The 55,201-nt window shown below is 63.7% G+C and carries 53 protein-coding genes and 1 tRNA gene (2 of these 54 running past the window's edge); 36 read left to right on the forward strand and 18 right to left on the reverse strand.

Annotated features, from left to right (window positions below; translation table 11 throughout):
* Nucleotides 1-200, reverse strand: partial view of a GTP 3',8-cyclase MoaA gene (moaA, locus tag ACSMEV_RS09985; protein WP_459208243.1) — the 5' portion only. 799 nt of this gene lie to the left of the window's left edge; only the first 200 of its 999 coding nucleotides appear in the window; the start codon lies at nucleotides 198-200; the stop codon falls past the left edge of the window.
* Nucleotides 201-340: 140 nt separating this feature from the next.
* Nucleotides 341-799, reverse strand: a complete 459-nt coding sequence (locus tag ACSMEV_RS09990) for an Lrp/AsnC family transcriptional regulator (protein ID WP_459208244.1) — start codon at nucleotides 797-799, stop codon at nucleotides 341-343.
* Between the two features lie 136 nt (nucleotides 800-935).
* Between ACSMEV_RS09990 and ACSMEV_RS09995 the strand changes: the two genes are divergently transcribed.
* Nucleotides 936-2,117 (forward strand): trans-sulfuration enzyme family protein, encoded by a 1,182-nt coding sequence (locus ACSMEV_RS09995; RefSeq protein ID WP_459208245.1) that lies wholly within the window; start codon nucleotides 936-938, stop codon nucleotides 2,115-2,117.
* 354 nt (nucleotides 2,118-2,471) lie between these two features.
* On the opposite strand, the gene ACSMEV_RS10000 is transcribed toward ACSMEV_RS09995, so the two are convergent.
* The gene (locus tag ACSMEV_RS10000; protein ID WP_296265306.1) at nucleotides 2,472-2,708 is read right to left on the reverse strand and encodes a YdcH family protein; all 237 of its coding nucleotides are present in this window, start codon (nucleotides 2,706-2,708) and stop codon (nucleotides 2,472-2,474) included.
* 208 nt (nucleotides 2,709-2,916) lie between these two features.
* On the opposite strand from ACSMEV_RS10000, the gene rnd reads away from it, so the two are divergent.
* From rnd to ACSMEV_RS10015, 3 genes are read left to right on the forward strand one after another with little or no spacing between them, the layout of a single operon-like run.
* Entirely contained in the window at nucleotides 2,917-4,050 is a 1,134-nt protein-coding gene (rnd, locus tag ACSMEV_RS10005; protein ID WP_313740561.1) for a ribonuclease D, read from the forward strand.
* Nucleotides 4,047-4,340 carry a YcgL domain-containing protein gene (locus tag ACSMEV_RS10010; protein WP_459208246.1) on the forward strand — a complete coding sequence of 98 codons (294 nt, stop codon included), beginning with the start codon at nucleotides 4,047-4,049 and terminating at the stop codon, nucleotides 4,338-4,340. Before rnd ends, ACSMEV_RS10010 begins: the two co-directional genes overlap by 4 nt.
* 3 nt (nucleotides 4,341-4,343) lie before the next feature.
* The gene (locus ACSMEV_RS10015) at nucleotides 4,344-5,276 is read left to right on the forward strand and encodes a D-2-hydroxyacid dehydrogenase (RefSeq protein WP_459208247.1); all 933 of its coding nucleotides are present in this window, start codon (nucleotides 4,344-4,346) and stop codon (nucleotides 5,274-5,276) included.
* A 23-nt stretch (nucleotides 5,277-5,299) separates the two neighbouring features.
* Here the strand turns inward: ACSMEV_RS10015 and ACSMEV_RS10020 are convergent, their stop codons facing one another.
* Nucleotides 5,300-5,893, reverse strand: a complete 594-nt coding sequence (locus ACSMEV_RS10020) for a nitroreductase family protein (protein WP_459208248.1) — start codon at nucleotides 5,891-5,893, stop codon at nucleotides 5,300-5,302.
* Between the two features lie 169 nt (nucleotides 5,894-6,062).
* On the opposite strand from ACSMEV_RS10020, the gene ACSMEV_RS10025 reads away from it, so the two are divergent.
* Both ACSMEV_RS10025 and ACSMEV_RS10030 read left to right on the forward strand, forming a co-directional pair.
* The gene (locus ACSMEV_RS10025; protein ID WP_459208249.1) at nucleotides 6,063-6,512 is read left to right on the forward strand and encodes a YcgN family cysteine cluster protein; all 450 of its coding nucleotides are present in this window, start codon (nucleotides 6,063-6,065) and stop codon (nucleotides 6,510-6,512) included.
* Between the two features lie 351 nt (nucleotides 6,513-6,863).
* The gene (locus ACSMEV_RS10030) at nucleotides 6,864-8,060 is read left to right on the forward strand and encodes a hypothetical protein (protein ID WP_459208250.1); all 1,197 of its coding nucleotides are present in this window, start codon (nucleotides 6,864-6,866) and stop codon (nucleotides 8,058-8,060) included.
* Between the two features lie 346 nt (nucleotides 8,061-8,406).
* Here the strand turns inward: ACSMEV_RS10030 and ACSMEV_RS10035 are convergent, their stop codons facing one another.
* Together ACSMEV_RS10035 and ACSMEV_RS10040 are read right to left on the reverse strand one after the other, a co-directional pair.
* Nucleotides 8,407-8,733, reverse strand: a complete 327-nt coding sequence (locus ACSMEV_RS10035) for a YgaP family membrane protein (protein WP_296264473.1) — start codon at nucleotides 8,731-8,733, stop codon at nucleotides 8,407-8,409.
* 161 nt (nucleotides 8,734-8,894) lie between these two features.
* The gene (locus ACSMEV_RS10040) at nucleotides 8,895-9,731 is read right to left on the reverse strand and encodes an IclR family transcriptional regulator (RefSeq protein ID WP_459208251.1); all 837 of its coding nucleotides are present in this window, start codon (nucleotides 9,729-9,731) and stop codon (nucleotides 8,895-8,897) included.
* An 82-nt stretch (nucleotides 9,732-9,813) separates the two neighbouring features.
* Between ACSMEV_RS10040 and ACSMEV_RS10045 the strand changes: the two genes are divergently transcribed.
* From ACSMEV_RS10045 to ACSMEV_RS10075, 7 genes are all read left to right on the forward strand, one after another.
* Entirely contained in the window at nucleotides 9,814-10,620 is an 807-nt protein-coding gene (locus tag ACSMEV_RS10045) for an enoyl-CoA hydratase/isomerase family protein (RefSeq protein ID WP_459208252.1), read from the forward strand.
* 3 nt (nucleotides 10,621-10,623) lie between these two features.
* Nucleotides 10,624-12,705 (forward strand): acetate--CoA ligase family protein, encoded by a 2,082-nt coding sequence (locus ACSMEV_RS10050; RefSeq protein WP_459208253.1) that lies wholly within the window; start codon nucleotides 10,624-10,626, stop codon nucleotides 12,703-12,705.
* Between the two features lie 215 nt (nucleotides 12,706-12,920).
* On the forward strand, nucleotides 12,921-13,748 hold the full coding sequence (locus ACSMEV_RS10055) for an ABC transporter ATP-binding protein (RefSeq protein ID WP_459208254.1): 828 nt from the start codon (nucleotides 12,921-12,923) through the stop codon (nucleotides 13,746-13,748).
* A gap of 24 nt (nucleotides 13,749-13,772) precedes the next feature.
* On the forward strand, nucleotides 13,773-14,540 hold the full coding sequence (locus tag ACSMEV_RS10060; protein WP_459208255.1) for an ABC transporter permease: 768 nt from the start codon (nucleotides 13,773-13,775) through the stop codon (nucleotides 14,538-14,540).
* Between the two features lie 38 nt (nucleotides 14,541-14,578).
* Entirely contained in the window at nucleotides 14,579-15,577 is a 999-nt protein-coding gene (locus ACSMEV_RS10065; protein ID WP_459208256.1) for an ABC transporter substrate-binding protein, read from the forward strand.
* A 74-nt stretch (nucleotides 15,578-15,651) separates the two neighbouring features.
* Complete coding sequence (locus ACSMEV_RS10070) at nucleotides 15,652-16,899, forward strand: OprD family porin (RefSeq protein WP_459208257.1); 1,248 nt, start codon at nucleotides 15,652-15,654, stop codon at nucleotides 16,897-16,899.
* 27 nt (nucleotides 16,900-16,926) lie between these two features.
* Nucleotides 16,927-19,011, forward strand: a complete 2,085-nt coding sequence (locus ACSMEV_RS10075) for a 3-hydroxyacyl-CoA dehydrogenase NAD-binding domain-containing protein (protein ID WP_459208258.1) — start codon at nucleotides 16,927-16,929, stop codon at nucleotides 19,009-19,011.
* A gap of 10 nt (nucleotides 19,012-19,021) precedes the next feature.
* Here the strand turns inward: ACSMEV_RS10075 and ACSMEV_RS10080 are convergent, their stop codons facing one another.
* Entirely contained in the window at nucleotides 19,022-20,125 is a 1,104-nt protein-coding gene (locus ACSMEV_RS10080) for an AbrB family transcriptional regulator (protein ID WP_459208259.1), read from the reverse strand.
* Nucleotides 20,126-20,223: 98 nt separating this feature from the next.
* Here ACSMEV_RS10080 and ACSMEV_RS10085 point away from each other — a divergent pair, with 98 nt between their 5' ends.
* A complete protein-coding gene (locus ACSMEV_RS10085) occupies nucleotides 20,224-21,126 on the forward strand; it encodes a LysR family transcriptional regulator (protein WP_459208322.1) in 903 nt (300 codons plus the stop codon).
* Between the two features lie 101 nt (nucleotides 21,127-21,227).
* The gene (gene pcaF, locus ACSMEV_RS10090; RefSeq protein ID WP_459208260.1) at nucleotides 21,228-22,445 is read left to right on the forward strand and encodes a 3-oxoadipyl-CoA thiolase; all 1,218 of its coding nucleotides are present in this window, start codon (nucleotides 21,228-21,230) and stop codon (nucleotides 22,443-22,445) included.
* Nucleotides 22,446-22,537: 92 nt separating this feature from the next.
* On the opposite strand, the gene ACSMEV_RS10095 is transcribed toward pcaF, so the two are convergent.
* Nucleotides 22,538-22,906, reverse strand: coding sequence for a YajD family HNH nuclease (locus ACSMEV_RS10095; protein WP_296264470.1), 369 nt, complete (start codon nucleotides 22,904-22,906; stop codon nucleotides 22,538-22,540).
* A gap of 133 nt (nucleotides 22,907-23,039) precedes the next feature.
* Between ACSMEV_RS10095 and ACSMEV_RS10100 the strand changes: the two genes are divergently transcribed.
* Nucleotides 23,040-23,327: a hypothetical protein gene (locus ACSMEV_RS10100; RefSeq protein ID WP_459208261.1), complete on the forward strand. Its 288-nt coding sequence runs from the start codon at nucleotides 23,040-23,042 to the stop codon at nucleotides 23,325-23,327.
* A gap of 40 nt (nucleotides 23,328-23,367) precedes the next feature.
* Here ACSMEV_RS10100 and ACSMEV_RS10105 read toward each other — a convergent pair whose 3' ends face one another.
* Nucleotides 23,368-25,404 (reverse strand): S9 family peptidase, encoded by a 2,037-nt coding sequence (locus ACSMEV_RS10105; protein WP_459208323.1) that lies wholly within the window; start codon nucleotides 25,402-25,404, stop codon nucleotides 23,368-23,370.
* Nucleotides 25,405-25,539: 135 nt separating this feature from the next.
* On the opposite strand from ACSMEV_RS10105, the gene ACSMEV_RS10110 reads away from it, so the two are divergent.
* From ACSMEV_RS10110 to ACSMEV_RS10120, 3 genes are read left to right on the forward strand one after another with little or no spacing between them, the layout of a single operon-like run.
* Nucleotides 25,540-26,037, forward strand: a complete 498-nt coding sequence (locus tag ACSMEV_RS10110; RefSeq protein ID WP_459208262.1) for an MFS transporter — start codon at nucleotides 25,540-25,542, stop codon at nucleotides 26,035-26,037.
* A 13-nt stretch (nucleotides 26,038-26,050) separates the two neighbouring features.
* Nucleotides 26,051-26,845, forward strand: a complete 795-nt coding sequence (locus ACSMEV_RS10115) for a class II glutamine amidotransferase (RefSeq protein ID WP_459208263.1) — start codon at nucleotides 26,051-26,053, stop codon at nucleotides 26,843-26,845.
* On the forward strand, nucleotides 26,836-27,357 hold the full coding sequence (locus ACSMEV_RS10120; RefSeq protein ID WP_459208264.1) for a DUF2937 family protein: 522 nt from the start codon (nucleotides 26,836-26,838) through the stop codon (nucleotides 27,355-27,357). Before ACSMEV_RS10115 ends, ACSMEV_RS10120 begins: the two co-directional genes overlap by 10 nt.
* Before the next feature lie 20 nt (nucleotides 27,358-27,377).
* Here the strand turns inward: ACSMEV_RS10120 and ACSMEV_RS10125 are convergent, their stop codons facing one another.
* A complete protein-coding gene (locus ACSMEV_RS10125) occupies nucleotides 27,378-28,316 on the reverse strand; it encodes a ZIP family metal transporter (RefSeq protein ID WP_459208265.1) in 939 nt (312 codons plus the stop codon).
* A gap of 248 nt (nucleotides 28,317-28,564) precedes the next feature.
* On the opposite strand from ACSMEV_RS10125, the gene ACSMEV_RS10130 reads away from it, so the two are divergent.
* The 4 genes from ACSMEV_RS10130 to ACSMEV_RS10145 all read left to right on the forward strand — a co-directional run bounded on the left by ACSMEV_RS10130 (nucleotide 28,565) and on the right by ACSMEV_RS10145 (nucleotide 31,978).
* Nucleotides 28,565-28,756, forward strand: a complete 192-nt coding sequence (locus ACSMEV_RS10130; protein ID WP_296264459.1) for a PLD nuclease N-terminal domain-containing protein — start codon at nucleotides 28,565-28,567, stop codon at nucleotides 28,754-28,756.
* Nucleotides 28,757-29,042: 286 nt separating this feature from the next.
* Nucleotides 29,043-31,121: an LTA synthase family protein gene (locus tag ACSMEV_RS10135; RefSeq protein WP_459208266.1), complete on the forward strand. Its 2,079-nt coding sequence runs from the start codon at nucleotides 29,043-29,045 to the stop codon at nucleotides 31,119-31,121.
* Nucleotides 31,122-31,234: 113 nt separating this feature from the next.
* On the forward strand, nucleotides 31,235-31,471 hold the full coding sequence (locus tag ACSMEV_RS10140; RefSeq protein ID WP_296264456.1) for a hypothetical protein: 237 nt from the start codon (nucleotides 31,235-31,237) through the stop codon (nucleotides 31,469-31,471).
* A gap of 177 nt (nucleotides 31,472-31,648) precedes the next feature.
* On the forward strand, nucleotides 31,649-31,978 hold the full coding sequence (locus ACSMEV_RS10145; RefSeq protein ID WP_459208267.1) for a ribonuclease E inhibitor RraB: 330 nt from the start codon (nucleotides 31,649-31,651) through the stop codon (nucleotides 31,976-31,978).
* A gap of 41 nt (nucleotides 31,979-32,019) precedes the next feature.
* Here ACSMEV_RS10145 and ACSMEV_RS10150 read toward each other — a convergent pair whose 3' ends face one another.
* A complete protein-coding gene (locus ACSMEV_RS10150; RefSeq protein WP_459208268.1) occupies nucleotides 32,020-32,820 on the reverse strand; it encodes a cytochrome c in 801 nt (266 codons plus the stop codon).
* A gap of 518 nt (nucleotides 32,821-33,338) precedes the next feature.
* On the opposite strand from ACSMEV_RS10150, the gene ACSMEV_RS10155 reads away from it, so the two are divergent.
* Complete coding sequence (locus tag ACSMEV_RS10155) at nucleotides 33,339-34,100, forward strand: amidotransferase (protein ID WP_459205074.1); 762 nt, start codon at nucleotides 33,339-33,341, stop codon at nucleotides 34,098-34,100.
* A gap of 19 nt (nucleotides 34,101-34,119) precedes the next feature.
* Here ACSMEV_RS10155 and ACSMEV_RS10160 read toward each other — a convergent pair whose 3' ends face one another.
* The gene (locus ACSMEV_RS10160) at nucleotides 34,120-35,091 is read right to left on the reverse strand and encodes a magnesium and cobalt transport protein CorA (RefSeq protein ID WP_459205075.1); all 972 of its coding nucleotides are present in this window, start codon (nucleotides 35,089-35,091) and stop codon (nucleotides 34,120-34,122) included.
* A gap of 56 nt (nucleotides 35,092-35,147) precedes the next feature.
* Nucleotides 35,148-35,837 carry a crotonase/enoyl-CoA hydratase family protein gene (locus ACSMEV_RS10165; protein ID WP_459205076.1) on the reverse strand — a complete coding sequence of 230 codons (690 nt, stop codon included), beginning with the start codon at nucleotides 35,835-35,837 and terminating at the stop codon, nucleotides 35,148-35,150.
* A 280-nt stretch (nucleotides 35,838-36,117) separates the two neighbouring features.
* Here ACSMEV_RS10165 and ACSMEV_RS10170 point away from each other — a divergent pair.
* Nucleotides 36,118-36,207: transfer RNA gene (locus ACSMEV_RS10170), tRNA-Ser, on the forward strand.
* A gap of 201 nt (nucleotides 36,208-36,408) precedes the next feature.
* On the opposite strand, the gene ACSMEV_RS10175 is transcribed toward ACSMEV_RS10170, so the two are convergent.
* The 4 genes from ACSMEV_RS10175 to phhA form a co-directional block, all read right to left on the reverse strand.
* Nucleotides 36,409-38,565: a TonB-dependent siderophore receptor gene (locus tag ACSMEV_RS10175; RefSeq protein ID WP_459205077.1), complete on the reverse strand. Its 2,157-nt coding sequence runs from the start codon at nucleotides 38,563-38,565 to the stop codon at nucleotides 36,409-36,411.
* Between the two features lie 357 nt (nucleotides 38,566-38,922).
* A complete protein-coding gene (locus ACSMEV_RS10180) occupies nucleotides 38,923-39,051 on the reverse strand; it encodes a hypothetical protein (RefSeq protein WP_459205078.1) in 129 nt (42 codons plus the stop codon).
* 223 nt (nucleotides 39,052-39,274) lie between these two features.
* Complete coding sequence (locus tag ACSMEV_RS10185; RefSeq protein WP_296264439.1) at nucleotides 39,275-39,631, reverse strand: 4a-hydroxytetrahydrobiopterin dehydratase; 357 nt, start codon at nucleotides 39,629-39,631, stop codon at nucleotides 39,275-39,277.
* 38 nt (nucleotides 39,632-39,669) lie between these two features.
* Entirely contained in the window at nucleotides 39,670-40,455 is a 786-nt protein-coding gene (gene phhA, locus ACSMEV_RS10190; RefSeq protein WP_459205079.1) for a phenylalanine 4-monooxygenase, read from the reverse strand.
* Between the two features lie 255 nt (nucleotides 40,456-40,710).
* On the opposite strand from phhA, the gene ACSMEV_RS10195 reads away from it, so the two are divergent.
* The gene (locus tag ACSMEV_RS10195; protein WP_459205080.1) at nucleotides 40,711-42,264 is read left to right on the forward strand and encodes a sigma-54-dependent transcriptional regulator; all 1,554 of its coding nucleotides are present in this window, start codon (nucleotides 40,711-40,713) and stop codon (nucleotides 42,262-42,264) included.
* Between the two features lie 48 nt (nucleotides 42,265-42,312).
* Here the strand turns inward: ACSMEV_RS10195 and ACSMEV_RS10200 are convergent, their stop codons facing one another.
* Nucleotides 42,313-42,567: a DUF2790 domain-containing protein gene (locus ACSMEV_RS10200; RefSeq protein WP_459205081.1), complete on the reverse strand. Its 255-nt coding sequence runs from the start codon at nucleotides 42,565-42,567 to the stop codon at nucleotides 42,313-42,315.
* A gap of 440 nt (nucleotides 42,568-43,007) precedes the next feature.
* Between ACSMEV_RS10200 and acs the strand changes: the two genes are divergently transcribed.
* The 10 genes from acs to astD form a co-directional block, all read left to right on the forward strand.
* Entirely contained in the window at nucleotides 43,008-44,969 is a 1,962-nt protein-coding gene (gene acs / locus ACSMEV_RS10205; RefSeq protein ID WP_459205082.1) for an acetate--CoA ligase, read from the forward strand.
* A gap of 861 nt (nucleotides 44,970-45,830) precedes the next feature.
* Nucleotides 45,831-46,616: an ABC transporter substrate-binding protein gene (locus tag ACSMEV_RS10210; RefSeq protein WP_459205083.1), complete on the forward strand. Its 786-nt coding sequence runs from the start codon at nucleotides 45,831-45,833 to the stop codon at nucleotides 46,614-46,616.
* A gap of 92 nt (nucleotides 46,617-46,708) precedes the next feature.
* Entirely contained in the window at nucleotides 46,709-47,398 is a 690-nt protein-coding gene (locus ACSMEV_RS10215; protein WP_296264428.1) for an ABC transporter permease, read from the forward strand.
* A complete protein-coding gene (locus ACSMEV_RS10220) occupies nucleotides 47,395-48,093 on the forward strand; it encodes an ABC transporter permease (protein WP_459205084.1) in 699 nt (232 codons plus the stop codon). The genes ACSMEV_RS10215 and ACSMEV_RS10220 overlap by 4 nt, the downstream gene beginning before the upstream one ends.
* 22 nt (nucleotides 48,094-48,115) lie before the next feature.
* Nucleotides 48,116-48,880, forward strand: coding sequence for an ABC transporter ATP-binding protein (locus ACSMEV_RS10225; RefSeq protein WP_313741699.1), 765 nt, complete (start codon nucleotides 48,116-48,118; stop codon nucleotides 48,878-48,880).
* 100 nt (nucleotides 48,881-48,980) lie between these two features.
* Complete coding sequence (locus ACSMEV_RS10230) at nucleotides 48,981-49,964, forward strand: GlxA family transcriptional regulator (RefSeq protein WP_459205085.1); 984 nt, start codon at nucleotides 48,981-48,983, stop codon at nucleotides 49,962-49,964.
* Nucleotides 49,965-50,524: 560 nt separating this feature from the next.
* Nucleotides 50,525-51,745, forward strand: coding sequence for an aspartate aminotransferase family protein (locus ACSMEV_RS10235; RefSeq protein ID WP_459205086.1), 1,221 nt, complete (start codon nucleotides 50,525-50,527; stop codon nucleotides 51,743-51,745).
* 138 nt (nucleotides 51,746-51,883) lie between these two features.
* A complete protein-coding gene (aruF, locus tag ACSMEV_RS10240) occupies nucleotides 51,884-52,903 on the forward strand; it encodes an arginine/ornithine succinyltransferase subunit alpha (protein ID WP_459205087.1) in 1,020 nt (339 codons plus the stop codon).
* A gap of 87 nt (nucleotides 52,904-52,990) precedes the next feature.
* Nucleotides 52,991-54,022: an arginine N-succinyltransferase gene (gene astA / locus ACSMEV_RS10245; RefSeq protein WP_459205088.1), complete on the forward strand. Its 1,032-nt coding sequence runs from the start codon at nucleotides 52,991-52,993 to the stop codon at nucleotides 54,020-54,022.
* On the forward strand, nucleotides 54,019-55,201 hold the 5' portion of the coding sequence (gene astD / locus ACSMEV_RS10250; RefSeq protein ID WP_459205089.1) for a succinylglutamate-semialdehyde dehydrogenase. Its footprint extends 281 nt past the window's final position; only the first 1,183 of its 1,464 coding nucleotides appear in the window; the start codon lies at nucleotides 54,019-54,021; its stop codon lies off the right edge, out of view. Before astA ends, astD begins: the two co-directional genes overlap by 4 nt.

Raw genomic sequence — 55,201 nt, forward strand, 5'->3', positions numbered from 1 at the left:
CGAATCTTGCGCGTACCCAGGGCGACGAAGCGCTCGGCGATCTGGTACAACTCTTCCAGGCTGAGGATCTGCTGGCGCGGCAGGAATTGCATCTCTTCGGCCATGCAATACACACAGCGAAAATCGCAACGATCTGTCACAGACATCCGCAGGTAGTCGATCTTGCGATTGAAGCTGTCGATCAGCGCTGGCTCGTTCACGTCTGTGCCTGGAGAAAGGGAAAGGGCGATATCTCGATACCGCGTCGAAGTCCACGCTATAGCCTGCGCCAGGCACCCGTCAAATCGCTTTTTCCGACCGTTCGATCAGCCCTGTCTATCAAGCGGTTCGGGCCTGCGCTTCAGCGATGGACGGGGAACGCCGTGGTGTATTTCATCTGCTCCATGGCGAAGCTCGACGTCACGTTAGAGAGCCCTTCGGTGCAATTGATCAGTTTTTTGTAGAAGCGGTCATACGCGCCGATGTCGGCCACCACCACGCGCAGCAGATAGTCCCAGTCGCCAGCCATGCGGTAGCACTCCATCACCTCTTCGAACGCGGTGACTTGGGCCGCGAAACGTTCGAGCCAGACGCTGTCGTGGTGCTGGGTCTTGAGTTGGACGAACACCGTCAGCCCCAGCCCCAGCCGCTCCGGGTCGAGCAACGCCACACGGCTACGGATGTAGCCTTCTTCCTCCAGCCGTTTGACGCGTTTCCAGCAGGGCGTGGTGGACAGGTTGACGGCCTCGGCCAGGTCCTTGAGGGATAGCGAGGCGTCGCGCTGGAGCAGGGTGAGGATGTGCTGGTCGAAGCTGTCCATGTGGGGGCGGTCCATGTCGGGGCGCGGCGGGGGAGGAAAGCTTCAAGACTACGGCATCGGCGGCGAATTGCACGCCTTACCGCGTGGCGCTGGCAGGCGCCTGGGGTTGTGCCATAGTGGAGCTCTTTCCCTGCCCATGGACCCGACCATGTCCGACAAGCCCCAGCGTTTCGCCACTCGCACCTTGCATGCCGGCGAGCAGCACCGCGTCGCCGACAACGCCATCTTCCCGCCCATCGTCACCGCCAGCACCTTCACCAAGCGCAGCCTCGACGACACCCCGCAATACGCCTACAGCCGCGTCGCCAATCCCACCCGCGACGCCTACGAAACGGCGGTCGCGGCACTGGAGGACGGGGTAGGGGCGGTGGCCTGCGCCTCGGGAGTGAACGCCACCGCCACGGTGCTGGAACTGCTGCCCAAAGACGCCCACGTCATCGTCATGAACGGGGTCTACGGCGGCACCTTCCGTATTCTCGAAGACTTTCGCAGCCACACTTCGGGGCTGACCACCAGCTACGTCGATCTCAACGATCTGGCCGCCGTCGAGGCGGCGATTCGACCCAACACGCAGCTGATCTGGATCGAGTCACCGACCAACCCATTGCTGCATCTAGTGGACATCGAAGCCCTGTGCGGTCTGGCCAGGGCGCGGGGCATCCTGACCTGCATCGACAATACCTTCTGCTCGCCCTGGAACCAGCGTCCCCTGAACCTGGGCGTGGACCTGGTGATGCATTCGGCGAGCAAGTACATCGGCGGCCACTCCGACCTCACCGGCGGCATCGTCGTAGCCGGCAGCGACGCGCTGCTCAAGCGCCTGCGCCGCATCAGCATGGCGATCGGCGCGATCCAGGGGCCGTTCGACTGTTACCTGGCCCTGCGCGGGCTCAAAACCCTGGACGTGCGCATGGAACGGCAATGCGCCAACGCCTTGCAGGTGGCGCGTTTCCTCGAAGGCCATCCGTCGATCGAGCAGGTGTACTACCCAGGCCTCGAAAGCCATCCACAGTACGCCCTGTGCCAGCGCCAGATGCGCAGCGGCGGGGCGGTGGTGGCGATGAAGGTCAGGGGCGACCGCGCGGCCCTCAACCGCTTGGTGGAGACCCTGCAACTGTTCGTCCTGGCCGATTCGCTCGGCGGGGTGGAAAGCATGCTCAACCATTCCTGGAGCATGTCGCACTGCTCGCTCAGCGCCGAGCAGAAGGACGCGATGGGTATCAGCGAAAACCTGCTGCGGTTGTCGGTGGGGGTCGAGGACCATCGCGACCTGATCGAGGACTTGCAGGCGGCGCTGGAGGCCTGTGCGCAGGTGTAGGTTTGCGGGAGCCAGCGTTCTTTCACCTCCACCGGCCCCCGGGTCTGATCAGGGCTATACGCAGAAGCTAGGTCTAAGGTGTTGTGGCTGTTGGGCCGGCGATGCCGACCATCGCGGCTGGTCGGAGCGCCGAACCGGCCGCTCCAACAGGTCACTGCTTTCTTGGGTTGCACGTGTCTTTCCGTTGGAGCGACTTCAGTCGCGATGGCCGGCGCAGCAGGCCCAGTGGCCACCATTGATTACCTCAGGTGCTTGGCGGTGCCTGAAGTAAAACGGCACCGCCGTTCATCGCGGTTCGTCGAAGCGTCGAATCGGCTGCTCCCATTGTGGAATCAACCCTATTCGGAATGCCCCTCAATGCGCGGGCGGATGCACGATACGTTCGATCTGGTCCTTGATCAGCAGACGCTCCTTGCGCAGACGGTTGATCGCCTCGTCGCTGGTGCCGTTGCGCTCGGCCACCAGCACTTGCTTGTCCGTGGCGTTGTAGTCCTTGTGCAGTTTGTGCAGGGCAGGGTCCTGATCGATCAGTGCCTGGAAGGCATCGGCGCTCAGGTGCAGGTCGGCGAGCAGATCGTGCGGAACGGGCATTTCTTCACCTCTGTCGTGGGGAATGCGGAGGGTGGAGCTTCTGAGGATAGCCCTTGTGCGCAGGGCGCGCGACCGTGGCCAGACGCCACTGGCCAGGTAAGCGGTGGTACATGCATAGCCCCTCGTCCCGGCACGGGTTTCACCCACGGCGCCCGCGCCGTATATACTGCGCGCCAATGTTTGTAGCAGAGCCTTTGTGGAGAGCCTCGTGGCCATAGAAATACACTGGATCCGTGACGACCAGACCCTGGCCGAGCACTGCCGGCACTGGCACGAATTGCCCTTCGTGGCCGTCGACACCGAGTTCATGCGGGTCGACACCTTCTACCCCAAGGCGGGCCTGATTCAGATCGGTGACGGTCAGCGGGCCTTTCTCATCGATCCCTTGCTGATCCGCGACTGGGCACCGCTGGGCGAACTGCTCGAAGACAGTGCCGTGGTCAAGGTGCTGCATGCGTGCAGCGAAGACCTCGAAGTGTTGTTGCGCCTGACCGGTAAACTGCCGCAGCCGCTGTTCGACACGCAGTTGGCCGCCGGCTATCTGAACATCGGCTTCTCCATGGGCTATTCGCGCCTGGTGCAGGACGTGCTTGGGCTAGACCTGCCCAAGGGCGAGACGCGTTCGGACTGGTTGCAGCGGCCATTGTCCGACACGCAAATCAGCTACGCCGCCGAAGACGCCGTGCACCTGGCCGAGCTGTTCGCCGCGCTGCGCCCGCGGCTGTCGGACGACAAGTACGCCTGGGTTCTGGAAGACGGTGCCGAGCTGGTGGCGCAGATGCGCCGCGAGGTGTCGCCGCAGACGCTGTACCGCGATGTCAAGCTGGCCTGGAAGCTGTCCTGCCAGCAACTGGCGGTGTTGCGCGAACTGTGCGCCTGGCGCGAGCGCGAGGCCCGTGCCCGCGACGTGCCGCGCAGCCGCATCCTGCGCGAGCAGTCGCTGTGGCCCATGGCCAAGAGCCAGCCGACGTCCCTGACGGCCCTGGCCAAGATCGATGACATTCACCCGCGCACCCTGCGCCAGGACGGCGAAACGCTGCTGGCGCTGCTCAAGCAGGCCGCCAGCCTGCCGCCCGAGCAATGGCCGCCTGCGCAACCCGAACCCTTGCCCATCGAAGCCTCGGGCGTGCTCAAGCGCCTGCGCGCCATCGGCCAGGCCGAAGGCGAGCGGCTGGGCATCGCGCCCGAGCTGATGCTGCGCAAGAAAACCCTGGAAGCGCTGCTCAAGAGCGGCTACCCCAACGGCCCCTATCAATTGCCCGAGTCGTTGCGCGGTTGGCGCCGCGAGCGTCTGGGCCAAGCCCTGCTCGACGACCTGGCGGGCAGCGGAGAACCGGCATGAAACGCATCTGCTCTATCTACAAGAGCCCACGCAAGAACGAAATGTACCTTTACGTGCTCAAGGCCGACGGCCTGGAGCGCGTGCCCGTAGGGCTGTTGCCGGCCTTCGGCACCCCGGTGCATGCCTTCGACCTGGTGTTGACGCCCGAGCGCACGCTGGCCCGCGAGGACATCGCCAAAGTGCTGGAAAATCTGGAACAGCAGGGCTACCACCTGCAAATGCCGCCCGCCGAAGACGAATACATCGAACACTTGCCCGAAGAACTGCTGCGCCGCAACGACCCGGTCTAGGCCATGCACGTACTGATCGCCGAGCAGGATCACGCGTGCTATGCCCGTCTGCTGGCCGAGCACGCTCCGCACTTGCGGCTGCTGGCCAGCGCCGATGTCGACGAGTTGCAAGGCTTAGCCGACAAGGCTTCGATCTGGCTGGGCGAGCCCGACCTGCTGGCCGAGCTGCTGCGCCACGGCCAAGTGCCGCGCTGGCTGCAATCGACCTGGGCGGGCATCACGCCTTTGCTCTCGACCGATCTACCACGTCACTACCGTCTTACGCGCGCGGTCGGCATCTTCGGTCAGGTCATGGCTGAGTACATGCTCACCTACCTGCTCAACCACGAACGGCAGGTGCAATCGCGCCTGTGCAGCCAGGCGCAGCGGCAGTGGGATGCGCGCCCAGGCGGCAGCCTGGCGGGGCGCGAGGTGCTCATCGTTGGCTGTGGCGACATCGGCCAGCGCGTCGCCGAGTACCTGGCCAGCTTCGCCATGCACGTGCGCGGCGTGGCCAGTACGGCGCGCCAACAAGCGCCGTTCTTGGAAGTCGCCGGTTTGGACGCGCTGCCGCGCCTGGTGGCGCAGGCCGACTACGTGATCAACCTGTTGCCCGACACCCCGGCCACCCACGACCTCTACGATGCCGCGCTGCTGCGCCGCTTCAAGCCCGGCGCGCTGCTGCTCAACGCCGGACGCGGCGTGGCGGTGGTCGATGACGATCTGGTACGGGCCCTGGAGCAGGGCCATCTGGCCGGTGCGGTAATCGACGTCTGCCGTCAGGAGCCGTTGCCCGCCACCCACCCGTTTTGGACCGCACCGCGGCTCACGCTGACCGGCCACAGCTCGGCACCGACCTCGCCGGCGGCAATGGTCGGGCTGTTTCTCGAGAATGTGCAGGCCTACCAGGCAAGGCAGCCGCTGCGTGGCGAAGTGGATTTCCAGCGCGGCTACTGATCGCCCGGCAGTTGCCGGACGCTTTACAGCGTGAAGTCGCCGTCTGCCGCCAGGGCGCTCAGCGGCAGGCGCGCGCTAGGGACTTCGCGGGCCTGCAGTTGCTCGGGCAGGCTCGCCTTGTCGCCCTGCTTGCCGATGGCGACGAAGGCATGGATGTCGTAACCCTCGGGGATTTTCAGCGCTTCACGGGTACGGTCCTGATCGAAGCCGGCCATGCCATGGGTGTGCCAGCCGTTGAGGCTCGCCTGCAAGGCCAGGTGCGCCCAGGCGGCGCCGGTGTCGAAGGTGTGCCACAGCGCCGGGCCTTCTTCGCTGGCGCCAGGGGCGGTGAAGGTGGTCTTGGACAGGACGACCACGAGGGCCGACGCCTGCTGCGCCCAGCTGCGGTTGAACGGCACCAGCAGATCCAGGAAGCGTTCCCAGTTCGGCGTGTCGCGGCGGGCGTAGAGGAAGCGCCAGGGCTGCGAGTTGTAGGCCGAGGGCGCCCAGCGCGCGGCTTCGAGAAAGCTCAGCAGCGTCTCTTCGGCGATCGGTTGCGGGTCGAAGGCGCGCGGCGACCAGCGCTGGATGAATTGCTCGTCGATGGGGTAGTCGGCGCTGCGGGGAGTGTCGGTCATGATGGGTCCTTTGGGCGGGTTCGAGCCTGGAAAGATCGGCCTGGGTGAACGTTTGCACGCTAGCGCCTGGCAGCGCCGCTGACAAGCGGTCTGGCAATGCGCCGGGCCGCGCTCTAGACTGGCGCCGCCGCGCTCGGCGGCCTGGAACCACTGCGGGAATTTCTGAGCCATGAACGCTGAAAGTGCGCCCTTCTGGCGGCGCAAGACTCTCGAACAATTGAGCCCCAGCGAATGGGAGTCGCTGTGCGACGGCTGCGGCCTGTGCTGTTTGCAGAAGCTCGAAGACGAAGACGATGGCGGCATCTACTACACGCGCATTGCCTGCAAACTGCTCGATCTGAACACCTGCCAGTGCAGCGACTACCCCGGCCGCTTCAAGGCCGTGCCCGATTGCATCCAGCTCACGCCGGGCAAGGCCGACCAGTTCAAATGGTTGCCGACCACCTGCGGTTATCGGCTGGTCAGCGAAGGCCAGGACCTGCCCGCCTGGCACCCGCTGGTGTGCGGCGACCGCAGCCAGGTGCACGAGCAGCGCATCTCACAGGCCGGGCGCATGCTCAGCGAGCAGGCGGTGGATGAAGACGATTGGGAAGACCATTTGATCTTTCGCGCCGGCTGAGCGCCCGGCGACCGGTAAAGCTTCATCAGGTTTCCAGGCCAGCGCCTGCTCAGCGGGTAGGCTATCGACGCAATCGGCTGGGAAGACCACTTGATCTTTCAGGGCCGGTTGAGAGGACAGCGGCCGACACAAGCCGCATTGGATTTTTCAGACCAGGCGCGTGTCCAGTGAGCAGACGGTGACCGGAGGCGACGGGAAAGTGCAGTCGATCTTTCGCATCGGCTGAGCAGTTTACGAACGACGCAGGCTTGACCGGGCATTGCACGGGGGATGGGTGTTTGCACCGATCACTTGCTCGCAGTGTCTTACCTTCACGCAGACCTTTTCGTACACCGCCCAAGGAATGTCCGCATGGCTGGTCGCTTGCTGCTGTCGTTGTTGCTCGTACTGAGCCCCTGCGCCTTCGCCAAGAAGGTCGACCTCGACTACCACGTGCGTTTGCTGCCGCACACCGGTCAGGCCGAAGTTCAGATACGCCTCGCCGAAGGCAGCGCCGTGCGCAGCCTGGACTTCGACCTCGGGCAGGGCGACACCTACAGCGACTTCAAGGCAGACGGCCAATGGTCGCGTCAGGAGGGGCGCGGTATCTGGCGTCCTGTGCCCGGCAAGAGCCAACTTGACTATCGCGTGCGCCTGACGCAGCCCGGGCAAAGCCACGTCACCTCGTACTGGGCGCTGTTTCGCGGCGATCAGTTGGTGCCGCCGGCGCGGCTGGACCAGCAGGACGGCACCGAGCTGGTGGCACGCCTGAACGTGGCTCTGCCGCAGGGCTGGAAGAGCATCGAGACCGCCTGGCCGCGTATCGGCAAGCGCAAGTTTCGGATCGACGATGTGTCTCGGCTGTTCGACCGCCCCACCGGATGGATGCTGGCAGGCAACCTCGGCAGCCGCCGCACGCGCCTGGGCGAGACCGAAGTCACCGTCGCCGCGCCACAGGGGCAGGGCATGCGCCGGATGGACACCCTGACCCTGCTGACCTTCGTTTGGCCGCACCTGCAAGCGATTTTCCCGCGTACGCCCGGCAAGTTGCTGGTGGTCGGCGCCCGCGATGGACTGGAGCGGGGCGCGCAAAGCACTCATCAATCGATCTTTCTGCACAGCGATCAAGCGCTGATCAACGACAGCGGCACCAGCCCCTTGTTGCGCGAGTTGGTGCAGGTGTTCGCGCAAGTGCGTGGCCGCGAGCGCAGCGATTGGCTGGGCCGGAGTTTGACCGAGTACTACGCCAGCGAACTGCTGCGCCGGGCCGGTGGCCTGAGCGACGACCGCGACCGTGCGCTGCACGCGCGCCGGCAAAAACAGGCCGAGGGGGTAAGCACGCTGCGCACTGTGCAAGCATCGCCCGCACAGGTCGCCCGTGGCGTGCTGCTGTTGCAGGCATTGGACATGGAAATCCGCATCCATACCCAGGATAAGCGCTCGCTCGATGATGTGACGCGCGCCTTGATGCGCTTGCCCGGTGTGGATACCGAAGCGTTCGTGCAGTTGAGCGAAAGTGTGTTGGGTAAGGAATCGGAGGTGTTGAGAACGAAATTGCTGCGCTTGTAAAGGCAGCTGGTCCGACAGGCGGATTCGCGGCGATGTGCGGCACGACTGCGCAAGTGCCTGCTTTAGTGTTTGGCATGAGGCGGCGTCTGGAATGAAGAGGCTTCGCCACCCATCGCGGCTGAAGCCGCTCCCATAGAGGGCGGTGTTAACGTCCATCGCGGTTGGAGCCGTTTATATGGAGAGTGGTGTGTGGGAGCGGCTTCAGCCGCGATGGGCCGCAAAGCGGCCCTAGTCCTGCAACCACAGAATCCATCCATGTGACGTTGTAGCCCGACCATCACAGGCTTTTTTCGCACACAAACAAATCGGGGCGCTCATCGCGCCCCTGATCGTTCATCGCAGACGCTTAGCCCGTGATTGGGTCTTTACCCGTCACGCTCACGCCACGCGTGGCGGCATCGGCACTGGCCTTGAGCTTCACCAGCTCGGCGCTGTCGTGTTCCAGGCCCGAACGCAGGCGATCGTACTCGGAACGGTGCTCTTCGAAGAAGCTCTTGGCCGCGCAATGGCCTTTCACGCCACGTGCCAAGGCCAGACCGCCTACGGCCACATGCACCAGGCCGACGAAGCCGCCTTTGCTCAGGCCGCGGCCGATCATCACCACACCGCCTGCCAGCGAAGCGAAGCGCTCGATGCCTTTGACGTTCTTCTCGTTCGAATGGTTGTCGCTCATGGGAAATCTCCTGAACCTGAAAGGGGGTAAAGAAGCTGACCGTGACGGAGGCGCGAGCGTTCAGCCGATGTGCTGGGTGGTGTGCGAACAGGGCCGTCGAAGCATACCTGTAGGTCCTGTGGCTCCTTGCCTATGAGCCCTGTCATGGACCCGACTCCGTTTCAACCGGCCCTTCGTGCCTCGAGCGAAGTGCGGATCGACTCCGCCAATTGCAACAACACTGGCGCATAGCACTCAGCGATTTCTTCGACGTTTTGCATCGTCGAGAGGCTAATGTTCAATACGGTCGTCCTATATACCCTGTCCCTGAGGGCCGTGGCGACCGCCATGACTTCGGGTTGCCACGAAGCGATGCAATAGCCATGGGTACGCATGGTCACCATGGCGGTCTCGATATCGAGCAGCAACTGATTGGCCCGAGACTCACAGCGCCGGGAGGTGAACAGTTCCAGCAGCGGTTGTCTCTGCGCGTCTTCCAGAATCGACAGATACGCTCTGCCCAAGGACGTCACGTCCATTGGCAAACGTTGGCCGGTGAGCACATTGCGGGGTGACTTGCGTTGACCGAACCGGATCGATTCCAGGTAGATCATTTCATCGCCATCGGCTGCAGCCAGCCCGACATTCACCTGATGCTCACGCGCCACTTGGGCCATCAAAGGCGTTGCGACCTGTAGCAGCAGACTGCCGTGGTACATGGCATGCGCCATTCCCAGCACCGAAGGCGCCAGGCGGTAGCCGCCGCACATGGAGTCGTACTCGACGAAGCCTGCACGGACCAGAGTCTGGGTGAGTCGACTGACGGTGGACTTGGACAGGCCGGCAATTTCGCTCAGGTCGCCATTGGTGAGATGCTCGGTGCCGGGCCTGAACGCTCTCAGCAGATCCAGCCCGCGCTCAAGGGAACGATTGAGCGGGGCTTTACCCTGGCCGGGCACGTTCGGAAAGGAACAACCGGAGTCATCCTGTTCCAGCAGGTGGAATGGCCGCGTTGTCATGGAATCCTCTCTCCCTCAGATTGAAATCAAGCTTGGCCCATCGCCCAGCGATCAATCAATCGAATAATAAGAGAGGCACCGCATGACAACTTCCTCGGCATCGTCGGCTCCAATCGGCCTGACCGTTCAGCAAGGCATTGCAACGTTGACACTGAACCGTCCAGAAGCGCGCAACGCCATCAGCGATGAAATGCGCTCGCTCTTGATCGATTATCTCGAGCAAGTCACCGCCGACAACGATATCAAGGCGCTGATCGTCACCGGAACTGGCAAAGGTTTCTGTGCAGGCGGCGATATCAAAGGCATGCAGGCGCGTATGAATGCACCCGCCGGCTCGGTGGCATTCAACGGCTGGAAGCGTCAGCAGCGCGTCCACCATGCGGTGTCCTTGCTACATAACCTGCCCAAACCGACCATCGCTGCGGTCAATGGTGCAGCGACAGGTCTTGGCTGCGACATGGCCTTGAGCTGTGACTTCATCATCGCTTCGCAAAACGCTTCTTTCGCCATGAGCTACATCGCCCGTGGACTGATCCCGGATGGCGGCGGCCTGTACTTCCTGCCGCGGCGCGTAGGTCTGAGCAAAGCCAAGGAACTGATCTTCAGCGGCCGTACCGTGGCGCCGGAAGAGGCTCAGCGCATCGGTATGATCGACCGGATCGCCGCGCCTGGCGATCTGCTACCGGCAGCTCAGGACTGGGCCGAGCAACTGTCCGCAGGTTCGGCGACCGCGCTGGCGCTGAGCAAGTCGATCCTCAACAGCACCTTCGAGCTGACCCAGAACCAGATTTCCGCCATGGGCAGCCAGGCCCAGGGCATTTGCTACACCTCTAGCGAACATCAGGCATCGGTAGCGGCTTTCCTTGCCCGCAAAGCCGAGCGGAGCTGAACCATGGACTCGATCGCACGTCTCCTCGGCCCGGCCAGTGTCGCCGTTATCGGCGCCTCGGGCGATGCCCGTAAAACCGCTGGGCGTCCTATCGCCTTCCTGCGCAAGCACGGTTTCGCAGGTCGGCTCTACCCCGTGAATCCACGCTATGAAGAAATCGATGGTCTGCAGTGCTACCCGTCGATCGCCGCCCTACCGGAAGTGCCCGATGTGGCCATCATCCTGTTGGGCCCCGAGCGCGCCAATCAGGCGGTCGCCGAGCTGGCGGCGCAGGGTTGCCCTGCCGCCATCGTATTGGCTGGCGGCTACGGCGAAACGGGCGCCAGTGGCGCCTTGCGCCAAGAGGAACTCAAGGCTGCTCGCGGCTCGATGCGCATTTTGGGGCCCAATACCATTGGCTTGGTCAACCTCACCGACCGCGTCACGCTTTCTGCCAGCGGCGCGTTGGACATGGACCAGTTGCTCGCCGGGCGCGTGGCCGTAGTGTCCCAGAGCGGCGGTATCCTGGGCGCCTTGCTGTCGCGTGGCGTGGCCGCCGGAATCGGTTTTTCTAAACTGATTTCCACCAGCAACGAGGTGGATCTGGACGTGGCGGACTTCGTCGATCACTTGGCCGGCGATCCGGCGACTTCGGTCATCGCCCTCTATCTCGAAGGCCTGCGCGACAGCGAAAAATTCAGCCGCGCCGCACGCAAGGCACGTGCCGCCGGAAAACCGATAGTGGTGTACAAGGTCGGGCGCTCCGAAGCCGGTGCCCATGCAGCGAACTCGCACACCGGTGCGATGGCAGGTTCCGACGACTTGTATTCGGCTTACTTCCGGCAACTGGGTGTAATCCGTGCAGACACCTTTGCCGACCTGCTGGATATTCCTTTCGCTCTGGCCAGCGGCCGTTGCATGAAAGGCCGACGCGTAGCCATCCTGACTTCGACGGGTGGGGCCGGCACGCTGATCGCCGACAATCTGGGCGTGAGCGGTTTCGAAACGCCTGCGCCAGGCGCGCAGACTGCGCAAGCGCTGCGCAATCTAGACATCGGAGACCAGGCGGTACTGGACCGCAACCCCATCGATTTGACGCTGGCTGGCCTGCAACCTGAATTGATGCGCAAGGCCATCGGCATCTTGCTGGAAAGCGACGATTATGACGCAGTGGTCAGCGTAGTAGGGTCCTCGGGCGTCGCCCAGCCGCACTTGATGGCCGATGCCATTCGCGACAGCCTGACGCACTCGGACAAGCCCGTATTGGCCTACATCAGTCCGCATGCCCCCGTGGCCGCACAGCGCATCAACGGTTCTGGCGGTGTGGCCTTCAATGCCCCGGAAAGCTGCGCCAGCGCGCTCAAAGCCCTGATGCTATATGGGCAGATGAGCGATCCGGACGTGTCGGCCACTCTGCCAGCGGCATTCAATGACGCGCTTGAAACGCTCCCCAGCGGGCTGCTCGACGAGTCGCGGAGCAAGCGTCTGTATGCAAGCTTCGGCATTCCCGTCACACGAGAGCAGGTGGTCGAAACCGCCGAACGAGCCGTCCAGGCAGCCACCCAATTAGGCGGGCAGGTGGTGCTCAAGGTGCTGTCGGAGCGCATCGTCCATAAGAGCGAAGTCGGCGGTGTGGCGTTGCGTCTGTCGGCGCAGGATATCGGTGCGCGGCTGGAGCAGATGCGCGACGAGGTAGGGAAACATGTCGGCTTCACCCCGCAGACGTTTCTGGTGCAAGAAATGGTCGGCGGTGGCCAGGAGCTGATCCTGGGCCTGTTGCGCGATCCTCAGCTCGGGCCTGCGCTGCTGCTGGGCATGGGCGGCGTTACCGCGGAACTGTTCCAGGACACCACCCTGCGCCTGCTGCCGGTCAGCGAAGCGCAGGCGCGCGAGATGCTGAGTGAACTCAAGACCTTTGCCTTGCTCGATGGCTTCCGCGGCATGCCCAGAGCGGACATCGATGCGGCTGCACGTTGCATCGCCGCCTTCTCCGACATGGCTATGCAATTGGGCGAACGCCTCTTGGAAGCCGAGATCAATCCGCTGTTGGTACGCCCCGAGGGTAAAGGCGTGATTGCTCTCGACGGTCTGACGGTCATAGGCTGACTTCAGGCTGTTCCATCCTATGGAACAGCCACTTTGACCCTCCTGACTGGTTTTGCATAATCAAAGAACGCTTCATTTCTGACTCATAAAAATAAGTAGGTCGCTATGAACATGCTCAGCTCTGACGCCTCATGGCGCCACGCCCTATCGATTTCCTCAGTCGCGATGCTCACTCACGGTGGGCTAAGCGTCACCTTCGTGCCGGGAGTGATGCCATGAACGCTGTCCTGAAAAGTGCCACTGCTGTCGAGTCTGCCACTGCCAAAAGCGCTGCGCCGACCGTCATTTCGTTCAAGGGCGTTTCCAAGTCTTTCATTGTGAAAGGCGTAGCCAAGCAGGCGTCCCACAGTATCGACGTCGACATTCAGCAAGGCCAGGTGGTGACCATCATCGGCCCATCCGGTTGTGGCAAGTCCACGCTGCTCAACATGGTCGCCGGCCTGTTCGCGCCGACCACTGGCGAAGTGCTTTACCGCGGGGAAGTCGTCAGAGGCATCAATGGCCGCACAGGCTACATGACACAAAGCGACCATTTGCTGCCGTGGCGTGACGTGACCGGCAATATCGCCATCCCGCTGGAAATCCAGGGCGTACCCAAGGCCAAGCGCCAGGCGCGTATTCAGGAGCTGATTCGCCAGGTCGGTCTGGAAGGGCACGAAAAGGCCTACCCCAGTCAATTGTCCGGCGGCATGCGCAAACGTGCGGCCCTTGCCCGTCTGCTGGCCTACGATCCTGAAACCCTACTGATGGACGAGCCCTTCGCGGCGCTCGATGCCCAACTGCGCATGCGCATGCAGACCGAGCTCTTCAAGCTCAGCCGCCAGCTCAAGAAAACCGTGCTGTTCGTTACCCACGACCTTGACGAAGCCGTGGCGCTCGGCGACCGCTGCCTGATCTTCTCAGGACGGCCCGGCACCATTGTGCGTGATGTCGCCATTCCGCTGGGCGACGAACGCAACATCCTCCAGTTGCGCAAAGACCCGCGTTATCACGAGCTGTGCGGCGACCTGTGGGAATTCATCACGCCCTCCCACGACGCTTAGAGCCTTTTCCGGAGCATTACGAGCATGAATATATTCCTCGGTCGTGTGGCCATTTTCGCCGTCATCTTCCTGTCCTGGCAGTTCGCTTCCGGGCCGCTGGTCGACCCATTCTTCGTTAGCTCGCCGGTCGAGATCGGCGGTCGCTTCATCGATCTGGTGGCCAGCGGACGTCTGTTCTCGCATGGCTGGATCACGGTCGTCGAGACCTTGGTCGGTTTCTTCTTCGGCGCGCTCGCCGGGATATCCGTGGGCTTGCTCCTGGGGCGCAACGCGTTGCTGGCCAAGTTGCTCGACCCGATTCTGGTGTCGATCTACAGCCTGCCGAAAGTCGCCTTGGCCCCGCTGTTCATCATGTGGTTCGGTATTGGCATCGAGATGAAGATCATCCTCACCGCGACCATCGTGTTCTTCCTGGTCTTCCTCAATACCTACAGCGGCGTGCGCGCCGTCGAGCGCGAGCAACTCGAGATTCTGCGCTTGATGGGTGCCAAGGAGCATCACCTGATCAGCAAGGTGGTCTTGCCTTCGGCCATCCAGTGGGTGTTCACCGGTCTCAAGATGTCGGTGCCCTATGCCCTGATCGGCGCGATCGTTGGCGAAATCATGGCGGCCAATCGTGGCCTGGGCTACCTGCTGCAGGACGCCGCCGGACAACTCGACACGGCCGGCGTATTCGCCGCGCTGATCGCGATCATCGCCCTGGCGCTGATTCTGCAAGCCGCCGTGCGCAGGCTCGAAACCTACCTGATGCCTTGGAAAAAGGATCAGGAAGAGCGCGAACTGTCCGTTTGATTCTCATCCCTTACAACAACAAGAAAGAGGTTTTCACCATGTCCATCAAAGGTTTGCTCTCTGCCCTGGGATTGAGCGTCGCGTTGAGTGCCACCAGCCTGTATGCGCAAGCGGCCGAAAGCGTCAAGGTCGCTCTGGGCACGGAAGGGTTCGTGCACATGCCGTTGTTCGTGGCGCTGGACGGAGGCCTTTTCAAGAAGCACGGGTTGGACGTCGAATTGATCAAGTTCAAGGGTGGCGGTGCAGCGGCTTCGGGCCTGGCCAGCCGTTCGGTCGAGTTCTGCTCGTGCGCGATCCAGAACGCCATCAATGCCAAGGTCAAAGGCGCAGATATCACGTTGCTCGGACGCCTGGTGGGGCAATACGCCAGCAACGTGGTGATTCACAAGGATGTCGCCACGCGCCTTGGCCTGTCCGAATCATCTAGCGTGGAGCAGCGCTTGGCCGCCTTCAAGGGGCTGCGCTTGGCGGTGAGCGGAGCGGGTGGCAGTGCCGACTTTCTGGTGCGCTTCCTCGGCCAGGAAGCCAAGCTGAACCCGGAAAAGGACTTCACCCTGCTGTACCTCAACAATGGTGCTGCGATGCTGGCAGCGTTCGCGCAGCATAGAATCGACGGCTTCGCGTTGTCGTCGCCGGCATCGGACAGCGCCGTCATCGACCACAAGGGCTTCACGCTGTTGGACATGTCCGAAGGCATGGTGCCAGAGCTCGACGGCTATCCCTCGATCGCCCTTAGTGCGCGCGGTCAGTGGGCCAAAGAGCATCCGGAAACGGTCAAAGCGTTCCTGGCGGCCCTGGGCGATGCGACCCAGCTCATCGGCGACAAGCCAGACGAAGCCATGAAGGCCGTACGCAGCCGTTTCGAGGGTGTCAACGACGAAGTCTACGCCGCCGCCTGGAAGAACAACCGCAAATCGTTCCCGAAAACGCCTTATTTGACGGAAGAGGAAGTAGAGCGCGCCATCAAGTTCCTGGGCGAGATTCAAAAGGAATCCATTCCGGGCAAGGCCGGTGACTACTTGACCCAAGTGCGCTAAGACGCCTACCTCTCTGTCCTACCAGCGTGCAGGTTGCGTAAAGCCTTCGCGCGGTCGCTTCCCGGTGAACTGTGATGATCGATAAGAACACGTCGCTTTATGCGGCAGGGCTCGGTATCGCCTTTTATCTGCCCTTGACGGGTGCCCAGGGGTTTCTCGAGGACAGCAAAGCCTCGCTGGAGCTGCGTAACTTCTACATGAACCGCGACTTTCGCGAAGGCGACGGCCAATCCAAGCGCGAGGAATGGGCGCAAGGCTTCATCTTGCGTTACGAATCCGGCTACACGCCCGGCCTGATCGGGGTGGGGTTCGACGCGATCGCCATGCTCGGGATCAAGCTCGACTCCGGACGCGGACGTTCAGGTACTGGCCTGCTGCCGGTCCAGGAAGACGGTGGCGTACCCGATACCTATTCGAAGGCCGGCGGCACCTTGAAACTCAAGGTCTCCGAAAGCGAGTTGCGGGTAGGTACCTTGTTGCCCAAGTGGCCGACCCTGGCTTCCAATAATGGGCGTTTGCTGCCGCAGACGTTCGAAGGCACACAGGTGCTGGTCAACGAGTGGAAAGCGTTCGAGCTCACTGGCGCCAACATCCGGCAGACGGTCTACCGCGATCAGTCGGGTTCCACAGGCCTGGCCCTGAACAACAAGAACCGTCGCTTCGGCGGCCCGCTCGATGGCGGCGACTTCAACGTCGCAGGTGTCGTCTACCATGCCGGTGCCGCGACTGACCTGCTGGCTCAGTACGCCGTACTGGAGGACCTCTACACGCAACGCTTCTACGGGCTCACCGACCGCCGCAGAGGTGACTGGGGCACGTTTACCAGCGATATCCGTCTGTTCGATAGCGATGAGCAAGGTCAGGCCCGTGGCGGGGCGATCGACAACCGTGCGCTCAGCTTGATGGGCTCGTTCAAACGCGCAGGGCATGCCTTCGGCCTCGGTTACCAGCGCATGTTCGGCGACTCGGCTTTTCCCTACGTGGCGGGCACCGACCCGTACCTGGTGAACTTCGTCCAAGTCGGCGACTTCGCCGAAAAGAACGAGCGTTCCTGGCAGGCCAAGTACGACTTCGACCTCGCCACCCTGGGTATGCCCGGTCTGACGTTCATGGCGCGTTATCTGCGCGGTGGCCAGGCCGAGGTGCCCGGCGCCGAGTCAGGACGCGAGCGTGAACTGGACGTCGAGCTGCAGTACATCGTGCAAAGCGGGTCGGCCAAAGGGCTGAACATGCGTTTGCGCAGCGCCACCTACCGTTCGGACTTCAGTCGCGATGCCAACGATGTAAGGGTCATCGTCAGCTATCCACTGTCGCTTCTGTGACCCACGATCTTTAGCAGGAGAGCAATCATGCAGGCTCTGGTAACGCTTCAATGCGAGGGCAATGTCGGCCTTATCAGCCTCAACAACCCACCGGTAAACGCCCTGTCGCGCGAGGTGCGCGAGCAGTTGCTGGCTTGCCTGCAGCAGGCGCAGCTCGATCCTCGCTTGGCCGCCATCGTCATCCTGGGCGAGGGCCGCACCTTCATTGCCGGGGCCGATCTCAGCGAGTTCGATCTCCCTTTGCAGCCTCCGCACCTGCCCGATGTGCTGAACGCCATCGAGCGCTCGACCAAGCCGGTCATCGCTGCAATGCATGGTTCGGTATTGGGAGGAGGGCTGGAACTCGCCATGGCTTGCCATGTCCGGCTCGCCGCACCCGATACCCGCTTCGGTCTGCCGGAAGTCAGCCTCGGTCTGATCCCGGGCGCTGGCGGGACCCAGCGTCTACCGCGGCTTTGCGCGATGGATGTTGCGCTCGACATGGTGCTTGGCAGTCAAATCATCGATGCTGCACGCGCTTTGGAAATTGGTCTGCTGGATCGCTTGAGCCAGGTGTCGGTCAGAGCCTGCGCATTGCAACTGGCGGCTGAAACGGTGGGCCAGCCCTTACGCCGGACTGCGGAGCTGGCGCCGCAGGCTTTCGACGCTGCCGCACTGGAATTGCGTGCTCAGGCGAGCCTGGGCAAGATGCCTGGGCAGCAAGCGCCCGCATTGGCATGGCAAGCGCTGCAAGCGGCATGCAAGTTGCCTTTCGAGCAAGGCATGGCCTGCGAGCGCGAGCTGTTCGTAGCCCGTCGACACAGTGCGCAAGCCCGTGCGCTGCGCCATGTGTTCTTTGCCGAGCGCGATCTGGCGTCGCGTCGTCGTGCATTGGCGCGTCAAGCGCCGGTGCGGCCCGTGGTGCAGGTGGCGGTGATCGGTGCCGGCACCATGGGCAGCGGTATCGCGATCTGTCTGGCCAACGCCGGCATCCAGACACTTTTGATCGACACCCAGACTGCCGCCTTGACGCGCGGTCGTACAACCGTCGAGCGCTATTACGCCAGTGCGGTGGACAAAGCTCGCTTGAGCATACAGCGGGCGGCCACCCATGCCGGTCTGATCCAATACGCCGACGAGTTGCAGGCTGTCTCACAGGCCGACCTGATCATCGAAGCGGTGTTCGAGGACATGAGCGTCAAGCAGGCCGTGTTCCGTCAACTGGACCGGTTTGCCAAGGCCGGCGCCATCCTGGCGACCAATACCTCCTACTTAGATATCGAGGCCATTGCTGCGGTCACCGAACGTCCTGGTGACGTCATCGGCATGCACTTTTTCAGTCCAGCGCACGTCATGAAACTGCTTGAAGTGGTGAGAACCCCCGCACTGCGACCGGACGTACTGGCCACGGTGCTGGAACTGGGTGGCCGCTTGGGCAAGACCGCCGTAGCGGTCGGCAATTGCTACGGTTTCGTGGGCAACCGCCTGCTCGCTGTTCGCGAGCGCGAAGCGGCCTTCCTGCTCGAAGAAGGTGCGGCCCCAGAGGATGTCGATCGGGTCATGCGCGACTTTGGCTTTCCACTGGGTGTCTTCGAGCTGCGCGACTTGGCAGGCGTCGATATCGCCTGGTTCAACCGCAAGGGTCGTGGCGAGCGTCTGGGACAGGCCGAGCGCGAGTGCAACCTGATCGAGCAATTGTACGAAGCCGGTCGCCTCGGACAGAAGAGCGGCGCGGGGTACTACCGTTACGACGAAGGGCAACGCAAAAGCATGGCTGACCCGTTCGTGGCCAAGCTGCTGGTCGAGCATCGGCAGTCCCGTGGCATGCAGCCCCGAACGATCGACGATGAGGAGATTTTGCAGCGTTGTCTGTTCGCGATGATCAACGAAGCGGCGCATCTGCTGGACCAGGGCATCGTCGACAGCCCCAACGACATTGATCTGATATGGATCCATGGCTACGGCTTCCCTCGCTATCGCGGCGGCCTGCTGTACTACGCCGACCAGATAGGTTTGCAACCGATTGCGCAGGCGCTGCAACGCTGGGCATCGCTTCATCCGGAGCGGGAAATGCAAGTGGCGCAACGGTTGCAGACCCGCGCCAGCGCAGGCACGCCGCTCAGCCAACGCTGAGCGCCTTGTCTCACTTTGGGGCGGTCGATGACCACGACTTCGACCGCCCCGTTTTTTTTGCAGACAATGCAGCATGGGGGAGATACCGGGCCATGAGCACACTCACCAATACCACGCAAAACAGACGCAGCGTTTGCGTGGCCAGGACGAACCCGGTATCGGCATGGGTTTCCACGGCCAGGATCGCCATGGCGTCCAAGCCGCCCGGGCTGGTCGCCAGATACATCGAGAGGAAATCGATGTCCAGGGCTTTGGCCAGGCACCAGGCGCAGCCTGCGCACAGCGTGATCAAAAGAGAGGCACTCAGGAGCATGGCCGGCATCTGACGCGATACATAGGCCACCGTACCACGGTCGAAGCGCAACCCGATGTAGCAGCCGATCAGACCGTAACCCAGGCCGAAGACCCAGCCCGGCAGGTCGAGGGTCAACAGTCCCGACAGCTGCAAAACCGCCCCGAGCAGCAACGGCACCAACAAAGCCCCTGCCGGCACGCGAGTGCCTGCCGCTACGCCAACCACAATCACGCCAAGACTGAGCGCGAAGTCGGACAAGTGCGCTGCCTTGCCCATGGCTGCTGCACCGGACACAGGCGCCTGCGCGCCAAGGACATGACTGACCCAGGCGCCGACCAGCACGACGCATACCACCCGGACGTATTGCATGGTCGCAACTACCCGGGCATCGGCACCGTATTCTTCCGACATGGCCACCATGGCCGAGGCGGCTCCAGGTGCAGTGCCCCAGGCGGCGGTCGCTTTGGAAAGGCCACTGAAACGCATGGCACCGATGCCGGTCAGCACGCTCATCGTCAAGGTCAACAGGGTAGCGCCGAGCATCTGGTACCAAGACTGCACCAGCGTATGCACGACCGGCCAGGTCATCGAATGGGCGACCAATAAGCCGATGCAACCCTGGCCGAAACGGAATCCATGGCGGTGCACGCGTACTTTCATACCGGCCAGTGCGCAGGCGATGGCCGCGAGCATGGGGCCGAGGAACAGACCCGCTGGCACTTGCCAGCGATGCAGCCATTGCCCTGCGATACCGGCGGCAAGCACGAGCATCAGCCACTGCAGCGGCGTTGAGGCCAAACGGGGAAACAGACGGTGCATCGAGCATTCCTCACACAGGATGCCGTCATTAATCGGTCACCTCTGTGGGCAAGTCCATTGGCAGTTTTTGATGAACCGATTACCGGGAGTTATGAATGATGGATTTGAGGGACCTGACGTATTTCGAGGTCATCGCCCGTACGGGGCATCTGGGACAGGCCGCGCAGTTGTTGCATAAGAGTCAGCCGGCGCTAAGCAAAAGCATCAGGCGCCTCGAGCACGCCATGGGCGCACAGTTATTCATGCGCGAAGGGCGGCGCATCAAACTCACCGAAGTGGGTGACCTTCTGCTGCAGCGAAGCCGCCAGTTGCAACTGAACATCGCCGAAACCGAGCGCGAAGTACGTGACTTTGCCAATGGCCGGCTTGGCACCATCCGCTTGGGTTGTTCAGCCAGCATGGCAGAGCACTTGCTACCGCAGTTGGCCTCTTTTCTGCTCGAACGTGCGCCTGAGCTGCGGCTCAAGCTTTCCATCGGCCAGGACGACATGCTCAGGCAGACGCTGACCTCTGGGCGGCTGGATGCGGCCATCTGCCCACTGGGCGCGGAAGATCTTCAAGTGTCGACCTTTCCCATTCTGCAAGATGAGGCCGTGGTGGTGGCCAGTGCCGATCATCCCGTTTTCGCCCTGCCAGTGGACATTGCCGCGTTGACCCGATACCGCTGGGTATTGCCGGCACAGACCGTGGCGTCCAGGCAGTGGCTCGATGAGGCCTTCCGCTCGCGGCAGTTGCCGCTCCCTGCAGTGCAGATCGAGACCAATGCGGTATCCATGCTGCCCAGGCTGATCGCCCGGACGCGATTGCTCAGTTTTCTGGCCCGGGAAACACTCGCCTCGGGGCGCTGGCAATCCATCTTACGTGAGGTGCCGCTAGCGCAGACCACCATGGTCCGCACCGTGGCGGTCAGCGTGCGGTCGCAAGGGTATCTGGCGCCGGCAGTGCGTCTGATGGTCGATCTGCTCAAGCGCGACGGGCAACGCTTTTTCTCTCCTGACTGATTCCAATCCATGGAACAGCAGCGTTGTCAGTCTCCTCAAGCTTTTGGACACTTCGACTGCGCACCGAATCCGGTACGCCCATTCCACCATGGAGAGCTTTGATGAGTCGCGACGTGTTCATCTGCGATGCTGTGCGTACCCCTATCGGGCGTTTGAACGGTGCCTTGGCTTCGGTGAGAACCGACGATCTGGCGGCCATTCCACTCAGGGCATTGGTCGAACGCAACGCCGGGATCGACTGGAGTGCGCTGGATGAAGTGTTCATGGGGTGTGCCAACCAGTCTGGTGAAGACAACCGCAATGTCGCACGCATGGCACTGCTGCTCGCGGGGCTTCCAGCGAGCGTTCCTGGAGTCACGTTGAATCGTTTGTGCGCATCGGGTCTGGAGGCGGTAGGTGCGGCGTTTCGAGCCATCGCCAATGGCGAAATGGAGTTGACGATCGCTGCCGGCGTCGAATCGATGACGCGCGCGCCCTACGTCTTGGGCAAGGCCGAAGCCGCCTATGGGCGCGCGCAGCAACTGGAGGACACCACGCTGGGTTGGCGTTTCGTCAACCCAGCGCTGCAAAGCGCCTACGGCGTGGACAGCATGCCGGTGACTGGCGACAACGTGGCGCGTCAATACGGCATTTCACGTGAGGACCAGGACGCCATGGCTGTACGCAGTCAGGCGCGTACCGCCGAGGCACAGCGACGCGGCTTTCATGCCGAAGAGATCGTGCCTGTCGTGATCGCTGGGAAACGGGGCGAAACTGTAGTGATCCATGACGAGCACCCGCGTCCGGACACCAGCTTGGCGGGGCTGGCCAAGCTCAAGCCAGTAAATGGCTCGCAGCATAGCGTCACTGCGGGCAACGCCTCGGGCCTCAATGATGGGGCGAGCGCAATGATCCTGGCCAGTGCCGAAGCCGTTGCCCGGTTCGATCTGCAGCCACGCGCGCGCGTGCTGGGCATGGCCAGCGCCGGCGTACTGCCCGAGGTCATGGGGATTGGTCCCGTTCCGGCGGTGCGCAAACTGCTGCAGCGTCTTGAAATGAGCATTGGGGATTTCGATGTCATCGAGCTTAACGAAGCCTTCGCCGCTCAAGGGCTGGCTGTCATGCGGGCGCTTGGTTTGCCGGATGACAGTGAGCGGGTCAACCCCAACGGTGGCGCAATAGCCCTTGGACACCCCTTGGGCATGAGTGGCAATCGTCTGGTACTGACAGCGGTTCATCAGCTGGAGCAGATCCAAGGCCGGTATGGTTTGGCAACCTTGTGTGTCGGTGTGGGCCAGGGCCTAGCCTTGGCGTTCGAGCGAGTCGAATCCAGGCGTTGAGCACAGCCCGCCGTGCGCATTCAGCCATAGGCTGTTGCCCCGACAGGCTTTGAAAGGACGACTGCACACCCTACCACCGACACCTTGCCGGATCATTTCTTCAGCAGATCGCCCAACGCCGCGAACGGATTGTGCGTCGCCTTGGCCGTTTTCGGCGAACTCAGCGAGCCTTCGCTGAAATACTGCTGGTCGGTGTAACGCGAGTGCTCGTTGTCGTGGCAGTACAAGCACAACAGCTCCCAGTTCGAGCCGTCTTGCGGGTTGTTGTCGTGGTTGTGGTCGCGGTGATGCACGGTCAGTTCCGAAAGGCGCTTGCCGGCGAACTCGCGGGCGCAGCGGCCGCACACGTGGGGGTACATCTTCAGGGCCTTGTCGCGGTAGCCCATTTCCTTGTCGCGCTTGGCGTCAGCGAGGATGCGGTCGAGCCGCGCGGTGGCGGCGGAGGTGGAGGCCGAGCTCATGGCGTTACCTTTGTGTTCTGATCAGGCGAATGACGGTTGTACGGCGAAGTCTAGCCTGCGCAACCACAGGTCGGACAGGCGCGATGTGCAACTTGCAGGTAGCCTATAGGAAGTTTCCTGATCGGAGGTGGCCATGTTCGCCATTTTTGTCCTCTGGCTGCTCACCGGCCCGACCGCGGCCGAGGCTGCCGCGCTGCAGCCGCAAGTGCAGCCGCAAGTCATCGTGCCGGTACCGGGCGCGCCTGGCACTGCAACGCCGTCACCCTATCCGCAGATCACCCCGAGCAACCCGCCCAAGGCCGGCGACGGCACGCCGGGCGGGCCATCCTTGCCGCCGATGCCGCACCCCAGGCCGCCCAAGGACCAGCCGTTGCCCAAGCCTGCGCAAGCCCCGCCGGTGACCTTGCCGGCCAAGCGCTGAGGTGCCTGAGGCCAGGCAGCAGCTTCGACGTGCGCCGGGGCTAGGCCACGCCCAGGTTTTCCAGCACGAAGCCGTATTCCAGTGCCACGTCGCGCAGCGCCTGATAGCGACCGCTCATGCCGCCATGGCCGGCACCCATCTCGGTCTTGAGCAGCAGCAGGTTGTCGTCGGTCTTGAGGGTGCGCAGGCGGGCCACCCACTTGGCGGCCTCCCAGTACTGCACGCGGCTGTCGTTGTAGCCGGCCACCACCAGCAGCGCGGGGTAGGCTTGGGCCTTCACGTTCTCGTAGGGCGCATAGGCCTTGATCCGTGCGTACACCTCCGGCTCTTCGGGGTTGCCCCACTCGTCGTACTCGGTCACGGTCAGCGGCAGGTCAGGGTCGAGCATGGTGTTGAGCGTATCGACGAAGGGCACTTCGGCGATGGCGCAGCGGAACAGCTCGGGGCGCTGGTTCAGTACCGCGCCGATCAGCAGGCCACCGGCGCTGCCGCCGCTGATCGCCAGGCGCTCGGAAGCCGTCACGCCTTGCGCGATCAAGTGCTCGGCGCAGGCGATGAAGTCGTCGAAGGTGTTCTGCTTGTGCGCCTGCTTGCCGGCGCGGTACCAGGCCTCGCCCAGCTCGCCGCCGCCGCGCACGTGGGCGATGGCGAAGGCGACGCCGCGTTCCAGCAGGCTCAGCCGCGCATGGGAGAACCACGGGTCGAGGCTCTCGCCGTAGGCGCCGTAGCCGTACAGGTACAGCGGCACGCACCGGCCCTGGTCGGCGCGTCGGCGCACCAGGCTGATCGGCACCTGGGTGCCGTCGGCGGCGGTGGCCCATAGGCGTTCGCTGACGTAGTCGTCGGCATCGAAGTCGCCGAGCACGGGCGTTTGCTTGAGTACCGTCTGCGCGCCATCGGCCAAGGTCAGCTGGCGCACCTGGGCCGGGCGGTTCAAGGCTTCATAGCGCAGGCGCAGGTGCGGGCCGGCGAACTCCAAGCTGTCCTGCACATGGAGGCTGTACGCTGCGTCGGGCAACTGCACACGGTAGGCCGTCTGGTCCTGCGGGTGCACTTCGATGATCGGCAGGCCGCCTTCGCGCAGGCTCAAGGTGATGGCACCGGCGTTGAGGCTGAGGTCTTCGAGCATCACCGTATCGCGGTGCGGCACCAGTAACTGCCACTGGTCGTGGCGCGGCGCCTGGTCGGCCGGGGCGTGGAACAGCGCGAAGTTGATGCCGTGCTGGTTGCTGCGGATGAACCACTGCCACTGCCCGTCGAGCTGGCCGTGGTCGGGGAAATACTCGTGTCCTTCCTGGCGCGGCGCCAGGCAGGCGAAGTCGGCCTGCGGCGTGGCGGCGTCCAGCACCCAGGCCTCGCAAGTGGTCTTGCTGTTGAGCAGCAGCACCAGCTGGCGTTCGGAGCTGGTGCGGTAGCAGTGCAGGAAGAAGCGGCCGTCGGGCTCTTCGAAGACGGTCTCGGCGCCTGCCTGGCCGAGGGTGTGGCGGCGCAGGCGCCAAGGTCGTTGGGTGTCGTCGAGTTCGGCGAAGAACAGCGTCTGGCTGTCGTTGGCCCAGGTTATGCTGCCGTCGCAGTCGTCGAATGGCAGGGTCTGGACCGCGCCGCTGACCAGGTCCTTGACATATAGCGTGTAGATTTCATCGCCCGTGGTATCCAGGCTGTAGGCCAGGCGCCGATGGTCGGGACTGATGCTGAACGCGCCCAGCGAGAGAAACCCGCCTTCGGCCAGGGCGTTGGGGTCGAGCAACAGGGTCTCGGCCTGCTCATCGACCTGCAGGCCGCCATCCGCCGGGCGCGCGCAGCGGTAGTGGCGTGCGTACTCGTCGCCTGCCGTGGTGCGCGTGTAATACAGGTACGGACCCCAGGGCGAGGGCAGCGACAGGTCGGTTTCCAGAATACGCCCCTTGATCTGCTCGAACAGGGCCTCGCGCAGCGGTGCTTGGTGCGCTAGAAAGGCCTGTTGGTAGGCGTTCTCGGCGTCCAGGTAGGCCAGCACCTCAGGGGTGTCGCGGGCCTGCAGCCAGGCGTAGGGGTCGGCTCCGGCGTGGGGCTGGGCGATGGGCGGGGAGGGCGGCAGGGTGCTCGCGGACATAGGATTCTCTTGACTGGGGCGACGACGGCGCAGCGCTGGCACGGTGTCGGGCGTGGGGGGCGCCTGCGCCCGGAAAAGCAGTTATCATAGGCACCTTTTCCCCTGGCTTGCATCCTCACCATGACCGAACACGACTACCTCCTCGCCTGGGGCCTGTACGCCTTCGCCGCCCTGGGCTGCCTGCTGGTCTTCTGCAAGCTCACCGGCTGGATGTGGCGCTGGTTGCGCGAGCCGCTGCGGGTACTGCTGGCGGTGCTGCTGCTGAGCCCGACCATCGTCGATCCGGCCAAGGACAGCTTTGCCCCGGCCATCGCCATCAGCACCCTGGACATCGCCTTCAAGGTCGGCGGCAACGCCTGGCGCGCCGCCTCGGACCTGGCCATGTACGGCCTCTTCGCCTTCGTGCTCTATGCCGTGTTCGTGCTGATCCGTTGGCCGCTGGAAAACCGCGCCCGCGAGCGCCGGCGCCAGGTCGAGGCGGCCGCCGAACGCCGCCGGATCGAAGATCAGGAACTCGACGCCGCGCCGCTGGCCGCCGACCTCAACGACCGTTACCGTGACCGTTCCCCTGCTGCGCCCGTGCAAACCGGCAGCGGTCGGGTCGAACCCAGGATCTAGCCAGGAGCCCGCCATGTGTGAACTGCTCGGCATGAGTGCCAACGTGCCCACCGACATCGTGTTCAGCTTCACCGGCCTGATGCAGCGCGGCGGCCGCACCGGCCCGCACCGCGACGGCTGGGGCATCGGCTTCTACGAAGGGAGCGGCTTGCGCCTGTTCCAGGACCCGTCGGCGAGCAGCGAGTCCGAGGTCGCCAACCTGGTGCAGCGCTATCCGATCAAGAGCGAGGTGGTGATCGGCCACATCCGCCAGGCCAACGTCGGCAAGGTCTGCCTGTCCAACACCCATCCGTTCATGCGCGAGCTGTGGGGGCGCAACTGGTGCTTCGCGCACAATGGCCAGATGCAAGGCTTCGAGGGTCAGAAAACTTTCTACCGGCCGGTGGGCGACACCGACAGCGAGGCGGCCTTCTGCGACTTGCTCAACCGGGTGCGCGACGCCTTCCCCGAGCCGGTCGCGGTCGAGGAGTTGCTGCCGGTGCTGGTGCAGGCCTGTGCCGAATACCGTAGCCAGGGCGTGTTCAACTGCCTGCTGAGCAATGGCGACTGGCTGTTCTGCTTCTGCTCCACCAAGTTGGTGCACATCACCCGCCGTGCCCCGTTCGGCGCGGCGCGCCTCAAGGACGTCGACCTGATCGTCGACTTCCTCACCGAGACCACACCCAACGACGTTGTGACCGTGATCGCCACCGAAGCCCTCACCGAAAACGAGACCTGGAACCGTTACGAACCCGGCCAGTGGGCGCTGTGGCGCCACGGCGAGTGCACCGCCCACGGCAACAGCGAGGAAGCGCCGGTATGTTCCTGAGCTATCTGCGTCTGCTGCTGTTCACCGGGGCGTTGCTGGCCGGCATCCAGGTGCCGGGGTACATCGACAGCTACAGCCAGCGGGTCGAGGCGCACATGCTGGAATCGCGCGAAGCGCTGAGCGGCTTCAAGGAAACCGCCGAGCGCTTCTTCAACGGCGACCTGCAAGCGTTGTTGCGCCATTACCGCAGCAGCGACGACCCGGTGTTCAACAGCGACGCCAACAGCATCGAGAGCCTGCTGGTCCGCAACCAGGCGCTGGAAAGCGAATGGCAGCTCCTGCAAGGCAACGTCTGGGTGCGCACCTGGCACGTGCTGGTGCAGCCGGACGAGCAGCTGCGCGAGGAAACCCTCAGGGCCTACAACTACCAGATCCTGTTGGTACCCGAGGCGATCGCCTGGGGCATCGGCGCCGGGCTGCTGCTGGCCCTGGCGGTGGAAAGCCTGCTGCGTCTGCTGGGCTGGGCGATCCTCGGTGCGCGACGTCGGCCAGTCAAGGAAAGCTGGCGCTGATTGGCCGGCGCCTCTATCGCTCAACCCAGTGCCGTATCCAGAAACATCATCACGGCGAACCCACCCATCAGCCCCACCGTCGCCGAGGTCTGGTGGCCATTGCGGTGGGTCTCCGGGATCACCTCGTGGGACACCACGAACAGCATCGCCCCAGCTGCCAGGCCCATGCTGATCGGGTAGGCCAAGGCGAAGCCGGTGGAGATGCCCAGGCCGATCACCGACCCTAGCGGCTCCATCAAACCCGAACCGATCGCCACCAAGGCCGCGCGCAGGCTCGACAAGCCCGTGGCGCGCAGCGCCAGGGCCACGGCCAGGCCTTCGGGGATGTCCTGAATGGCGATGGCGCTGGTCAGCGGCAGACCGACGCTCATGTCGCCGTTGGTGAAGCTCACGCCGATGGCCATGCCTTCAGGCAGGTTGTGCAAGGTGATCGCCAGCACGAACAACCAGACACGGTTGATGCGCTCGGTTTCCGGCCCTTGGGCACCGGTGCTTTCGTGCTCGTGCGGGGTGAAGCGGTCCAGGCCGAGCATCAACAGCACCCCAAGGCCCATGCCGAGCACCACCACCGCAGCGGCCAGCGAACCTTTGCCGGTGATTTCGCGGGCGGCATCCAGGCCCGGCAGGATCAGCGAGAACGAGCTGGCCGCCAGCATCATGCCGGCGGCGAATCCAAGCATCACATCCTGGTTGCGGCTGCTGACATCGCGCAGCACCACCGCCAGCACCGCCCCCAGGGCCGTGGCGCCGAAGCCCGACAGCCCCCCAAGCGCCGCCAGGTGCAGGTTGTCGGCGTGCTCGCCGTTGACCGCGTTGTAGATGCTGGCTCCCAGCAGGAACAGGATCGCCAGCAGGCTCAAGCCCAGGCCCGCGCTGAGCCACGGGCTGCTCAGCGCCTGCTGGCGCCAGATGCCGAGCATGGAGGCTGGTGTCGGGGCGGAAGAATCGGCTGGTGGCATTGCGAACCTCGTGGCTGAAAGGGTCTGTCGAGTCTAAGGGTGGACCCGCGCCACTCACCAAGGATTCCCTTCTATGGCGTTCATAGCGCCACGCCGCAGGACGGCACGGTGCCGATTTCAAGCTCGAGCGCATTCAAGCGAAGCGCATTTGGGACATCCGCGGCGGCGTGTGGTCGTACTCAGTGAGGCACGCAGTCGAGACGGTCGCGGCGCCTGACCTTCCGATCTTTCTATGCAGGAGCAGTGACATGGGTTCGACATTCAATGGGCTGATTGGCCTGATCATTCTGGCCTTAGACATCTGGGCGATCATCAACGTCATCCGCAGCGGTGCCTCCGGCGTCGCCAAGGTGTTGTGGATTCTGCTGATTCTGTTCCTGCCGGTCGTGGGCCTGATCATCTGGGCCATTGCCGGTCCGCGCGGCAACGCACGGATTTGATCCAGACGCGATAGGCCGCGAGACACGCGCTCACGGTCCAAGCAACGAGGCTCGGCGCTTGTCTGTCACTCGACGGGCAAGCGCCGAGCCTCGTTCGGTAAGGGGGGACGACAACGCTTACGCTGTTCCACGCAACCCGGTGGCAATCTGCCCCGCGCGAAGGTGACACAATTTTCACACTGGATTAATGAAAATCCGCGCCGCACAATGCCGCCTCGGCCCTGCACCAGCGATCGTGGCTGGCGGGCATCTTTCCGCAACCCGCACTTTCAGGACCTTTCCGTTCATGGCTTATCCCGATGCCTTGAAGCAAAAGGGCGCGCGCGCTCCCTTCACGCCTACCGTCAAACGCCATCTGGCCTACACCCTGCTCAGCGCACTGGTGATCATGCTGATGCTGAGCCTGGTGCGTCTGGCGCTGCTGCTCTACAACAGCGACATGATCGGCGACACGCCTTATGCCACCGTCGCCGAAGGTTTTCTCAACGGCCTGCGCTTCGATCTGCGCGTGGTGGTGTACATCAGTGTGCCGCTGCTGCTGGCGACCTTGAGCACCTGGGCCATGGCCCGGCGCGGGTTGTTCCGCGTGTGGCTGACGCTGACCTCGAGCCTGGTGATGTTCCTCGGCTTGATGGAGATGGACTTCTATCGCGAGTTCCACCAGCGCCTGAACGGTCTGGTGTTCCAGTACATCAAGGAAGACCCCAAAACCGTCCTGAGCATGCTCTGGTACGGCTTCCCTGTGGTGCGCTACCTGCTGGCCTGGCTGCTCGGCACCTGGCTGCTGAGCCTGCTATTCAAAGGCATCGACCGGCTGACACGCGGGCAGGGCAGCGCCGACACGGGCGCGACGTTCACCCGTCCCACCCCGTGGTACAACCGCCTGGCAGTGTTCATGGTGATCCTGCTGTTGGCGGTCGTGGCCGCACGCGGCACCTTGCGCCAAGGCCCGCCGATGCGCTGGGGCGACGCCTACACCACCGACTCGAACTTCGTGAACCAGCTGGGCCTCAATGGCACGCTGACCTTGATCGATGCTGCCAAGAGCCGCTTCGGTGAGGACCGCGCCAACGTCTGGAAGGCCACTCTCGATCCGCAGGTCGCCCTGCAGAGCGTGCGCGAGCAGATACTGACCGCCAACGACACCCTGGTCGATGCCGACGAGGCCGCCATCCGCCGCGATTTCGTGCCGCCACAGGCCAACACGCTGCCGATCAAGAACGTCGTGGTGATCCTCATGGAGAGCTTCGCTGGCCATTCGGTAGGCGCCTTGGGCAGCCCGAACGACATCACCCCGAACTTCGACAAGCTGGCCCAGGAAGGTCTGTTGTTCGACCGTTTCTTCTCCAACGGCACCCATACCCACCAGGGCATGTTCGCCACCATGGCCTGCTATCCCAATCTGCCGGGCTTCGAATACCTGATGCAGACCCCCGAAGGCGGCCACAAGCTGTCGGGGCTGCCGGCCTTGCTCAGTGCCCGTGACTACGACGATGTATACGTGTACAACGGCGACTTCGCCTGGGACAACCAATCCGGTTTCTTCGGCAACCAGGGCATGACCACGTTCATTGGCCGCAACGACTTCGTTGATCCGGTGTTCTCCGATCCCACCTGGGGCGTGTCCGACCAGGACATGTTCGACCGCGGCGCCCAGGAGCTGGCCCAGCGCGACGGCAAGAAGCCGTTCTATGCGTTGCTGCAGACGCTGTCCAACCACACCCCGTACGCATTGCCCAAGGACTTGCCGGTCGAGCCCGTCACGGGCCAGGGGCGCCTGGACGAGCACCTCACCGCCATGCGCTACTCGGACTGGGCTCTAGGCCAGTTCTTCGAGAAGGCGCGCAAGTCGCCGTACTTCAACGAAACGTTGTTCGTCATCGTCGGCGACCATGGCTTCGGCAATCACCAGCAGGTCACCGAGCTCGACCTGGGTCGTTTCAACGTGCCATTGCTGTTGATCGCGCCGGGTATCCAGGAGAAGTTCGGCAAGGTCGACCACACCGTCGGCACCCAAGTCGATATCGTGCCGACCATCATGGGCCGGTTGGGCGGCCAGACGCGGCACCAGTGCTGGGGTCGCGACCTGCTGAACCTGCCTCAAGGCGATCCAGGCGTGGGCATCATCAAGCCGTCGGGCAGCGAGCAGATCGTGGGCTTGGTGACCGGCGATCGTATCCTGATCGAATCCAAAGACATGTCGCCGCGCCTCTACCGCTACCAATTGGGTCGCGAGTTCAAGGCCGAGCTGATCGAGAGCTCTGACCAGCCACACCTGCTCAAGACGCTCGAAGCCTACATACAGACTGCGACCAAGAGCCTGCTCGACAACACGGCTGGGGTCGTCCACGGCATCCCGAAGTGAAAGGAGCGCTGGGGCCCTTGCGGCCCCTTCATGCCGAGTGAACAAATCCCTGAGCGCCAGGGTCATTTAGAACAGGCAGCAGCCGCTGCCTTTGACTCCCAGAGGGCTATTTGATGAAAAAGTGGGACATCATCTTTGCCGATCAAAAAGGCGAACTGACCACGCTGCAGCTCACCGCCGATCAACGGCCCGGTGAGGAAGAGGCAGCACGGGCGATCCGTTCGTCGTTGTTCCCGGTCATGGATGAGCTGGATCTCAACGATTTCCAGGATCGAAGCGTTTCTCCCACGGCCCGCTGGCTGAAAGAGCACAGCGGCGTGACCATCGCCGAGATCGTCGAGCATCCTTAGTTTTACGCACGCTAGCGTAGTGACCTGATCGGCACTACGCTGCCTGTCAGGCACCGGCTTTCTTCAGGGGCCTTTCCCGTTCCAATCCCTCGCCACGTCTTGCATCCGCTCCACATGCACCAGGGCCTGTGCCCCGCGCACGAAAAGTCTATCCATTGCACCGCAGGAGGACGTTTCATGATGAGCCACGACGACATCAGCAGCACCGTACTGCGCCAGATGAAAGAAGGCGGTTTCGACTTCACCCGCATCCATCCCATCGAGTTCTATGCCACTTTCCCCAGCGAAGCCTGTGCCCGGCGCGCCGCCGGGGCGTTCCGCGGCGAATCGACAAATGCCCAGTTGAGCGAGTTGGAAGAGGGCGCCTGGCACCTGCAACTGAGCAAGGTGATGTACGCCACCTACGTCGGCATTGGCGATTTCGAAGAGACCTTCGAACGTGTCATTTCGCCGCTGGGTGGTGAGATCAAAGGTTGGGGCGTGCGCCAGGAACGCATGACCGCCTGACGCGCGTCGCTGCCGCTGGGTCGTGCGGCCCAGCGGCTTTCTCAAGGCTTGCGAGCGGCCATGTGTTTCAGGTACGCCAGCAACGCATCCAATGCCCGATCGTCCAGAACCGATTCGTCGAACCCCGGCATTTTGCCTTGCGGCCATTGGCGCAGCGCCTGTGGGTTGCGGATGAGCTGGCGTAACCAGCCGTCTTGGAAGTATTCGGTCGGATTGTGCGGCAGGTTCAAATCAGGGCCTACCTGGGCATCGCCGCCGCCGTTGAGACGGTGGCACGCCATGCAGTTCTGCTGGAACAAAGCGAAGCCTTCACGTTCGGGGGCGCCGTGGGGCAGGGCAGGGTCTGGCAGCATCTGCGGGAAGCGCTGTTCGACGGCGGCCAGGCGCCGCAAGCGGTCGACTTGGAATGGCCATTGTTCGGGGCGGATGCCGCTGGCTTGCGGATCGGTCCAGACCACGTAGAAAGGGCCGGCGCTGGGTTTGCCGGCGGCCAATGGCGGCCAGGGCTGGGCAGGGTCCTCGATGGCCAACCAGGCCTTCGCAGGGCCTGATTGCAGAAGTGGCGCGGCCGGCATCTCGGCTGCGAAGCCATCCGCCGCCACGGCTTGCAGGTGGTCGTCTGCGCGGATGCTTTCGAGCAGGGCGGCCAAGGGCACGGCGCGGTAGTGCATGGCCCGTTTATAGGAAACGTCGGCAGGGACATCGATATTGCGCGCTTGCCGATGCGCCAGCAATTGCGCGGTGCTCCATTGCCGCGTGTGCTGACCCGCTTCCAGGACCAGTTCGGCGGCCCCCGCAGGTATGCAAAGCGCTATCCATCCCACTGCCAGCCAACGGCGCATGTGTGTGCTCCAACCAATCGAGGTCGGCAGGTTAACCGCGTCGCGCGTGGGACGCCATGGCTGTCCTTAGCCGAACAATCGGGTCATGTTCGGCAGGATCAACAGCAGGGTCGTGGCGAAAACGATGAGACCAGCTTGGCGAAACTTCGCGTGTCGGAACATAACGGACTGCCTTTTTGTTGTTATTCCTGAAATCAAATCTGGCGAGGCAGAGGCCTGCATAGTGCCAGACGTCGTCATCCTTGGCCGGCGAGCCTGTGGCGGGGGTGCATAACCAACAGTAGGGCGAACCTTGTCCATTTCAGAGACCCCTTTGTTCTACTTGCAGGGTTTTTAATCGCTTCGGGTTATGCTTACTGTTCGTCGCGCGTTGGAGTGCGCGGGCTAGACAGCTATCTTGCATTTCGTCGATAGGCGCGCCGGCATGCCCGTTCGTCAGTCCCGCCTACTTGCTTGTACGTGTCTTTCGCGTCAGGCTCTACGCCCTTCCTTCCTTTTTGTCGTTCGGGACTACTGCCATGTCGTTACGCATCTGCATCCTTGAAACCGATGTCCTGCGACCTGAGTTGGCGGCGCGGTACCAGGGTTATGGAAGGATGTTCGAACAGCTCTTCGAACGTCAGACCATCGCTGCGCAGTTTCGCGTCTTCAACGTGATGAACGGTCATTATCCCGACGATAGCGAGACGTTCGACGCTTATCTGGTGACCGGCAGCAAAGCCGATTCGTTCGCCGACGATCCCTGGATCGCAACCCTCAAGGCGTATCTGCTCAAACTCTATGCCCGTGGCGAGAAGCTGCTGGGCGTCTGCTTCGGCCATCAGCTGCTGGCCTTGACTTTGGGCGGCAAGGCCGAACGCGCCAATCAGGGTTGGGGCGTCGGCACGCACCGCTACCGCTTGGCTGCGCATGCGCCCTGGATGGGCGCCGAGACGACCGAACTGACCTTGCTCATCAGCCATCAGGACCAAGTCACCGCGTTGCCCGAGGGCGCGACGCTCATCGCCTCGAGCGACTTCTGCCCCAACGCCGCCTATTGCATCGGCGATCAGGTCCTGTGCTTCCAAGGCCATCCGGAGTTCGTCAACGACTACTCGCGCGCGTTGCTGGACGCACGGCAGGAGCACCTGGGCGACGAGGTCTATGCGCGTGCGGTGGCCAGCCTGGCCACGGCGCACCAAGGCGATCTGGTTGGGGAATGGATGCTCAGATTCATCGGCCATGCGCCCGACAAGGCGTCGAGCAAGGCCGCCAGCGCGGCGTGCACAGGCACTTCTTGAGCCCAATGGCGCTTCGGGGTCAGAGCCACCCCGAGCGCTTGAAGCTGGTGTACAGCCCCACACAGCCTAGACCGATCACGCTGAGCACGGCGTAATAGCCGTAGTGCCAGTTCAGCTCCGGCATGTTCTTGAAGTTCATCCCGTAGATGCCCGCCACCGCCGTCGGAAACGCCAGGATCGCCGCCCAGGCGGCGAACTTGCGTTGCGTGACGCTTTGCCGGGACGACTCCAGCCACATGCCCACCTCGATGGTCTGGGTGGCCAGCTCACCGATGGTGGTGAGGTCTTCCATCTGCCGGTTCACATGGATCTGTACGTCACGGAAGTACGGCCGCATCTGCTTGTCGATGAACGGGAAGTTGAGCCGCTGCAACTCTTCGCCGATCTCCACCATGGGCGCCACGTAGCGGCGCATGCGCAGGACTTCGCGGCGCAGGCGGTGCAGACGCTGGATGTCGCACTCCTGCAAGGCCTTGGTCAGCACGTTGCATTCCAGGTCCTGGATCTCTTCGTGGATGGCCTCGCTGACCGGCTGGTAGTTTTCGGTGACGAAATCCAGCAACGCGTACAGCACGAAGTCTTCGCCATGCTCGAGCAGCAGCGGGCGCGCCTCGCAGCGTTGACGGACCTCGGCATAGGACTGCGAGTCGCCGTTGCGGCAGGTGATCACATAGCCCGTGCCAGCGAAGATGTGCGTTTCGATGAACACCAGCTCGCCGTTTTCCAGAATCGGCGAGTAGGTGACGATGAACAGTGCGTCGCCAAAGGTTTCGAGCTTGGGGCGGCTGTGCTTTTCCAGCGCGTCCTCGATGGCCAGTTCGTGCAGGTCGAACTGGCCCTGCAAGGTTTCCAGCACTTGCGCGCTGGGCTCCTCCAGGCCGATCCAGACGAAATGCCCGGGCTTTTGCGCCCACTCGCGGCCTTCGTCGATGTTGATGTTGGTGACTTTCCTGCCGGCGCTATACACCGCCGCGGCGACTACTCGACCCATGATTGCGTGTTTCTCCGGTGAATCCATGGCCTGCCGGCCGCACCTGCGGCCGGAGCTCAGCCCAGATGCGCCCGATCGAGGGCGATGGCGGCATCCAGCGCGTCCAGCAGACCTTTGCGTACTTTCAACTTGGTGTTCTTGTGCGCGAGCATGTTCAGTTTTTTCAGCTCGCGCGCCTTGTCGAACGCACTGTCCAGCAACTGCGCGGCCGGGACCACGCGGTCGAGGAATCCAGCATGCATGGCAGCGTGCGGGTCGAACACTTCGGCGTTGATCACCGCGCGCTGGAAGGCGGCGCGGCCGAGGCGGTCACGGGCCAGCTCGATGCCAGCATGGTGCATGGTCATGCCGATCTGCACTTCGTTCAGGCAGATCTTGAACGGGCCTTCGACGCCGATGCGGTAGTCGCCCGCCAGCAGCAGGAAGGCGCCCTTGGCCACGGCATTGCCAGGGCAGGCGACGACGACCGGGAAGGGATGGGCGAGCAGGCGCCGGGTCAGTGCGGAGCCGGCGCTGACCAAGTCCACGGCCTGTTGCGGTCCGGCCGTCATCACCTTGAGGTCGTAGCCGCCGGAGAGGATGCCGGGCTGACCGGTGACGACCACCACCGCGCGCTCGGCTTCGGCGCGGTCGAGCAGGCTGTTGAAGGTGGCGATGAGCTCGGGCGAAAAGGCGTTGACCTTGCCGTTGCTCAAGGTCAGCAGGGCGATGCCGTCTTCGCTGTGGTAGGTGATCAACTCGCTCATGGAAGGCGTCCTTGAAGGTGGCGGGGCCCCGACGTTAACCAGCGGGGGCGGGCAGGTAAAGCGCCAAGGCTGACCGAGCGGTCATGGACGCTGGCGCGGTTGCGCTGGGCATTGGCTTGGGCCGATGGGGTCGGAAAAACCGGCGGCGGGATTGGCAGCATTGCCCTCTGGGTTGTGCATAAGCTTAACCGCATGAAAAATCTGAAAAAAAACTTGCCAAAGATAAAGCCTTCCACTAAATTAGCGCGCCTCGACAGGCTGAATGGCTTGAAGGGAAAACGGTGAAGTGTCCGAGTGGTCGAAGGAGCACGCCTGGAAAGTGTGTATACGAGAAATCGTATCAAGGGTTCAAATCCCTTCTTCACCGCCACATTCGTAAACGAGAAGCCCCTGAAGTCTTCAAGACTCCAGGGGCTTTTTGTTGCTCGTCGTTTGGGTGCTGAAGGCCAGGCCCTTGCCTGGGGCCGGCCTGGTCGGGCCGTGCCGTGTATCGAGTGGTCTGGATCGATGCCGTCAAGTCGCCGTTAGCGGCATCGTAGCGACTCGCAATGCCGAACCGGCCGCCTTCGCATCAAAACTGCACCGACGCCGAGACCCGCGCCGTGCGCGGCGCGCCCTGGAACAGATAGTCGTCGCCTAGATAGTCCCCCACATCGCGCCAGTAGCGCTTGTCGAACAGGTTGTCGACCGTCAGGCGCAGCACCGTGTCGTAACCGCCGATGCGCGTGCTGTAGCGGCTACCCACATCGAACACCGTGTACCCGCCCACCGACACCTCGCCGAGACGATCCGCATACTTGCTGGCGCTGTAGCGCGCGCCGCCGAGCAGCGCCAGGCCCGGCACCGGTAAGCTGTAGTCGGCGTACAGCGCCGCGCGCAGGTTGGGCACGTTCAGCGCCTGATGGCCTTCGTATTCGGCACTGCCGCTGCCGCTGACCCGCGCGCGGATGGCGGCGACGCTGGCCTGTAGTTGCAGGCGTGAGGTGGCCTGGCCGCTGGCGCCCAGTTCCAGGCCGGTGTTCTTCTGCTGGCCCTGTTGCACGTAGGTGAACTGGCCGTCGCCGTCCGGGCGGCTGTACTGGTAGGCCTGGCGCAATTGGAACAGCGCGGCGGTGAAGCTCATGCCGTGCCAGTCCTGCTTGGCGCCGATCTCGTACTGGTGCGACAGGGTAGGGGCGAGGATGTCCGAGGCATTACTGGCGAACCATGGTGCAGTCCCGCCTGCGGACAGGCCTTTGGCGTAGCTGAGGTAGAAGGTGGTGTCGGGCGCCGGCTTGTACAGCACAGCAGCGTTGGGCAGCAGTTCGTAGCGCTGGGTGTGGCGGCCGGCCACGCCGGTTTCGTCCCAGGTGCGTTCGTCGAGGCGTACCTCGCGTGCGCCGAGCACGGTCTGCCAGTGTTCGTCGAAGCTCAGCGTGTCATTGAAGAACACGCCGTACTGGCGGCTGTCCAGGCGCCGCTTGCTGTCTTGCAGGGCCAGAGTGGAGGCGGGCCAGAACGGCGCATCTTCGCCGATGTTGCCGCTGCCGACGAACTCGTTGTAGGTGGGCCGTTGGTCGAGGGTTCGCCGCTGGGCGGTAGTGCCCAGGGTCAGGTCGTGGTCCACGCCCAGCGCGTGGAAGCGGCCATCGAGCGTGGCCTGCGCTTCGACCACGCGACGCGTGTCGTCGGGGCTGCGGAAATCGTAGATGTCGTAGTCGCCCTCAGGGCTGAAGTGGTTGGGTACCGCTTCGTCGGCGCAGCTCGTCGCGCCATAGCAACCCCAGGCGAAAGCGCTGTAGTCGTCGATCACCACTTCGCTGCGTGAGGCGCTCAAGGTGCCGGTCCAGTTGTCATCGAAACGGTACTCGAAGCGCCCGCCCAGGTTCAGCGAGTCGCTTTTGACCGGCTTGGCCCAATCCTGATAGGCCAGGCGGTCGGTCGGGTCGACGCCGTGGGGCAGGGCGTTGCCGCCGAGCAGCTGATAGCCCGGCACCGAACGCTGTTCGCGCTGCTGGTATTCGGCGTCCAGTTGCAAGGTCGCGTCGGGGCCGATGTTCCAGTCGAACGCCAGCGATGCGAAGTCGCGTTGGCCGTCGGCGTGGTCGACGTAGCTGCGGATGTCCTCATGGGCCAGGTTGGCGCGCAGGCCGAACTGCCGCTCGCTGCCGAACCAGCCGCCCAGGTCCGTAGCCAGGTAGCGCTCGCCCTGTTCATTGCTCGACCAGGTAACGCTGCGCACTTCTTCCGGGCGCTTGCTGACGTAATTGATCAGCCCGCCGGGTGCGGACACGCCGCTATAGAGTCCGGAAAGCCCCTTGAGCAGCTCGACCTGCTGCTTGTTTTCCAGGGCCACGTTCTGCTCGCCGGCGAGGGTCTGGCCGTTGAGGCGATAGCTGTTGGCGGCATTGAGGGTAAAGCCGCGCACGTTGAAGTTTTCGTAATAACCGATCGGTGCGTAGCTCTCGCCGACCGACGCGTCGCTGTGCAGCACTTCGCTGAGCTGGCGCACCTGACGGTCCTGCAGCAGGGCTTGGGTGAACACGCTGACCGAGGCCGGCGTGTCGAGCAGGGGCGCGGCATGGGGGCCGGTGATCTGCGCCTCGCTGGCCTGGTAGCCCGCTTGCCAGGCCACGTCGGACACCTCCACGGGGGCCAGCAGCACGCGTTCGTCGGCCAAGGCGCTGGCGGGCAGGGCCATGCTCAGGGCCAGCAGGCTCAAGGGCAGGCGAGGATGGGGCGAAGGCATGCGGGCTCCTAAGGACGGTCGCGAGGTCGATGGGATGGAAATGGGTGCGGGTAGGCCATGGCATTACGCCATTTTTTGCGCGCGACAGCCTACCAGTTGTGGGCGGGCGATGGGCGCTCGAAAGCAGTCAGAGGTAAAGACGGTCAGAGGTAAAGACGGATGGGGCGCGGGAATATTCGGTGTGGTTGTCGAGAAGATAGTCACGCAGCTGGGTGCTGACGGCGGGAGCGTTCGGTGCGTCTGTTGAAGGGGCGAATGGACAGCGCGTTGCGTGAAGAAGAGCGCAGGCGGTGTGAAAACGCGCTGAAATGCCGTTGCGTCCAGCTCAGCCGTTTTCACACTGCGGCGGGTGCGCGGTCAGTCCTGGTCAGCGCTGGAACATTCGCCGTCGTCCTGCTCGACGGCAGGCGTCGGTTCGGCATGGACGGGAACGGTCGGCTCTTCGGGGTTCAGGCTTGGGAAGGGGAAGTTCGGGATTTCATGCATCTCGAGTGTCCTCGCAAGTGGGTGTGAACGGACGCTGCGGCGTGCCCCAAGCACACCACAGCTCGCGCAGGATACAGGACTGTGTGTGACAGTTCGGAAGAAATCGCGCCGCCCCATGAAGGCGGCGCGAGGCTTCGACCTTCAGATCCCCTTGCGCCGGGCAGCGGCGCGGCAGCCATTCGGCCACCGCCCATCCGCGCAACGGCCCTGCGCGATACAGCGCCTACTTGCGCCCCTCGGCGCCCTGCGCCACCTGATCGGTGCGCGCGCACATGATGAAGTCATTGCGGTGCAGCCCCTTGATCGAGTGGCTCCACCAAGTCACCGTGACCTTGCCCCACTCGGTCAACAACCCAGGGTGATGCCCTTCGGCCTCGGCGATTTCGCCCACCGCATTGGTGAACGCCAGGGCATGCTTGAAATTCTTGAAAAGGAACACCCGCTCGAGCTCCATGTGCCCATCGCGCACCTCGACGTTCCAGTCGGGAATCTCGCGGATCAGCTCGGCCAGCTCGTCGTCGCTGACTTTCGGAGCATCGGCGCTGCAGGCGACACAGTGGTTCTGGTTCAACGTGGTCATGAAAACGTTTCCTTGGATCGAATGGACGACAAAAGCGGTCAGGCAGCCTTGGGCGCGAACTTGGGCGGGTGCAGGCCCAACAGGGTCGCCTGCGCGACCATGCCCATGACGTCTTCATGGGCCAGGTCGAACAAGCGCTTGAGGCTCGGCAGCTTGAAGTACACCGGCTGCAGGATATCGATGCGGTAAGGCGTGCGCATCGCCTCGATCGGGTCGAATGGCTGGTGCTCGGGCTCGCCCGACAGCGCGTACAGGGTTTCCTTGGGCGAAGACAGGATGCCGCCGCCATACACGCGCGTGCCTTGGGGCGTGTCCAGCAGGCCGAACTCGATGGTCATCCAGTACAGCCGCGCCAGGTACACCCGCTGCTCTTTGCTCGCCGCCAGGCCCAGCTTGCCGTAGGCGTGGGTGAATTCGGCGAACCAGGGGTTGGTCAGCAGCGGGCAGTGGCCAAAGATCTCGTGGAAAATGTCCGGCTCTTGCAGGTAGTCGAGCTCTTCGGGCGTGCGGATGAACGTGGCGACCGGAAAACGCTTGCTGGCCAGCAGCTCGAAGAAGGTCTGGAAGGGGATCAGGGCTGGGACCCGTGCCACTTGCCAGCCGGTGGTGGCGTCGAGCACACGGTTGATTTCGCCGAGCTGGGGAATGCGCTCGGTGGGCAAGGCCAATTGCTCCAGGCCGTCGAAGAAGGCATCGCAGGCGCGCCCTTCGATCACTTTCACCTGCCGCGTGATGAGGGTGTTCCACACCGCATGTTCTTCCTGCGGATAATGGATGAACCCCTGGGCGTCGGGCTCGCGGGCCACGTAGTGCGTCTGTTTCATGGCGCTCTCCTGCTGAGGGCTTTTATTGTTGTGTGCTGCACGTGTGTGCAGTTGTAGCGCACGGCAGGCGGCAGGGAGTGGGGGATAGGGGCCGACAAAGCCAATCGAAAAGCGCTTTTCGTAACGCAAGTTTTACAAAATCGTGCCTGCATTGGAAAATCACCGACTTGTAGCGGTGTAGGTCGCCGTTTTTGTCAGACTTTCTTTACAACTATTTGGCGTCTGCGTTGGATTTTCGGCGCCGCGAGAGCGAACATGCGTATCAAAGTGCACTGCCAGAACCGCATCGGCATCCTGCGGGACATCCTCAACCTGCTGGTCGAATACGGCATCAACGTGCTGCGTGGCGAAGTCGGCGGCGACCATGGCAATGCCATCTATCTGCATTGCCCGAACCTGATGAACCTGCAGTTCCAGGCCTTGCGGCCCAAGTTCGAGGCCATCGGCGGGGTGTTCGGCGTCAAGCGCGTCGGCTTGATGCCCAGCGAGCGCCGACACATGGAGCTCAATGCGCTGCTCGGCGCCTTGGAGTTTCCAGTGTTGTCGATCGACATGGCCGGTTGCATCGTGGCGGCCAACCGCAGCGCTGCGCAGTTGCTCGGTGTGCGCGTCGATGAGGTGCCGGGCTTGCCGCTGTCACGCTACATGGACGATTTCGACCTGCCCGAACTGGTGCGCTCGAACAAATCGCGCATCAACGGCCTGCGCGTGCAGGTCAAAGGCGATGTGTTCCTGGCCGACATCGCGCCGCTGCAATCGGAGCATGACGACAGCGAAGCCCTGGCCGGTGCAGTGCTGACCCTGCACCGCGCCGACCGTATCGGCGAGCGTATCTACAGCGTGCGCAAGCAGGAGCTGCGCGGCTTCGACAGTATCTTCCAGAGCTCGAAGTCGATGGCTGCCGTGGTGCGCGAGGCGCGGCGCATGGCGCCGTTGGACGCACCGCTACTGATCGAGGGCGAGACCGGTACTGGCAAGGAGCTGCTGGCCCGCGCCTGCCACTTGGCCAGCCCGCGTGGGGCCTCGCCCCTGATGGCGCTCAACTGCGCCGGTCTGCCCGAGTCCATGGCCGAGACCGAACTGTTCGGTTATGGCCCAGGCGCGTTCGAAGGCGCACGCGCCGAAGGCAAGCTCGGCCTGCTGGAACTGACCGCAGGCGGCACGCTGTTCCTCGATGGGGTAGATGAAATGAGCGCGCGCTTGCAGGTCAAACTGCTGCGCTTCCTGCAGGACGGCTGCTTTCGCCGGGTCGGCAGCGACGACGAGGTGTACCTCGACGTCAGGGTGATCTGCGCCACGCAAGTGGACCTGTCGGAGCTGTGCGCGCGCGGCGAGTTCCGCCAGGATCTGTATCACCGCCTCAACGTGCTGTCGTTGCACATACCGCCGCTGCGCGAGTGCCTTGACGGCTTGCCGGGGTTGGTCGAGCATTTTCTCGATCAGGCCAGTCGGCAGATCGGTTGCGCCTTGCCGAAGGTCGTGCCGGCGGCCATGGACAAGTTGGCCCATTACCAATGGCCGGGTAACGTGCGGCAACTTGAGAACGTCATGTTTCAGGCCGTTTCATTGTGCGAAGGCGGCACGGTAAAAGCCGAACATATACGCTTGCCCGATTATGGCGTGCGACAACCCTTGGGCGAGTTTTCACTGGAAGGAAGTTTGGCCGACATTATCGGCAGGTTCGAAAAAGCGGTCTTGCAGAACTTATCGGCCGAACATGGCAGCAGCCGTGCCCTGGGTAAGCGCCTGGGTGTTTCCCATACCACCATCGCCAACAAGTTGCGCGACCATGGCTTGAACAAGGGCTGAGCCCGAAAGGCCGCCAGGCGGCCTCATGTCCAGGCTTTGCGCGGGTGGTCAGCCGTTGGAGCAACCATTGCCCATGACGCGGTATTCGAGCACGTGCCGCTGGCCCTGGGAGTCTTCGTAGGTCATGCGTGCCGGGACCACGGCGCACACGTTGGGTACTTCGCTGACCGACAGTACGTGGGCGATGTCCAGGTGCTGGGCGTAGTCGTAGGCTTCGACCGGGGTTGGTGCGGGAGCGTTCGGGTCGTCGGCCATGGCTACGCCAGTGGCGCTGCACAGGAGCATTGCCAATACATATTTCATGTTCGGATTACCTATAGGGTGAACCGCAAGTTGCACACTTGGAAGTTGCAAGTTGCAGGGGCTCGCGCAGCGTCATGAACGCGGCGTCGAACAGTGGGGTTGGAAGTTGCTCGCAATCGACACGGCCTTCGTGGGGGCTGTCGTTAGTGTCAATCTCGATGCCGTTGCTGGCGAGAGAAAGTCTAGGCGCCGAGCGAGGGTGGAAACAGCGCGAATCGTGATAAAGAGTGTTCGCATTTTTACAAGAATGCGCAGGTTATAGGCGTTATTTTTCGCCGCATCACTGGCCGTCGAACGCCGCGATATAAGACGCAGCACCGCAGCATGCCGCTCGGCAGGGCAGGCCGGCAGCGCTACTACCATCGTCGAATGGCCGCGTCCGTTCTGGTACGGTTACAACGGTTCCATACAAAAACAACTATTAAACCGAGGTATCAGAGATGAGTGCGGCTTCACTGTATCCCGTTCGCCCCGACGTAGCGGCTTCGACCCTGACCGACGAGGCCACCTACAAGGCCATGTACCAGCAGTCGGTGATCAACCCCGAAGGCTTCTGGCGTGAGCAGGCCCAGCGCCTCGACTGGATCAAGCCCTTCACCAAGGTCAAGCAGACCTCCTTCGACGACCACCACGTCGACATCAAATGGTTCGCCGACGGCACTCTGAACGTTTCCTACAATTGCCTGGACCGTCACCTCGAAGAGCGCGGCGACCAGGTCGCGATCATCTGGGAGGGCGATGACCCTGCCGACCACCGCAACATCACCTACCGCGAGCTGCACGAAGACGTCTGCAAGTTCGCCAACGCCCTGCGCGGCCAGGACGTGCACCGCGGCGATGTGGTGACCATCTACATGCCGATGATCCCCGAAGCGGTGGTGGCCATGCTGGCCTGCGCCCGCATCGGCGCGATCCATTCGGTGGTGTTCGGCGGCTTCTCGCCCGAAGCCCTGGCCGGGCGCATCATCGACTGCCGCTCGAAAGTGGTGATCACCGCCGACGAAGGCGTGCGCGGCGGCCGTCGCACGCCGCTCAAAGCCAACGTCGACCTGGCGCTGACCAACCCGGAAACCTCCACCGTCCAGAAGATCATCGTCTGCAAGCGCACCGGCGGCGACATCGCCTGGCACCAGCACCGCGACATCTGGTACGAAGACCTGATGAAAGTGGCGTCCAGCCAGTGCCTGCCCAAAGAAATGGGCGCCGAGGAAACCCTGTTCATCCTCTATACCTCCGGCTCCACCGGCAAACCCAAGGGCGTTCAGCACACCACCGGGGGCTACCTGGTCTACGCCGCGCTGACCCACGAGAAGGTGTTCGACTACAAGCCGGGCGAGGTCTACTGGTGCACCGCCGACGTGGGCTGGATCACCGGCCACAGCTACATCGTCTATGGCCCGCTGGCCAACGGCGCCACCACACTGCTGTTCGAAGGCGTGCCGAACTACCCGGACATCACCCGCGTGTCGAAGATCGTCGACAAGCACAAGGTCAACATCCTCTACACCGCGCCGACCGCCATCCGCGCCATGATGGCCGAGGGCGAGGCTGCCGTGGCCGGCGCCGACGGCTCAAGCCTGCGCCTGCTCGGCTCGGTGGGCGAGCCGATCAACCCGGAAGCCTGGAACTGGTACCACAAGGCCGTCGGCAAGGAGCGCTGCCCGATCGTCGACACCTGGTGGCAGACCGAGACCGGCGGCATCCTCATCAGCCCGCTGCCGGGCGCTACCGCGCTCAAGCCGGGCTCTGCGACCAAGCCCTTCTTCGGCGTGGTGCCGGCGCTGGTGGACAACCTCGGCAACCTCATCGAAGGCGCCGCCGAGGGCAACCTGGTGATCCTCGACTCCTGGCCGGGCCAGTCGCGCTCGCTGTATGGCGACCACGACCGTTTCGTCGACACCTACTTCAAGACCTTCCGCGGCATGTACTTCACCGGCGACGGTGCGCGGCGCGACGAAGACGGCTACTACTGGATCACCGGTCGCGTCGATGACGTGCTCAACGTCTCTGGCCACCGCATGGGCACCGCCGAGATCGAAAGCGCCATGGTCGCCCACAGCAAGGTGGCCGAGGCTGCCGTGGTCGGTGTGCCCCACGACATCAAGGGGCAGGGCATCTATGTCTACGTCACCCTCAATGCGGGCGAAGAACCGAGCGAGCAACTGCGCCTGGAACTGAAGAACTGGGTACGCAAGGAAATCGGCCCGATCGCCTCGCCGGATGTCATCCAGTGGGCGCCGGGCCTGCCGAAAACCCGTTCGGGCAAGATCATGCGGCGCATCCTGCGCAAGATCGCCACGGGTGAATACGACGCGTTGGGCGATATTTCCACCCTGGCCGATCCAGGCGTGGTGCAGCACCTGATCGACACGCACAAGTCGATGGGTCGGGCCAGCGCCTGATCGACCTGGTGTGAGTCGGTGCGCTTGCCCGGCGCTTGATCGACACGTACAAGTCGGTGCATCTAGGCTTTGTACGAAAAATGCCTGCGCGGCGATCATGCTGCGTTGAAAACAGGCTCGGAATGCTCATTTGCAACCAGCAAACTCCGCTTCCTCGCCTGTTTTCGCCTTGCCTGATCGTCGCTCGGCAACTTTTCGTACAGAGCCTAGTCAGCGCCTGAGCCGTCTGGTCGGCCACCAGCGCGCTGCGAAGCCCCGCCGATGTCTGGCGGGGTTTTCTTTGCGTGGCGTTACTTCGGCGGACATCGCCGCTTGCATGCCGAACCTGCCCCTGTGCCCATGCGAGGCCTCTTGAAACAGGCGCGGCACTTTCATGGGGCGGCGATGGGTTCGGCAGGCAATCACATCCCACTACACTTGCCGTATTACCTGGCTTTGCGAATAATAGGTCCGCTTATTGCTAGCCGATGGGTGTACCGTCCGCGAACCCTGTGGGAGCGGCTTCAGCCGCGAAGAGCTGCAACGCAGCCCCAATGCAGGTGCCGCATAACGCTCATCGCTCATTGCACGGCGTGATGGCTGTTGGGCCGGCGTTGCCGGCCATCGCGGCTAAAGCCGCTCCTACAAGGGGTTTTCAGGCATATTTAATATTCCTTGTCAACCTGGCCGATTGCTGTTTAGAGCACTTATGTACGTAGTTGTCGCCTGAGCGCAACATCGTCATCCGCTCTGTCGTTAAAATGCCCCCTGATCGCTCGTGGTCTGCGACTTTGGTCGATGCCCGTGGCTCGCGCTGTACTCATTGGCATGCCCAGTCGCCCTGGGCTGTCGTGCATTGCCTCGTACCGATGGAGTTACTTGATGAAGAAACTTGCCCTGTTCGGCGCCTTGGCGCTGTCCATGATGTCCCTGGTAGCGCACGCCGACGAGAAACCGTTGAAGATCGGCATAGAAGCGGCTTACCCGCCGTTCGCCTTCAAGCAGCCCGATGGCAGCATCGCCGGCTTCGACTACGACATCGGCAACGCCCTGTGCGCGCAGATGAATGCCAAATGCACATGGGTCGAGCAAGAGTTCGACGGTCTGATTCCAGCGCTGAAGGTGCGCAAGATCGACGCGATCCTGTCGTCCATGTCGATCACCGACGACCGCAAGCAGTCGGTCGACTTCACCAAGCGCTACTACCTGACTCCGGCTCGCCTGGTCATGAAAGAGGGCACCACCGTCAGCGACAGCCTGGCCGAGCTCAAGGGCAAGAAGATCGGCGTGCAGCGTGGCTCGATCCACGACCGCTTCGCCAAGGAAGTGCTGGCGCCCAAAGGGGCGACCATCGTGCCCTACGGCACCCAGAACGAAATCTACCTGGACATCGGCGCCGGTCGCCTCGACGGCACCGTGGCCGACGCTACCCTGCTCGAGGACGGCTTCCTGAAAACCGACGCCGGCAAGGGCTACGCCTTCGTCGGTCCGTCCTTCACCGACGTGAAGTACTTCGGCGACGGTGTCGGTATCGCCGTACGCAAGGGTGACGACGCCAACCGCGAGCGCATCAACGCCGCCATCGACGCCATCCGCGCCAACGGCGAGTACAAGAAGATCCAGGACAAGTACTTCAACTTCGACATCTACGGTCCAGACGCCCAGTAACCAAAAAGGGCGTCGCCCGTGCAATGGTGCAAACAGCAGAAGGTCTGTGGTTTGCACCATTTTTCTTTTATAAGCCGTGAGGAATTCCAAACATGTTGAAAGGCTACGGGGCGGTCATCCTCGACGGGGCCTGGCTGACGTTGCAGCTGGCCCTGTCGTCGATGGCCCTGGCCATCGTGCTCGGCTTGATCGGCGTGGCGTTGCGCCTGTCGCCGGTGCGCTGGCTGGCCTGGCTCGGCGACCTGTACGCCACGGTGGTCCGCGGTATCCCCGACCTGGTGCTGATCCTGCTGATCTTCTATGGCGGCCAGGACATCATCAACCGGGTCGCGCCGCTGGTGGGGTATGACGACTACATCGACCTCAACCCCCTGGCCGCCGGTATCGGCACCCTGGGCTTCATTTTCGGTGCGTACCTGTCGGAAACCTTCCGCGGTGCGTTTCTCGGCATTCCCAAGGGTCAGGCCGAAGCAGGCGTGGCCTATGGCATGAGCAGCCGCCAGGTGTTCTTCCGCATCATGGTGCCGCAGATGATCCGCCTGGCGATTCCGGGCTTCACCAACAACTGGCTGGTGCTGACCAAGGCCACCGCGCTGATTTCCGTGGTCGGTCTGCAAGACATGATGTTCAAGGCCAAGCAGGCGGCCGACGCCACCCGCGAACCCTTCACCTTCTTCCTGGCGGTGGCGGCGATGTACCTGGTGCTGACCAGTGTCTCGCTGCTGGCGCTCAAGTACCTCGAACGGCGCTACTCGGTGGGCGTGAAAGTGGTGGAACTATGATCTTCAACTACTCGGTCATCTGGCAGGCGCTGCCGCTGTACCTCGACGGCCTGCTGACCACCTTGCAACTGCTGGCCATCTCGCTGTTCTTCGGCTTGCTGGCGGCGGTTCCGCTGGGTCTGATGCGCTGCTCAAAGCAGCCGGTGGTCAACTTCGTCGCCTGGCTCTACACCTACGTGATCCGCGGCACGCCGATGCTGGTGCAGCTGTTCCTGATCTACTACGGGCTGGCCCAGTTCGAAGCGGTGCGCGAAAGCCTGTTCTGGCCCTGGCTGTCGAGCGCGACCTTCTGCGCCTGCCTGGCGTTCGCCATCAACACCAGCGCCTACACCGCCGAGATCATCGCCGGCAGCCTCAAGGCCACGCCCCACGGCGAGATCGAGGCGGCCAAGGCCATGGGCATGTCGACCCTGAAGATGTACCGCCGCGTCCTCTTGCCCTCGGCGCTGCGCCGGGCGCTGCCGCAGTACAGCAACGAAGTGATCATGATGCTGCAGACCACCAGCCTGGCCTCGATCGTCACCCTGATCGACATCACCGGCGCGGCGCGCACCGTCAATGCCCAGTACTACCTGCCTTTCGAGGCCTACATCACGGCGGGGGTGTTCTACCTGTGCCTGACCTTCATTCTGGTACGCCTGTTCAAGCTGGCCGAGCGCCGCTGGCTCAGCTACCTGGCGCCGCGCAAGCACTGAACGCTCTGTGAGAACCGACAGCATGTACAAACTTCAAGTCCAAGACCTGCACAAGCGCTACGGCAGCCATGAAGTGCTCAAAGGCGTGTCGCTGGCCGCCAAGGCAGGCGATGTGATCAGCATCATCGGCTCCAGTGGTTCGGGCAAATCCACTTTCCTGCGCTGCATCAACCTGCTCGAACAACCGCATGCCGGGCAGATCCTGCTCAACGACGAGGCGCTCAAGCTGGTACCGGGCAAGGACGGCGCGCTGCGCGCCGCCGATGCCAAGCAACTGCAACGCCTGCGTTCGCGGCTGTCGATGGTGTTCCAGCACTTCAACCTGTGGGCGCACATGACCGCGCTCGAGAACGTCATCGAGGCGCCGGTGCATGTGCTTGGCGTGAACAAGAAGGAAGCGCTGGAGAAGGCCGAGTACTACCTGAACAAGGTCGGCGTTTCACACCGCAAGGACGCCTTCCCCGGACACATGTCCGGCGGCGAACAGCAGCGCGTGGCCATCGCTCGCGCCCTGGCGGTCGAGCCCGAAGTGATGCTGTTCGACGAGCCAACCTCGGCGCTCGACCCGGAACTGGTGGGCGATGTACTCAAGGTCATGCAGGGCCTGGCCCAGGAAGGCCGCACCATGGTCGTGGTGACCCACGAAATGGGCTTTGCTCGCGAGGTGTCCAACCAGCTGCTGTTCCTGCACAAGGGCCTGGTGGAGGAAACTGGCCATCCGCGCGAGGTGCTGGCCAATCCGCAGTCGGAAAGGCTCAAGCAGTTCCTCTCCGGCAGCTTGAAGTAAGGGCTACGGATTTGCACCAGAATAGGGCATCCTGCGCAGCGCCTTTGGGCTACCCTTGGCGCCTCAGACTCGACCGACTTCAGGTTTCGGACCGCACCCTATGACCACCCAGCGTATCGGTTTTCTCATCTGGCCCAGTACCCGGCCCCTGACCTTGGCCCTGGCCGAGGAGGTGTTGCAGGTTGCCCAACGGGTGCATCCAGAGGTGAGCTACGAGCTGTCGTTCGTGCAGGCCGAAGCGACGCCCGAGCAAGCCTGGCGTCTGCCCGGCGAGCCGTGGGGCGCGCGCCTGGAGGGGTGCGACAAGCTGTTCCTGCTGGCCGACGAGCCGCCCCAGGCCATCACCGCTGCGGTGTCCAGCGCGCTCAAGCAGATGGCCCGCGCAGGTTGCACACTGGGCGGGCTGTCGGCGGGGGTGTACCCGTTGGCGATGCTGGGCCTGCTCGACGGTTACCGCGCGGCGGTGCATTGGCGCTGGCAGGACGACTTCGCCGAGCGCTTCCCCAAGGCGATCGCCACCAGCCACCTGTTCGACTGGGACCGCGACCGCCTGACCGCCTGTGGCGGCATGGCCGTGATCGACCTGCTGCTGGCGATGCTGGCCCGCGACCATGGCGCGGAGCTGGCCGGCGCCGTGTCCGAGGAGCTGGTGGTCGAACGCATTCGCGAGGGCGGCGAGCGCCAGCGCATTCCGTTGCAGAACCGCCTGGGTTCCAGCCACCCCAAGCTGACCCAGGCGGTACTGTTGATGGAGGCCAATATCGAAGAGCCGCTGACCACCGACGAGATCGCCCAGCACGTGTGCGTCTCGCGCCGCCAGCTCGAGCGCATCTTCAAGCAGTACCTGAGCCGCGTGCCGAGCCAGTACTACCTCGAATTGCGCTTGAACAAGGCGCGGCAGATGCTCATGCAGACCAGCAAGTCGATCATCCAGATCGGCCTGTCGTGCGGGTTCTCGTCCGGGCCGCACTTCTCCAGCGCCTACCGCAACTTCTTCGGCGCGACCCCGCGCGAAGACCGCAACCAGCGGCGCAACAACAGCCCCTTCGAACTCAGCTCCGCGCCGGTGGAGAAAGGTCTGTAGGCGCGACCGGTTCGGCGTTGCGAATTGTCGTGATCGCCTGGGGAGCGGCTCTGATGCAGGCGATGGGCTCATGTCGGATTCGTGTTGGTTTTACCAGGCCGGCGGTGCCGGCCATCGCGGCTGAAGCCGCTCCTACAGACGCGCTTGTCGAGGCGGCTGAAGCGGTTCCCGCAGGGGTATTCGTCGAGGCGGCTGAAGCGGTTCTCAGTGGGAGCGCCTGTTGGAGCGGCTTCAGCCGCGATGGGCGGCCACGCCGCCCTATCGCAAACGCCGCTTATCCTCTGCCAGGAAAATGCCGCAGCCATCGGACCAGCGTTGCGGGCAATCGCTGCTAATCGACACGCTACGACGACCACTTCCACAAGAGCGTTCACGGAACCGCAACGGGCCGTTACACTGCGCAAATGTGACCGTTCGTGTCGCATCGCCGACAGCCCAGGCTTACCTCGGTGAGGCGCTGTAACAAGTTGTCGCCTGGCCGCAAGGCCGGCTGGCGCCCAGTCCTTACAATCCCCGAACGCTCGCCGCCCCCGGCAAGCGTTCCTCCCCAGGAGACTCCGATGTCCGTTGAGCAAGCTCCGGTGCAACGTGCCGATTTCGACCAGGTAATGGTCCCCAACTACGCGCCGGCGGCGTTCATTCCGGTGCGAGGTCTGGGTTCCCGCGTGTGGGACCAGTCCGGTCGCGAGCTGATCGACTTCGCCGGCGGCATCGCGGTCAACGCCTTGGGGCACTGCCACCCGGCGCTGGTCCAGGCCTTGACCGAGCAGGCCAACCAGCTCTGGCACGTATCCAACGTCTTCACCAACGAGCCGGCGCTGCGCCTGGCGCACAAGCTGGTCGAGGCGACCTTCGCCGACCGCGCGTTCTTCTGCAACTCCGGCGCCGAGGCCAACGAAGCGGCGTTCAAGCTGGCCCGCCGTGTGGCCCATGACCGTTTCGGCCCCGACAAGCACGAGATCATCGCCACCGTGAACAGCTTCCACGGTCGCACCCTGTTCACCGTGAGCGTCGGTGGCCAGCCCAAGTACTCCGACGGTTTCGGGCCGAAAATCACCGGCATCAGCCATGTCGCCTACAACGACCTGGACGCGCTCAAGGCGCAGATTTCCGACAAGACCTGCGCCGTGGTGATCGAACCGATCCAGGGCGAGAGCGGCGTGGTGCCGGCTGACCAAGCTTACCTGGAGGGCGCCCGTGCCCTGTGCGACCAGCACAATGCCTTGCTGGTCTTCGACGAAGTGCAGACCGGCGTCGGCCGCAGCGGCTCGCTGTACGCCTACCAGCATTTCGGCGTCACCCCCGACATCCTCACCAGCGCCAAGAGCCTGGGTGGCGGCTTCCCCATCGGCGCCATGCTCACCACCAGCGAGCTGGCCAGCCACTTCGCCCCCGGCACCCATGGCACCACCTATGGCGGCAACCCGCTCGGTTGCGCGGTGGCCTGCGCGGTGCTCGACGTGGTCAACACGCCTGAAACCCTGGCGGGCATCCGCGAGCGCCATGCGCGCTTCAAGGCGCGCCTCGAGCGGATCGGCGAGCAGTATGGCCTGTTCAGCAAGGTGCGCGGCGTGGGCCTGCTGATCGGCTGCGTGCTGAGCGAAGCCTGGGCCGGCAAGGCCAAGGACGTGCTCAACGCCGCCGAGCAGGACGGTGTGATGGTGTTGCAGGCCGGCCCCGACGTGATCCGTTTCGCCCCCAGCCTGGTGATCGAATACGCCGATATCGACGAAGGTCTGGACCGCTTCGAGCGCGCCGTAGCGCGCTTGACCCAAGCCTGACCTGCACTGCCCCGGTCGCGTCGGGCCATGCCCACGTGACCACGATCGTTCCAGCGGCTGCGTGCGCCCCCAGGGCGGCGCGGCCGTTTTTTCCGCGTGTCGCCGCCAGTGGCGCCGCGCCCTCGAAGGAGTGACCCCATGCTGGTAATGCGCCCCGCGCAGATGGCCGATCTGAACGAAGTGCAACGCATGGCCGCCGACAGCCCCATCGGCGTCACCTCGCTGCCCGACGATGCCGGCCGCCTGGGCGACAAGATCGCGGCGTCGCAGGCCTCCTTCGCGGCCGAAGTGAGCTTCAATGGCGAAGAGCGCTACTTCTTCGTCCTCGAAGACAGCAGCACCGGCCAGTTGGCCGGCTGTTCGGCCATCGTCGCCTCGGCGGGGTACTCCGAGCCGTTCTACAGCTTCCGCAACGAAACCTTCGTGCATGCCTCGCGCGAGCTGAAGATCCACAACAAGATCCACGTGCTGTCGTTGTGCCACGACCTGACCGGCAACAGCCTGCTCAGCAGCTTCTACGTGCAGCCTGAACTCAGTGGCAGCGCCTGGGCCGAACTCAATTCGCGCGGCCGCCTGCTGTTCATGGCCTCGCACCCCGAACGCTTCGCCGAATCAGTGGTGACCGAAATCGTCGGCCACAGCGACGAGCAAGGCGACTCGCCGTTCTGGGATTCGATCGGGCGCAACTTCTTCGCCATCAACTACGCCGAGGCCGAACGCCTGTGCGGGCTCAAGAGCCGCACCTTCCTCGCCGAGCTGATGCCCAACTACCCGATCTACGTACCGCTGCTGCCCGATCGTGCCCAAGAGGCCATGGGCCAGGTGCACCCGCGGGCGCAGATCACCTTCGACATCCTCATGCGCGAAGGCTTCGAGACCGAGCACTACATCGACATCTTCGACGGCGGCCCGACCTTGCATGCGCGCACCTCGGGCATCCGCTCGATCGCCCAGAGCCGAATGGCGGCGGTGGCCATCGCGCCCACCGCGCCGCCCGGTACCCGCGCCTACCTGGTCTGCAACGGCCAGTTGCAGGATTTCCGTGCGGTGGTGCTGGAGTTGGACTGGGCGCCGGGCCAGCCGGTGGCGCTGAGCCTGGAAGCCGCCGATGCCCTGGGTGTGGGCGAAGACGACAACGTGCGGCTGGTCGCCGTCTAAGCCCTGCCGTTAGATCGTCGGGTGCCGGGCGCGACCCGCACACAGTGAGTTTCGCGGCAGGCACAAGCCACCGCCCAAGGAGAAAGCATGATCGTCCGTCCCGTACGCAGCAGCGACTTACCCGCGCTGATCGACCTGGCCCGCAGCACCGGCAACATCGGCCTGACCACCTTGCCGGCTAGTGAAGAGCGCCTGGCGCAGCGGGTGACCTGGGCCGAGAAGAGCTTTCGTGGCGAGGCCGAGCGCGGCGACACCGACTACCTGTTCGTGCTGGAAAACGACGACGGCGTGGTCGTCGGCATCTCCGCCATCGCTGGCGCCGTGGGCTTGCGCCGGCCCTGGTACAACTATCGCGTGGGCCTGACGGTCAGTGCCTCGCAAGAGCTGCAGATCTACCGCGAAATCCCCACCCTGTTCCTGGCCAACGACCTCACCGGCAACGCCGAACTCTGCTCGCTGTTCCTGCGCGCCGACCAGCGCAACGGCGTCGGTGGTGGCTTGCTGTCCAAGGCGCGCTTGCTGTTCATCGCCGAATTCGCCGAGCTGTTCGGCAAGAAGGTGATCGCCGAGATGCGCGGCATGTCCGATGCGGCCGGGCGCTCGCCCTTTTGGGAAAGCCTGGGCCGGCACTTCTTCAAGATGGAGTTCAGCCAGGCCGATTACCTGACCGGGGTGGGCAACCGCGCGTTCATCGCCGAGCTGATGCCCAAATTCCCGCTGTACACCTGCTTCCTCTCGGAAGCGGCGCGCGCCGTGATCGGCCGAGTACACGAGGACACCGAGCCGGCCCTGGCGATGCTCGAACGCGAAGGCTTCACCTATCAGGGCTATGTCGACATCTTCGATGCCGGGCCTGCGGTCGAATGCGAGACCGCGCGCATCCGCGCCGTGCGCGACAGCCAGACGCTGGTGCTGGCGGTCGGTACGCCGGGCGACGACGCCACGCCCTACCTGATCCACAACCGCAAGCGCGAAGACTGCCGCATCACCGCCGCCCCGGCGCGCTTGGCGGCGGGCACCCTTGTGGTCGATCCGCCGACCGCCAAGCGCTTGCGCCTGAGCGCGGGCGACAGTGTACGTGCGGTGCCGCTGTCGGCCACGCGGGAGGTGCGCGCATGAGCACGCATTACTTCGATGGGCAGTGGCAAGCCGGGCAGGGCGCGCCGATGCAGTCGCTCGACCCGGTGACCCAGGCGGTCTTGTGGCAGGGCCAAGCGGCCACGGCCGGGCAGGTCGAGGCCGCTGTGCAGTCCGCGCGGCGTGCCTTCGCCGGGTGGGCCGGGCAGGGGCTGGCAGCGCGCATCCAGGTGCTGGAAGCCTTCGCCGCGCAGCTCAAGGCCAATGCCGACGCCTTGGCGCATTGCATTGGCGAGGAAACCGGCAAACCCTTGTGGGAAGCGGCTACCGAGGTCACCAGCATGATCAACAAGGTCGCCATCTCGCTGCAGAGCTATCAGGAACGCACCGGAGAGAAGAGCGGCCCCCTGGGCGGCGCGACCGCCGCCTTGCGGCACAAGCCCCATGGCGTGCTGGCGGTGTTCGGGCCGTACAACTTCCCCGGCCACTTGCCCAATGGGCATATCGTGCCGGCGCTGCTGGCCGGCAACTGCGTGGTGTTCAAGCCCAGTGAACAGACGCCCAAGGTGGCCGAGCTGACGCTGCGCTGCTGGATCGCCGCCGGCTTGCCCGCTGGCGTGCTCAACCTGCTGCAAGGCGCGCGCGACACGGGCGTGGCCCTGGCGGCCAACGAAGGCATCGACGGTTTGCTGTTCACCGGCTCCAGCGGCACCGGGGCGGCGTTGCACCAGCAGTTCGCCGGTCGGCCGGAGAAGATCCTGGCGCTGGAAATGGGTGGCAACAATCCGCTGGTGGTGGAGGAAGTGGCCGATATCGATGCGGCGGTCTATGCCATCGTGCAGTCGGCGTTCCTGTCGGCCGGCCAGCGCTGCACCTGCGCGCGGCGTTTGTTGGTGCCGCGCGGCGCGTGGGGCGATGGCCTGCTGGTGCGCCTGGTGGAGGTCAGCCACGCGCTGCGGGTCGATCGTTTCGACGCGCAGCCCGCGCCCTTCATGGGCGCAGTGATTTCCTTGGCCGCAGCCGAAGCGCTGCTGGCGGCGCAGGCGCAGCTGCTGGCCAGCGGTGGCGTATGCCTGCTCGGCATGACCCAACCGCAGCCGGGCGCCGCCTTGCTTACGCCGGGCATCGTCGATGTCACGGCCTTGCCCGCCGCGCCCGATCAGGAGCTGTTCGGGCCTCTGTTGCAGGTGATCCGCTACGACGATTTCGAACAGGCCATGG

Source organism: Pseudomonas sp. MLB6B (genome assembly GCF_054508135.1).

Excerpts from the sequence above, each read along its gene's own strand:
- ACSMEV_RS09990 (WP_459208244.1), bottom strand. The coding sequence starts at position 799 with ATGGACAGCTTCGACCAGCACATCCTCACCCTGCTCCAGCGCGACGCC.
- ACSMEV_RS09995 (WP_459208245.1), top strand. The coding sequence starts at position 936 with ATGGACCCGACCATGTCCGACAAGCCCCAGCGTTTCGCCACTCGCACC.
- ACSMEV_RS10000 (WP_296265306.1), bottom strand. The coding sequence starts at position 2,708 with ATGCCCGTTCCGCACGATCTGCTCGCCGACCTGCACCTGAGCGCCGAT.
- ACSMEV_RS10010 (WP_459208246.1), top strand. The coding sequence starts at position 4,047 with ATGAAACGCATCTGCTCTATCTACAAGAGCCCACGCAAGAACGAAATG.
- ACSMEV_RS10015 (WP_459208247.1), top strand. The coding sequence starts at position 4,344 with ATGCACGTACTGATCGCCGAGCAGGATCACGCGTGCTATGCCCGTCTG.
- ACSMEV_RS10020 (WP_459208248.1), bottom strand. The coding sequence starts at position 5,893 with ATGACCGACACTCCCCGCAGCGCCGACTACCCCATCGACGAGCAATTC.
- ACSMEV_RS10025 (WP_459208249.1), top strand. The coding sequence starts at position 6,063 with ATGAACGCTGAAAGTGCGCCCTTCTGGCGGCGCAAGACTCTCGAACAA.
- ACSMEV_RS10030 (WP_459208250.1), top strand. The coding sequence starts at position 6,864 with ATGGCTGGTCGCTTGCTGCTGTCGTTGTTGCTCGTACTGAGCCCCTGC.
- ACSMEV_RS10035 (WP_296264473.1), bottom strand. The coding sequence starts at position 8,733 with ATGAGCGACAACCATTCGAACGAGAAGAACGTCAAAGGCATCGAGCGC.
- ACSMEV_RS10040 (WP_459208251.1), bottom strand. The coding sequence starts at position 9,731 with ATGACAACGCGGCCATTCCACCTGCTGGAACAGGATGACTCCGGTTGT.
- ACSMEV_RS10045 (WP_459208252.1), top strand. The coding sequence starts at position 9,814 with ATGACAACTTCCTCGGCATCGTCGGCTCCAATCGGCCTGACCGTTCAG.
- ACSMEV_RS10050 (WP_459208253.1), top strand. The coding sequence starts at position 10,624 with ATGGACTCGATCGCACGTCTCCTCGGCCCGGCCAGTGTCGCCGTTATC.
- ACSMEV_RS10055 (WP_459208254.1), top strand. The coding sequence starts at position 12,921 with ATGAACGCTGTCCTGAAAAGTGCCACTGCTGTCGAGTCTGCCACTGCC.
- ACSMEV_RS10060 (WP_459208255.1), top strand. The coding sequence starts at position 13,773 with ATGAATATATTCCTCGGTCGTGTGGCCATTTTCGCCGTCATCTTCCTG.
- ACSMEV_RS10065 (WP_459208256.1), top strand. The coding sequence starts at position 14,579 with ATGTCCATCAAAGGTTTGCTCTCTGCCCTGGGATTGAGCGTCGCGTTG.
- ACSMEV_RS10070 (WP_459208257.1), top strand. The coding sequence starts at position 15,652 with ATGATCGATAAGAACACGTCGCTTTATGCGGCAGGGCTCGGTATCGCC.
- ACSMEV_RS10075 (WP_459208258.1), top strand. The coding sequence starts at position 16,927 with ATGCAGGCTCTGGTAACGCTTCAATGCGAGGGCAATGTCGGCCTTATC.
- ACSMEV_RS10080 (WP_459208259.1), bottom strand. The coding sequence starts at position 20,125 with ATGCACCGTCTGTTTCCCCGTTTGGCCTCAACGCCGCTGCAGTGGCTG.
- ACSMEV_RS10085 (WP_459208322.1), top strand. The coding sequence starts at position 20,224 with ATGGATTTGAGGGACCTGACGTATTTCGAGGTCATCGCCCGTACGGGG.
- pcaF (WP_459208260.1), top strand. The coding sequence starts at position 21,228 with ATGAGTCGCGACGTGTTCATCTGCGATGCTGTGCGTACCCCTATCGGG.
- ACSMEV_RS10095 (WP_296264470.1), bottom strand. The coding sequence starts at position 22,906 with ATGAGCTCGGCCTCCACCTCCGCCGCCACCGCGCGGCTCGACCGCATC.
- ACSMEV_RS10100 (WP_459208261.1), top strand. The coding sequence starts at position 23,040 with ATGTTCGCCATTTTTGTCCTCTGGCTGCTCACCGGCCCGACCGCGGCC.
- ACSMEV_RS10110 (WP_459208262.1), top strand. The coding sequence starts at position 25,540 with ATGACCGAACACGACTACCTCCTCGCCTGGGGCCTGTACGCCTTCGCC.
- ACSMEV_RS10115 (WP_459208263.1), top strand. The coding sequence starts at position 26,051 with ATGTGTGAACTGCTCGGCATGAGTGCCAACGTGCCCACCGACATCGTG.
- ACSMEV_RS10120 (WP_459208264.1), top strand. The coding sequence starts at position 26,836 with ATGTTCCTGAGCTATCTGCGTCTGCTGCTGTTCACCGGGGCGTTGCTG.
- ACSMEV_RS10125 (WP_459208265.1), bottom strand. The coding sequence starts at position 28,316 with ATGCCACCAGCCGATTCTTCCGCCCCGACACCAGCCTCCATGCTCGGC.
- ACSMEV_RS10130 (WP_296264459.1), top strand. The coding sequence starts at position 28,565 with ATGGGTTCGACATTCAATGGGCTGATTGGCCTGATCATTCTGGCCTTA.
- ACSMEV_RS10135 (WP_459208266.1), top strand. The coding sequence starts at position 29,043 with ATGGCTTATCCCGATGCCTTGAAGCAAAAGGGCGCGCGCGCTCCCTTC.
- ACSMEV_RS10140 (WP_296264456.1), top strand. The coding sequence starts at position 31,235 with ATGAAAAAGTGGGACATCATCTTTGCCGATCAAAAAGGCGAACTGACC.
- ACSMEV_RS10145 (WP_459208267.1), top strand. The coding sequence starts at position 31,649 with ATGATGAGCCACGACGACATCAGCAGCACCGTACTGCGCCAGATGAAA.
- ACSMEV_RS10150 (WP_459208268.1), bottom strand. The coding sequence starts at position 32,820 with ATGCGCCGTTGGCTGGCAGTGGGATGGATAGCGCTTTGCATACCTGCG.
- ACSMEV_RS10155 (WP_459205074.1), top strand. The coding sequence starts at position 33,339 with ATGTCGTTACGCATCTGCATCCTTGAAACCGATGTCCTGCGACCTGAG.
- ACSMEV_RS10160 (WP_459205075.1), bottom strand. The coding sequence starts at position 35,091 with ATGGGTCGAGTAGTCGCCGCGGCGGTGTATAGCGCCGGCAGGAAAGTC.
- ACSMEV_RS10165 (WP_459205076.1), bottom strand. The coding sequence starts at position 35,837 with ATGAGCGAGTTGATCACCTACCACAGCGAAGACGGCATCGCCCTGCTG.
- ACSMEV_RS10175 (WP_459205077.1), bottom strand. The coding sequence starts at position 38,565 with ATGCCTTCGCCCCATCCTCGCCTGCCCTTGAGCCTGCTGGCCCTGAGC.
- ACSMEV_RS10180 (WP_459205078.1), bottom strand. The coding sequence starts at position 39,051 with ATGCATGAAATCCCGAACTTCCCCTTCCCAAGCCTGAACCCCGAAGAG.
- ACSMEV_RS10185 (WP_296264439.1), bottom strand. The coding sequence starts at position 39,631 with ATGACCACGTTGAACCAGAACCACTGTGTCGCCTGCAGCGCCGATGCT.
- phhA (WP_459205079.1), bottom strand. The coding sequence starts at position 40,455 with ATGAAACAGACGCACTACGTGGCCCGCGAGCCCGACGCCCAGGGGTTC.
- ACSMEV_RS10195 (WP_459205080.1), top strand. The coding sequence starts at position 40,711 with ATGCGTATCAAAGTGCACTGCCAGAACCGCATCGGCATCCTGCGGGAC.
- ACSMEV_RS10200 (WP_459205081.1), bottom strand. The coding sequence starts at position 42,567 with ATGAAATATGTATTGGCAATGCTCCTGTGCAGCGCCACTGGCGTAGCC.
- acs (WP_459205082.1), top strand. The coding sequence starts at position 43,008 with ATGAGTGCGGCTTCACTGTATCCCGTTCGCCCCGACGTAGCGGCTTCG.
- ACSMEV_RS10210 (WP_459205083.1), top strand. The coding sequence starts at position 45,831 with ATGAAGAAACTTGCCCTGTTCGGCGCCTTGGCGCTGTCCATGATGTCC.
- ACSMEV_RS10215 (WP_296264428.1), top strand. The coding sequence starts at position 46,709 with ATGTTGAAAGGCTACGGGGCGGTCATCCTCGACGGGGCCTGGCTGACG.
- ACSMEV_RS10220 (WP_459205084.1), top strand. The coding sequence starts at position 47,395 with ATGATCTTCAACTACTCGGTCATCTGGCAGGCGCTGCCGCTGTACCTC.
- ACSMEV_RS10225 (WP_313741699.1), top strand. The coding sequence starts at position 48,116 with ATGTACAAACTTCAAGTCCAAGACCTGCACAAGCGCTACGGCAGCCAT.
- ACSMEV_RS10230 (WP_459205085.1), top strand. The coding sequence starts at position 48,981 with ATGACCACCCAGCGTATCGGTTTTCTCATCTGGCCCAGTACCCGGCCC.
- ACSMEV_RS10235 (WP_459205086.1), top strand. The coding sequence starts at position 50,525 with ATGTCCGTTGAGCAAGCTCCGGTGCAACGTGCCGATTTCGACCAGGTA.
- aruF (WP_459205087.1), top strand. The coding sequence starts at position 51,884 with ATGCTGGTAATGCGCCCCGCGCAGATGGCCGATCTGAACGAAGTGCAA.
- astA (WP_459205088.1), top strand. The coding sequence starts at position 52,991 with ATGATCGTCCGTCCCGTACGCAGCAGCGACTTACCCGCGCTGATCGAC.